Origin of the sequence: Rhizobium zaerense (assembly GCF_051810725.1) — a bacterium.
Lineage (GTDB): Bacteria > Pseudomonadota > Alphaproteobacteria > Rhizobiales > Rhizobiaceae > Rhizobium > Rhizobium leguminosarum_I.
Genome location: NZ_CM132690.1, coordinates 3,450,720 through 3,507,488, shown reverse-complemented (window position 1 = coordinate 3,507,488; position 56,769 = coordinate 3,450,720). Strand labels below are relative to the sequence as shown.

Here is a 56,769-nt window from a genome sequence, read left to right as displayed (position 1 = left end):
CTTGCCCGGCACATTATGAGACGAAGTTTAAGGAAGATTTTATAGGCCGGATCGCCGGCTGCCCTCACGCGTTAGTGATCGCGCTTGCCGCTGCCGAAGGTATAGCCCGTCTCGACCGTTTTCTTGCCGAACTTGTCGCGCAGCTTGTCCATCGCCGCTTCGGCCGCCGCTCGCCGGCCCGATTGCTGGTCGATGAGATCGGGCGGATCGGCGCGGGCGGCATCGCCGAGATCGGTGACGCCGATGCCGATCAGGCGGAACTTCGTACCGTCAGTCTCTTTTTCGAGAAGCTCGAGCCCGGTGCGGAAGATCTTGTCGGCAAGCTGGGTCGGGTCTTCGAGCTTGCGGTTGCGGGTGCGCGATTTGAAATCGGCGCTCTTCATCTTCAGAACCACGGTCTGGCCGGCAATGCCGTTTTTCTTCAGCCGCCAGGAGACCTTTTCGGAGAGGTTGCGCAGGATCGGCACCAGATCGTCATAACGCGAGATGTCATCGAAGAAGGTGGTCTCGGACGACACGCTCTTGGCGGCATCATTGAGATGCACTTCGCGGTCGTCGATGCCGCGCGACAGCCGCGCGAGCCGTTGGCCGATGCTGCCATAGCGGCGCATCAGATCGTTTTCCTCCATCTGCTGCAATTGGCTGATGGTGCGGATGCCGTCCGCCTCCAGCGTTGCCGCAAAGGCCTTGCCGACGCCCCAGATCGTAGTGACGGGACGCGGTGCCAGGAACTCGACCGCTTCCTCGCGGCCGACGACGGAAAAGCCGCGCGGCTTCTGCAGATCGGAGGCGACCTTGGCGAGAAATTTGCAATAGGAAAGCCCTACCGAAACGGTGATGCCGATCTCCCTTTCGATGCGACGGGCAAATTTGGCCAGCGTGCGCGCTGGCGGATCGTGATGCAGCCTCTCGGTGCCGCCGAGCTCCAGGAAGGCCTCGTCGATCGACAGCGGCTGCACCAGCGGCGTCAGATCCTGCATCATTGCGCGCACCTGCCGCCCGACCCGGACATATTTTTCCATATCGGGAGGGATGACAATCGCCTCAGGGCAGGCCTCCAGCGCCTTGAACATCGGCATGGCCGAACGCACGCCGTGGATACGGGCGATATAGCAGGCGGTGGAAACCACACCGCGTTTGCCGCCGCCGATGATGACAGGCTTGTCGGCAAGCTTCGGATTGTCGCGTTTCTCCACCGCGGCGTAGAAGGCGTCGCAATCGATATGCGCAAGCGTCAATGCGTAGAGTTCGCGATGGCGCACGAGGCGCGGGCTGCCGCAGGAAACGCAACGGCGCGCCTCGCCTTTCTGCTCGGCAAGGCAGTCGCGACAGAAGCCGGGTGTCTTGTCAGGCGCGGGTGTCATGATGAGAACAAAGATTGAACGTCGCGAGGTTACGCCTTATGCTTCCGAGTCTCAAGAGAGGGCGGGAGCTTTGCCTTTGGATAACGATCTTCGTTTCGAGCCGGTGACGGCAGAACGCTGGGACGATTTCGAAATCGTGTTCGGGCCGCAGGGTGCCTTCTATAATTGCTGGTGCGTCGCGCTGCGCCTGCCGCATGCAGTCAGGACGAAGATGGCGGCCGACGAGCGCAAGGCGCATATGCGGGAGAGGATCAACGTGGGTCCGCCGCCTGGTATCCTCGGTTATGCCGACGGCGCGCCGGTCGCCTGGGTGCAGGTCGGGCCGCGCCATGACGTGCCGCAGTTCAATTCGCCGCGCACCGTCTCGCGACCGCTGGAGGAGGGCGATGCGCATGATCCATCCATTTGGGCCGTCAGTTGCTTCTTCCTGCTGCCCAAGCTACGCGGCAAGGGAATGAGCCATCGTCTGCTCGCCGGCGCGATCGATCATGCCCGGCGCCAGGGAGCACGGATGCTCGAAGCCTGTCCGATCGATCATGTCAAGCAGTCGAAATCAGTGACGCTCTGCGTCGGCTCGACCGCAGTTTTCGAAGCCGCCGGTTTCGAGACTGTGGCACGGCGCAAGGACGGCCGTCCGCTCATGCGGCTGGAACTGCGCACCTGACAGTGCCGGAGACAAAATGCGCCTCGATGAGAGCGGCCGCATGCGTCCAGTCGCTGGCGCGCGTGATGTCGTCAGCGGCGGCCGGTGCGAAACGATGGACGGGCGAGTTCGGCATCAGGTGAATCAGCAGGCAATCGGCGACGTGATCCCTGACGGAATGCAGATTGCGCGCCATATCATCGATGAAGACGACGGGAAGGGAGCGGCTGGCATGCAATGCGTGAACGATCGGCCCCTTGGGTTGTTCGGTGGCAAGCAGCGGAAAAAGCAGGCCCATCCTGTCGAGCAGGCGACGGCGCTGGTCTTGGAACCGCGGCGGCATGGCTGTCAGGAAAAGCACATCGGCCTCTTCCGAAAACCGGCCGAGCGTTTCGACGACGCGATCGAGCGGCGTCTGCCACAGTTCTTGGGCCTCGAAGAATTCCTCGATCAGCCGGCTGACCTCTTGATCCTCGATCTCCACGCCGTCGGCTTGCGAGACGATGTTGCCGTGAAGCCGGAACGATCGCGGCAGAAACGCGTGGCCCTGGCTCTGAAGGAAAAGCTGGAAGGGACCGATGAACTGCAGCACGACGTCGTCGACGTCGCAGACGATCAACGGCCGCTCGCCGAGGCGGATATGCGAGATGTCGAATTCCCCGGAGGTCACGGTCAGTCCTCTCCGGAATCGAGACCCGGCGAAGAGAAATGCTGCCAGGCCGCCGTCACCGTCTCCGGGCTGATACCGCTCGCCGCGCAGAAGGCCATCGCCGTTGGTTCATGGTTCATCAGGAAATCCATCATGCCGGCGAGGAATCCCGGATCGTTGACGGCGTTGCGCACCTGGCCGGGCGCCACACCCGTCAGGGCGAGAAAGCGGCCGAACATGTCGGAATCACCGGCAAGCCAGCCAAGCACGGCGATCGCCGTCTCGTGCGGGTCGGCAGCCTGTTGTTTCGAAGTCTTGAAGTTGCTTTGCATTTCGCGGGGTAAGTTACCTTTTCTTCAACCAAATACCGGTAGCGTGCGCTATCGGTTTCACGCAGCTTTTGTCCGCATGTGCCTTTCTCATGGGACGAACCGCTGCGCGAACGGACGTAGGGACAGCATGTCATGCCCAAACAGGTGATGATTGTAGAAGATAACGAGCTCAACATGAAGCTCTTTCGCGACCTCATCGAGGCGTCCGGCTATACGACAATCCAGACCAGAAACGGCATGGAGGCGCTCGACCTGGCGCGCAAGCATCGCCCCGACCTCATCCTTATGGATATTCAGCTTCCCGAGGTCTCTGGCCTCGAAGTTACGAAATGGCTGAAGGAAGATGACGAGTTGCACGTGATTCCCGTCATCGCCGTTACGGCTTTCGCGATGAAGGGCGACGAGGAGCGGATCCGCCAGGGCGGCTGCGAGGCCTATGTTTCCAAGCCGATCTCGGTTCCGAAATTCATCGAGACGATCAAGACCTATCTGGGCGATGCCTGACGCATCGGAAAGACGCTTATGACTGCGCGAATACTGGTGGTTGACGATATTCCGGCCAACGTGAAGCTGCTCGAGGCGCGGCTGCTTGCGGAGTACTTCGACGTGATGACCGCAGCGGACGGCTACACGGCACTGGCGATCTGCGAGCGCAACCAGGTCGATCTCATCCTGCTCGACATCATGATGCCCGGCATAGACGGTTTCGAGGTCTGCGAACGGCTGAAGGCCAACCAGAAGACCGCCCATATTCCAGTCGTCATGGTCACCGCGCTCGATCAGCCGACCGATCGCGTACGAGGCCTGAAGGCCGGCGCCGACGATTTTCTCACCAAGCCGGTCAACGATCTGCAACTGATCTCCCGGGTGAAGAGTCTGCTGCGGCTGAAGACGTTGAGCGATGAGCTGCGCATTCGCGCCGAAACCGCCCATACGATGGGTATCGACGACCTGACGCGGGCAGGCGAGGGCCGCGCCGACGAGACCGCTCAGGTCCTGCTCGTCGACGGCCGCGCCAATTCGCAGGAGCGCATCATCAAGGCGTTGAAGCCCGTCGCCGACGTGCTTGCCCTCTCAGATCCGCAGGCCGCCCTCTTCGAGGCGGCCGAAAGCGCGTTCGATCTCGTCATCGTCAACGCCAATTTCGACGATTACGATCCGCTTCGCCTCTGCTCACAGCTGCGCTCTCTGGAGCGCACGCGCTTCCTGCCGATCCTGATCATCACCGAGCAGGGCGCTGACGACATGGTCGTGCGCGCACTCGATCTCGGCGTCAATGACTACCTCATCCGCCCGGTCGATGCCAATGAACTGGTCGCCCGCAGCCTGACGCAAATCCGCCGCAAGCGCTACAACGACCGGCTGCGCGCCAGCGTCAAGCAGACGATCGAGCTTGCCGTGACCGATCCGCTGACCGGCCTTTATAACCGGCGCTATCTCGACAATCACCTGAACGTGCTCTTCAACCGTTCGATGGCGCGTGGCCGGCCGCTTTCGGTGCTGATCACCGATATCGACCGCTTCAAGCATGTGAACGACACCTACGGCCATGACGGCGGCGACGAGGTGTTGCGGGAATTTTCAAATCGCGTCCGTTCGACCATCCGCGGTGCCGATCTCGCCTGCCGCTACGGTGGAGAGGAATTCGTCGTCGTGATGCCCGACACCTCGCCGGAAATTGCCGCCGCCGTCGCCGAGCGCCTGCGCGCGGCGATCGAAAGCGCTCCCTTCATGCTGAAACACTCCGGGGAAGCGCTGAATGTCACTGCTTCCTTCGGCATCGCCTCGCGTATTGCGTCGGTGCTGACCCCCGGCCAGCTGATGAAACAGGCGGATCTGGCCCTTTACGAGGCCAAGAATACCGGCCGCAACCGTGTGGTCGCCGCGGCCGCGTGACGAATCACCTGCCGCCATATGTGCCATTTGCGAGTTTTCCACTGCGGTAAGCGAATTGTTACCGATTTTTAATCTTCGCCTGGGCAATGCGGGGCGAAAATTTCGCAACTCAATAGCCCAAAAATGGACTCGCCGCGTTGCTGCGGAGATGTGCGACGCGATAGTCTTGCGAGCATCAGGCCGTAGCTCAGAGTGAAATGGAGACTATAAAAAATGCCTGCCGCCGACAGTGTCAAATAGATTGCGGCGACGTCACCTCACGTAAGGGTAGGGCAGGCGTAAGTTGTTAAGCTATATTGTCGAATTTCTTCGAAGGGCGAGGCGCTACGCTTCAAGCTCAAGCAGAGCCGATCAATCTTTGTATGTCCCAAATCTGGACTTTTAACCATAGAATCAAGATAAGAAAATTCATCATTAAGAATTTGTTGATTTTCTTTCATTTTTGCGCAAATTATCGGCTCATAAGAGAAGCGCTCCCGTTGAGGAGTTGTCGATACCCCATGATGCTCAGGTCCGCCGCATCTCCTGGGTCGTGGGGTCGGTCGGCTAGTAGGCAAGTTATAGCGGTTCCTCGTGCCGTTTTGCATGCTGGCCGACCCCCTTTCAAGAAAACGCCGCCACTTCCCGAAGATGGAAGGGCGGCGTTTTGTCTGTTTGCGCTATCATTTTTCAAAGACCACAAACTGGCAATAAAAAACGCGCACCCGAAGGCGCGCGCTTTTTTGAAATCCGTCAGGCCAAGTGATTACTTGATCTTGGTTTCCTTGAACTCGACATGCTTCTTTGCAACCGGGTCGTACTTCGTCTTCGTCATCTTGTCCGTCATCGTACGGCTGTTTTTCGTCGTGACGTAGAAGAAACCGGTGTCGGCTGTCGACAGCAGCTTGATCTTGATTGTTGTAGCCTTGGCCATGGTCGTCCTGCCTTTAAGAAAATGAAAGCCGTGGAAGCCGGATGGGCTCCACGGCAAATTCTGGCGCGAAACTACGAATCCCGCCCGAAAAGTCAAGTCCGTTTTCGAATGAACATCAGTCTGATGCCGGAAAGTAGGGCGTAGAGACCGAAGAAAGCGGCAATCGCCCAGGCAAAACCGTTATTTCCAGCGACATCGATCGCCGCGCCGATCGCCTGCGGCCCGGCTACGGTTCCCATCGCATAACAGAAGACGAAGGCAGCATTGGCCGCCGCAAGATCGGAACCCGTCAACCGCGAGCCGAGATGGCTGAGGCCGACCGTATAGAGGCCTGAGACGCAGCCGCCCCAGAAAAGCAGGAGCCCGGCCATCAGCAGCCAATTGTCGAGCAGTAGCGGCAACATCATAGAGCCGATGAAGCCCATCAGCGCCATGCCGGCCAGAAGCGGCCGCTTATCGGCGATGCGGTCGGAAAGCAGGCCGAGCGGGATCTGAAAAATGACGTTGCCGACGCCCATCATGGTGAGCAGCAGTGCGGCCTGCGATTCGGTGAAATGGGCGCGCACGGCAAAGATCGGAAAGAGCGACAGTCCGCCCGCTTCGACCGCGCCGAAGATGAAGACCGCCGCCGTCGCCGTCGGCACCAGGAAAACATAGCGCATGAAATGCAGTTCCGGTTTTTCCTCGAGCACCGGGCTCTCGTCGCGGGCGATGAAGATCGGAATGGCCGCAAGCAGGATGGCGGCGGCGCCGATCAGGAAGGGGAAGATGCCGTCGCTGCCGAGGATTGAAAAGAGCAGTGGTCCGGCGGCGAAGCCGAGGGAAAGCACCGTCGCATAGATGCCGAGCACGAAACCGCGCTTGGACGGCGGCGAAGCGGCGTTGATCCAGAATTCGGAGAGGATGAAGAGCGTCGTCGTCGCGCCATGAAAGGCGAAACGCAGCGGAAACCACATCCAGAAATCTTGGGCGTAATAGAAACCGAGCGCGCTCAGCGCCGAAATCAGCACGGCCCAGAGCATTGTCGGCGCCACGCCGTATTTATGGGCAAGCTTGGTGGTGATCGGTGCGGCGGCCATCGCCGCGACGCCAGCCATCGCCGTGTTGAGCCCGATCAGGGTGGACGAGATGCCGCGTTTTTCGAGGATGATGCTGAGGAGGGGCAGACCGAGGCCGATTGCTATGCCAACGGCTGATATGGACGAGATGGCTGCCACCAGAGAAGGCCAATGGATTTCTTCGACATCGCCCGGTGTGCCGTTTCTCGGCTGAGACATTTATGCATCCTTAGAAAGCTGTGCGAGCGAGACGGCCGATCGCCTCGCATAGAAAGACACAGGCGTGCCAATTCCAGGTGACGGGCAGCGTTTCGCAGTATTTCCGATGTGAGTGACCACCTGCGGAATGTAAAGCTTGTTCAGACAAGAAAAGCTTACCTTGTCAAGTCGTTGAGGATCGCCGGCTACCCCGGCGGGTCGGTGGAGGGCTGGCACTACACGTTAAATATGTCTGGAAGGTGAAGGCGCTCAATCAGGCCGTTGGGGAATGTCATAATCGTCCGGGCCATCACTCTCGCCACCGAAGCCGTGCATGCGCAGCGCCCATTGCAGGCCGATGACCCCGCCCTTGATCGGCTGGATCGAGGCGAGCGCTGTCATGACGGTGATCGGCGCCCAGATGGCAAAATGGGCCCAGACCGGCAGCACGAAGGTCATGTCGGTCAGCATATAGCCGCCGACCACGACGTGTCCGAGGACGAGGATGACGATATAGGGCGGCAGGTCGTCCGCGCGCTGGTGATGCATCGCCTCGCCGCAGGCCGCGCAATGATCAACCGACTTCAGGAAGGCGCGAAAGAGTTTGCCGCTGCCGCAGGCCGGGCAACGATTCATCAGCCCGCGCATGATGGAGCGCCCAACTGGGCGCTCGACCTCGGGCGTGTCCCCGTAGCGGAGGGCCGGATCGGTCGGTGTGCTCATCGCATGTTCCTCTTCGGATCTAGTGGCGTCCGCGTGGCGGCCTTGTCCCAGGCTTCTTGCGGACCTGGCCCCTGTCGCGGCGACCTGCCTTGTGGAAGGAGCGCACTGCCGCCGGCATCTCGCGGCCCTCGCTGACCATTTCGAAACGCAGCGCGCCGGCAAGCGGGATCGCTTCGGCAAGTTTCACAGTGACGCTGTCGCCCAAGCGATAGCCGAGCCCCGTTCGTTCACCCGAGAGCGCTTGATGTGCCTCGTCGTAAATGAAGTAATCGGTGCCGAGCGTAGATATGGGGACGAAACCGTCGGCACCATAGTCCGGCAGGGCGACAAAAAGCCCCGATTTTGTCACGCCCGAGACCCGTCCGGCAAATTCCTCGCCGACCCGGCCGCTGAGGTGATGGGCGATGAGCCGGTCGACCGTCTCGCGCTCGGCTGCCATGGCTCGGCGCTCGAAGGTCGAGATTTCGGCGGCGATATCGTCGAGCGCCGCCTCTTCGTCGGGCGTGATGCCGCCTTCGCCGAAGCCTAGCGAGCCGACGAGGGCGCGATGCACGATGAGGTCGGCATAACGGCGGATCGGCGAGGTGAAGTGGGCGTATTTCATCAGGTTGAGGCCGAAATGGCCAATATTCTCCGGACCGTAGATCGCCTGGCTCTGCGAACGCAGCACCATCTCGCTCACCATGGTCTGATGCGGCGTGCCATCCGCCTTCGCCAGGATGCCGTTGAAGTTGTTGGCGCGCATGTTGCCGCCCTTGGCAAGCGAGATCCCCAGCGTGGCCAGAAACTCGCGCAGGATCTCCTGCTTGGCAAGCGTCGGGCCGTCATGAATGCGGTAGATCAGCGGCTGACGTTTCTTTTCCAGGGTCTCGGCAGCGCAGACGTTCGCCTGGATCATCATCTCCTCGATCAGCTTATGCGCGTCGAGCCGTGGCGGCACGACGACCCGGTCGACCGTGCCGTCGGGCTTCAGCAGGATCTTGCGCTCCGGCATGTCGAGTTCCAGCGGCTGGCGCCGGTCGCGTCCGCGCTTCATCACCTCATAGGCGTGCCAGAGCGGCTTCAGGATCGGCTCGAGCATCGGTCCGGTCTGATCGTCCGGTTTGCCGTCGATCGCCGCCTGCGCCTGCTGGTAGGACAGCTTGGCCGCGCTCTTCATCATGATGCGATGAAAGATGTGGCCGATCTTGCGGCCTTCGCCGGAAAAGCTCATGCGCACGGCGAGCGCCGGGCGGTCGACGCCCTCTTTCAGCGAGCAGAGATCGTTGGAGATGCGCTCGGGCAGCATCGGCACGACACGATCGGGGAAATAGACAGAGTTGCCGCGCTTCAGCGCCTCGCGGTCGAGCGGCGAATTCGGGCGGACATACCAGGAGACGTCGGCAATCGCGACGGTGACGATGACGCCGCCGGGATTGTCGGGCGAGGGATCGAGCTCGGCATAAACCGCGTCGTCATGGTCCTTGGCATCGGCCGGGTCGATGGTGATCAGCGGCACGTCGCGCCAGTCCTCGCGATGCGACATGGTGGCGGGCTTTGCGGCCTCCGCCTCGGCGATGACGGCAGGCGGGAAGACATGCGGGATGCCGTGCGCATGGATGGCGATCATCGAGATCGCCTTTTCCGAACCGACGGAACCGACGATGGAAAGCACCTTGGCACGCGGCAGGCCGAAACGACCGAGACGGGCGATTTCGACTTCGACCAGATCGCCGTCCGTGGCGCCGCCGGTGAAATCGGGATCGATCACCATCTCCTCGCCGCGCCGTTCGATCGGCAGCAGCCGCCCGCCGCCGCCCGGCGCAGTGCGGAAAACGCCCATCGAGGCGCCGCGGCGCCTGTCGATCACCTTGATGATCCGTGCCGTATAGGCCGGCCCACCGCGATCGACAGCCGGGAAGATCTTCGCCAGGATGCGATCGCCGAGGCCCGCGACCGGCGCCTTACCCTTGCCCTGGCGGCCTGCCGGCGATTGCTGGCGGATGGCGACGGCGGGTGCCACGCCCTGGTCCTCCGGCCACTCTGCCGGCCGGCCGATCAGATCGCCGTCCTTGTCGCGCGTCGTGATGTCGAGAACGGTGACGGGCGGCAGCGCACCGGGCCGGATCAGCGACTTGCGGTTCTTCTGCAGCATGCCTTCCTGCTCGAGCTCCTGCAGCATCTGCTTGAGCTCGACGCGGCTATCGCCTTTCAGGCCGAACGCCTTGGCGAGTTCACGCTTGGACGCTTTCTGCGGATGATCGGCGATGAAGCGCAGGATCACCTCGCGGGAAGGCAGCGCGCCGTGGACGATGTTCAGCGGCTCGACGGCGGGAGCATCCTTGCCGGCGCGGCCGGTCTTGCCCGGGCGCTTGCCCGCAGGGTTCGTTCTCTCGCGCGGTATTCTGCTCACGTCAGCCCTTTTTCGATTTCGCGGGCGCTTTCGCCTTCGTTATCTTCGGTTTGGCGGCCGTCTTGGTGCTCTTGGCTTCGGCGGCTGCGGCCTTTGGCTTGGCTTTCGCCTTGGCCGCCTTGCCCGCAGGGGTCTTGCCGGCCTTCTCGGCGATCAGCGCAAGCGCCTCTTCGACGGTGATCGCCTGCGGATCCTTGCCCTTCGGCAGCGTGGCGTTGACCTTGCCCCAGTTGACATAGGGGCCGTACTTACCGTCGCGAACGGTGATGGCGCCGCCACCAGGATGATCGCCGAGCGTCTTCAGCGCTGCCGGTGTCCCGCGCGAACCTCGGCCCGGGGCCTGGTTCGCCTTTTCGGCGATAACAGTCACGGCACGGTTGAGACCGACCGAAAACACGTCTTCGACGGTTTCCAGATTGGCATAGGAACCGTCATGCAGGAGGAACGGCCCGTAGCGGCCGATGCCCGACGAGATCATCTTGCCGGTTTCTGGATGTTTGCCGATATCGCGCGGTAGCGAGATCAGCGCCATCGCTTTTTCATAATCGATGTCCTCAGGCTTCCAGCCCTTCGGCAGCGAAGCGCGTTTGGCTTCCTTGCCGTCGCCGCGCTGGATATAGGGGCCGAAGCGGCCGGAACGCAGCGTCAGCTCCTCGCCGGTCGTCGGATCGGTGCCGAGGTTCTTCGGCTCGTTGAGGGCGGCACCGTCCGCTTCTCCGCCGTTTTCGGAGGAGAGTTGGCGGGTGTAGTTGCAGTCCGGATAGTTCGAGCAGCCGACGAAGGCGCCGTATTTGCCGAGCTTCAGCGACAGGTTGCCGGTGCCGCAGACCTGACAGATGCGCGGATCGCTACCGTCCTCTCGTTTCGGGAAGACGAGCGGTGCCAGCGCCTCGTTCAGCGAATCCAGCACGTTGGTGACGCGAAGTTCCTTGGTGTCCTCGATCTGGGCGAAGAAATCCTTCCAGAAATCGCGCAGCACCTGCTTCCAGTTCAACTCGCCGGCGGAAATCCGGTCAAGTTTCTCTTCGAGATCGGCGGTGAAGTCGTATTCGACATATTTGGTGAAGAAGCTCTCGAGGAATGCCGTCACCAGCCGGCCCTTGGCCTGCGGGATCAGCTTGCGTTTGTCGATCGTTACATAGTCGCGGTCGCGCAGCGTCGCGAGCGTCGCGGCATAGGTGGAGGGGCGGCCGATGCCGAGCTCTTCCATCTTCTTGATCAGCGAGGCTTCCGAATAACGCGGCGGCGGTTCGGTGAAATGCTGCGTCGAATTGATCTTCTGCTTGGCGAGCGCCTCGCGCGCATTGATCTCCGGCAGGCGGCCATCCTCGTCGCCGTCGTCGCTTTGCTCGCCATCTTCCTTCTGGTCGGTATAGGCGGCGATGAAACCATCGAAGCGTATGACCGAACCGACGGCACGCAGACCGGCCTTCTCGCCTTTGTTGTCAGCGGTGATTTCAGCCGTCGTGCGCTCGATCTCGGCCGATGCCATCTGGCTGGCGATGCCGCGCTTCCAGATCAGCTCGTAGAGTCGGATCTGGTCGGCATCGAGGAATTTGCGTACGCGGTCGGGCGAACGATAGAAATCGGTCGGCCGGATCGCCTCGTGCGCCTCCTGGGCGTTCTTCGCCTTGGTCGAGTAGAGGCGCGGCTTTTCCGGCATGTAGCGCTCGCCGAACTGGTCGACGATGGCGCTACGCGCAGCATCGATCGCCTCGGGCGCCATCTGCACGCCGTCGGTTCGCATATAGGTGATGAGACCAACCGTCTCGCCGCCGATATCGACGCCCTCATAGAGTCTTTGCGCGATTTGCATGGTGCGCGAAGCGGAGAAGCCGAGATTGGAGGAGGCCGCCTGCTGCAGCGTCGAGGTCGTAAACGGCGGTCCCGGGTTGCGCTTGACCGGTTTCGCCTCGACCGTGTCGACGACATAGCTCGCGCCTTCGAGCAATGCCTTCAGCCGGCCGGCATCTTCGCCGTTGCCGATTGCGCGCGGCTGCAGCCGTTTGCCGCTCGCCGAAACCAGTCTTGCCTCGAACTCGTCGCCGCGCGGCGTCTTCAGCAGCGCCGAGATGTTCCAGTACTCTTCCGAAATGAAGCGCTCGATCTCGGATTCGCGGTCGCAGACCAGGCGAAGCGCCACTGACTGAACGCGGCCGGCCGAACGCGCGCCGGGCAGCTTGCGCCACAGCACCGGCGAAAGATTGAAGCCAACGAGATAATCGAGCGCGCGGCGGGCGAGATAAGCGTCAACCAGCGGCACGTCGATGTCGCGCGGATCGGCCATCGCGTCGAGCACGGCTTTCTTGGTGATCGCATTGAAGACGACGCGCTTGACCGGTTTACCGTTCAGCACGCGCTTCTTGTTCAGCATGTCGAGAACATGCCAGGAAATCGCTTCGCCTTCGCGATCCGGGTCGGTCGCGAGAAACAGGCCATCGGCGGACTTCACCGCGTCGGCAATGTCCTTCATCCGCTTGGCGGAGGCGCTATCGACCTCCCAAAGCATTTCGAAATCCTGATCAGGAAGAACTGAGCCATCCTTGGCAGGCAGATCGCGCACATGGCCGAAGGAGGCGAGCACTTTGTATCCCGGACCGAGATACTTATTGATCGTCTTGGCCTTGGCAGGCGATTCCACCACTACAACATTCATGATGATTCTCTAAAAGGGAAACGACGCCAGCGTTGAAGCCAGCGCGACACACACCGCAACATGGATATCGGCCACCCGACATGGACAGGGAAATCGCCGCGGTCAAGGGGTTTGCTACAATTTTACCTCTTGTGTCTATTGCAACCAAAGGGCGGAAACCAGCAAAATACGATTATAGTATATGTCCTAAGATTTTCGACGCAGCGTTCGACAATGCGAAAAGCCGCCATCCGATGTCGTACCCAGGTTCAATCGGAGAGCGAGACGAGGCCGCCCTGATGCCGGTGCAGCCTGCCTGATATATCGAGTTCCAGAAGGATGAGATAGACCGCGGATGCCGACAGGCCGGTATGGCGGATGACGTCGTCGATCTCGACCGGCGTCGGCCCGAGCGCATCGATGATGCGGTATCGATCGGAATCGCCTGGTGGCACCGACATTGCTTTACCGCCAGGCGCCGGCTCCTCCGCCATCGATGACGGGAACAGGTCGAATTGCGCAAGCGGCGCCAGGGCCTCGACGACATCGGCGGGTGCGGTGACGATCGAAGCTCCGTCCTTCAGCAGGCCGTTGGTGCCATGGCAGCGCGGATCGAGCGGTGAGCCGGGCACGGCAAACACCAGGCGGCCGAAGTCGCCAGCCAGCCGTGCGGTGATCAGCGAGCCCGAACGCGCCGCCGCTTCGATGACGACGAGGCCGAGGCCGATGCCGGCGATCAGCCGGTTCCGGCGCGGGAAGTCGCGGGCGCGGGGCTCCCAGCCGAAGGGCATCTCGCTCACCGCCAAGCCGTTGCCGCCGGTTATCTCTTCGAGCAGGTCGATATTCTCCGGCGGGTAAGGTTGGTCGAGGCCGCCGGCGAGCGCCGCGATCGTTCCTGTGCCGAGGCTTGCCCGGTGGGCGGCAGTGTCTATGCCGCGCGCCAGGCCGGAGACCACGGTATATCCAGCCCGGCCGCAGTCGCGCGCCACCATCGCCGCGAATTTCGCGCCCGCGATCGAGGCGTTGCGCGAGCCGACGATGCCGACGGCCGGGCGTTTGGCAGCGGCAAGCGCACCCTTGACGGCGAGAAGCGGCGGCGCGCCGTCAATCTGCTTCAGCGCTTGCGGGTAGTCCGGCTCGCCGATGCCGACGAAGCGGGCGCCGAAGCGATGCGCCGCCTCCAGTTCCCGATGCGCCTCGGCCTCGCTGGCGATGCGGATTGCCCGCGTGGCGCCGCCACGCGCCGAAAGCTCCGGCAGTGCGGCAAGCGCTGCCTCGGCCGAGCCGAAATGATTGATGAGGTCGCGAAAGGTGGCAGGGCCGATATTGTCGGAACGGATAAGGCGCAGCCAGGCAATTCTTTGCCGTTCGGTCAGCACCACGCCTTTTGGTCCGGCGCTCAGCGCATCCATTATCCCTTTGCCCCGATCTTGCTTTCCGTCCCGCTCATCAGGCGGGAAATATTCGCCTTGTGCTTCCAGTAGGAGATGAGGGTCATGATCGCCATGACAGCCGCAACCTTTTCGTTACCCAGTATCCACAGCGCAACCGGAATGACAAGCATGGCGACAAGCGCCGATAGCGAGGAGTAGCGGGTGGTGAAGGCGACCGCCAGCCAGACGGCGGCGAAGAGCACGACCATGATCGGCGCGACGCCGAGCAGGGTGCCGATGTAGGTGGCGACACCCTTGCCACCCTTGAAGCCGATCCAGGCCGGGAAGAGATGGCCTATGAAGGCGAAGAAGCCGGCGATGATCGCGGCCTCCTCACCAAGGAAATAACCGACGATCCAGGCCGCCGCCGACGCCTTCAGCGCATCGAGCAGCAACGTCGCCGCGGCGAGCGATCGGTTTCCTGTTCTGAGTACATTGGTCGCGCCGATATTGCCGGAGCCGATGCTGCGCACGTCGCCGAGGCCGGCGGCACGCGTCAGGATCAGGCCGAACGGGATCGAGCCGAAGAGATAACCGATAACGGCGGCAGCAAGCGCGATCGGCAGCGTGATCTGCCATGACATGAGATTGGATAACATATGTCCCCTCAGCCCCTCCGTGGCCTATCCTCGAGTCAGCCTTCTCCCGCTGCGGGATGGACGGTGAGCGTGTCGATCCTAAATTGCGTGGACAACCTTTCCCGAGACGTATGTCGCGACCGCCCGCCCGCTGAAGCGCGCATCCTCGAACGGCGTATTCTTCGAGCGGGAGAGAAGCATGTCTTTGGCGACAAGCCAAGGCTCATCGAGATCGATCAGTGCGATATCGGCCGCAGCGCCCGGCTTCAACGTGCCGGCCGCGAGGCCGAAGATTTGCGCGGGGCGGGTGGACATGGCGTCGATCAGGCGCATCAGGCTCACCTGGCCGCCATGGTGAAGCCTGAGCGCTGCCGCCAGCATGGTTTCAAGGCCAATCGCGCCATCCTCCGCCTCGCCGAACGGCAGGCGCTTCGTATCGACATCCTGCGGGTCGTGTGAGGAAACGATGATATCGATCGCGCCGCTGGCAAGGGCGTCGGCCATGGCCACCCTGTCATCTTCCGGGCGCAGTGGCGGATAGAGCTTGAAAAAGGTGCGGTATTCGCCGATGTCGTTTTCGTTGAGCGCCAGATTGTTGATCGAGATGCCGCAGGTGACCTTGGCGCCGCGGCTGCGGGCGCGCTCGATCGCCTCGACCGATTCCGGCACCGAGATCGTCGCGGCGTGATAACGGCCGCGGGTCAGCTGCGCGATCCTGAGATCGCGTTCGAGCGGGATGAGCTCGGCTTCCTTTGGAATGCCGGAAAGCCCGAGCCAGCTGGCGAAAAGCCCCTCATGCATGACGCCGTTGGCGCCGAGATATTTGTCGCGCGTTTCGCAGCAGACGACGGCGCCGAATTCACGCGCATAGGTCATGATCCGGCGCAGCACCTGCGTGTCGTGGACGCTGGAATGGGCATCGGTAAACGCGACGGCGCCTGCCTGCATCAACAGGCCGATCTCCGTCATCTCCTCGCCGGCAAGGCCCTTGGTGATGGCGGCTGCCGGATAGACGTTGACGGCGGCCGTATCCCGCGCCGTCTTTTTGACGAATTCGACGAGCGCGATGTCGTCGATGATGGGATCGGTGTCCGGCATCATGATGATCGAGGTGACGCCGCCAGCCGCTGCCGCCCGGCTCGCCGAGGCGATCGTCTCACGGTGTTCGCCGCCGGGTTCGCCGACATGGACGCGCGCATCGACGAGCCCGGGCGTCGCGACAAGGCCCGTGCAGTCGCGGATGACGGCGCCATCAGGCGCGCCCTGGTTCTGCGCCTTGTGGCCGGCGGCGAGAATCACGCCGTTTTCGGCGATGATCGTCCCCACCTCGTCGAGATTGCGCGACGGGTCGATGATGCGGACGTTCTTGAGGACGATCGGGTTGCTCATGCCATCATTCCATCGCTTCGGGGACCCTGGTTCTGCGAGACGAGCAGCGTCTCCATCACAGCCATGCGCACCGCGACTCCCATTTCCACCTGTTCGGCGATCACGCTCTGCGGCCCGTCCGCCACTTCCGAGGCAATCTCGACGCCGCGGTTCATTGGGCCGGGATGCATGACCAGGGCATCGTCCTTCGCCGCTTTCAGCGTTTCGGCGTCAAGACCGTAGAAGTGAAAGTATTCGCGCACCGAAGGCACAAAGGCGCCGGACATGCGCTCGCGCTGCAGCCGCAGCATCATCACGACGTCGGCGTCCTTCAGCCCTTCCTGCATCGAATGGAAGACCTCGACGCCCATCTCGGCGATGCCGGCGGGCAGGAGGGTCGCCGGTGCGACGACGCGCACGCGGGCGCCCATCGCATTGAGCAGCAGGATATTGGAGCGCGCCACCCGCGAATGCAGCACGTCGCCGCAGATCGCCACGATGATGCGCGAAAGCTTGCCCTTGGCACGGCGGATCGTCAGCGCGTCGAGCAGCGCCTGGGTCGGATGTTCATGCTGCCCATCACCGGCATTGACGACAGAGCAGGAGACCTTCTGGGCGAGAAGGGCGGCCGCACCGGCGCTCGAATGGCGGATTACCAGCACGTCGGGGCGCATCGCATTCAGCGTCATCGCCGTGTCGATCAGCGTTTCGCCTTTCTTCACCGAGGAATTGCCGACCGACATGTTCATGACGTCGGCGCCGAGCCGCTTGCCGGCAAGCTCGAAGGAGGCCTGCGTGCGGGTCGATGCCTCGAAGAAGAGGTTGATCTGCGTCAATCCGCGCAGCGTCGACGTCTTCTTTTCTCTCTGGCGGCTGATCTTGACGGCCTCGTCCGCCTTGTCGAGAAGATAGGTGATATCCTGCTCGGTGAGGCCCTTGATGCCGATGAGGTGGCGGTGGGGGAAAAAGACCATGACCCTGCCTCTTGCTGTCTCTGGCGGGTCTATAAAGAGTGCGGCCCGCCGGGGCAAGCATGCGCTGTGGGCAAAGGCTTATGTCCCCATGCATTTTTGCCCGAATTCCGATAGAGCAGAATGAACCGAATCATAACTTCCGGTTTCCCTTTGCCGGGTTCTTACACTAGAAGCGAATTATGACCTCCGCCAACCGGATTGACGACAAACTCGCAGAACTCAACCAGCCGAGCCTGTGGTCCGGCATCAACGCCTATCGATCCGATCCGCTGATCGTCGATCTGACGGCGGCTCTGCCGCGCGGCATCCGCGAAGACCTGGAAAATATGGGCCGCTACGTCACCTCGCCGGAGGCGCAGGAGATGGCGCGCATGGCAAACCAGGGCGTGCCGCAGCTGCGCACTCATGGTCCACGCGGTGAGCGCCTCGACGTCGTCGAGTTTCACCCCGCCTGGCATGCATTGATGCGCCGCTCCATGTCGGTCGGCCTGCATTCCTCCGTCTGGGACCCCCAGGCCGATACCGAGGCCAAGGACGAGGCCCATAGAGTTCGCGCCGCGCGGTTTTACCTGACGTCGCAGTTGGAGTCCGGCCATCTCTGCCCGTTGACGATGACGAGCGCCTCCGTCGCGGCGCTCTCGGCCTCGCCCGCGGTCCAGAAGGACTGGGCGCCGAAAATTCTCTCGCGCAAATATGATTCGTCGAACAAGCCGGCCATGCAGAAATCGGCCGTGACCATCGGCATGGGCATGACGGAAAAGCAGGGCGGCACGGATGTGCGCGCCAACAGGAGCGCTGCCGAAAAGGTCAGCGAGGGCATCTACCGGCTGTCCGGGCATAAGTGGTTCATGTCCGCGCCGATGAGCGATGCCTTCATCATGCTGGCGCAGACGAAAGAGGGGATGGGCTGCTTTCTCGTGCCGCGCCTTCTGGAGGATGGTTCCGCCAACGGGCTGCAGTTCCAGCGGCTGAAGGACAAGGTCGGCAACCGCTCCAACGCCTCGGCCGAGGTCGAGTTCACCGATACGTTTGGTTTCCTGCTCGGTGGTCCGGATGCCGGCATCCGCACGATCCTCGACATGGTGACGCTGACCCGGCTCGACTGCGCGCTGGCCTCCTCAGGCATGATGCGCGGCTCGCTCGCCGAAGCCGTGCACCACACCCGCGGCCGCAGCGTCTTCGGCAAGATGCTCGTCAACCAGCCGATCATGACGCGCGTGCTCGCCGACATGGCGCTCGACGTCGCCGCCGCGACGGCGCTGTCCTTCCGTCTGGCCGACGCCTTCGACAAGGCGCGCGGCAATGCCGAGCAAGCGGCCTATGCCCGCGTCATGACGCCGGTCGCCAAATACTGGTGCTGCAAGATCGCGCCAGCGTTGATCTATGAGGCGATGGAATGTATCGGCGGCAACGGCTACATCGAAGAGCGCCCGATCGCCCGCCATTACCGCGAGGCTCCGGTCAACGCCATCTGGGAAGGCTCCGGCAACGTCATGGCGCTCGACGTGCTGCGTGTGCTCAACCGCGGCAAGGATCTGTTCGAGACGGTCTTTGCCGGCCTTGCCCGCGATCTCGGCCCTGCCGGCAAGAAGACCATCGACGTGCTGCGCGCCGCAATCGCGCTGTGCGAACAGGATGAGGGCGCCGCGCGCCTGCTCGTCGAGCAACTGGCGCTCGCCGCCGGTGCCGCCGAACTGTACCGGCTGGGGGCAGGGCGCATTGCCGATGCCTTCATCGAGACGCGTCTTGCCGGCGGCTGGCGCTCCACCTACGGCATGCTCGATTCCCGCTTCGACGCCAGCTACATCGTCGACCTGCTCTATCCCCCGGCCGCCTGATCATAAGCGGGGTCAGGCGATCCCGAGCACCGAGACGCTGAACTGTCGACGACGATCACTTTGTATCTTCAGACCGGTCGTGACGCCTCTCGTTGAGGTCGCCTTCCCAGCCTATCCGCGCGCGATCGCATTTTTCCGCCGGTATTTCTCGACAAGATTTCGCAAAGCCTGCTCGAACAGTGTCTTTTTTCGTCGCCAATCGCGCGGTGGTCATTGCCGCGTCGAGCAAGGCGTCATCGATATCGATATTCGTCCGCATGATCGCGCCCAATTTGTGATCATCATCAGAGATACACATCCACCTCACGACGGTTCAAGTTTGGCAACGATCTCCATCGGCATAAACAAAAATCCGGCCGCGTCGCCACGGCCGGATTTCAGTGTATACGTCCGAAAATCAGCGTTCAGAAGAAGCCACGGCGCTGCCACCAGCCGGCTTTCTTCGGCTTGCCGTCATCGCCTTCGCCATTCTCGACGCGGGTGGATTTCACCGTCGGCTCGGAGGAGGAGATGTTGGATTCACGGTTGGCGCGAAGCGGCTTTGCCTCTTCCTGGACTGGCGGTGCGAGATCGGCGGAGGCTTCCACCAATTCCGGTTCGGCCTCGACCGCAGGTACCGTCTCTGCAATCGGTTCCTCGACCGGCGATGCGGCCGGTTTGCGGCGGCCGCGACTGCGGGCGGGCTTCACCTCTTCGGTTATGACAGGTGCGCTCTCGACAGCTGCCATTGCGGGCTGGCCTTCGTCGGCCTGTTCGGCAATCGCCTCGACCGCCACGGCTTCGCTCGGAGCGCCGTCGTTCGAAACGTCGTCGCCTTCGTCCTCGTCGCCGCCATTGTCTTCACCGGCTTCACCGGCTTCGCCGGCCGTCAGTTCGGAACCATCTTCGGCGCGATTGCGACGGCCGCCACGCTTGCCGCGACGGCGCCGCTTGCGGCGCTGCGATTCCTCGCTTTCAGCGCGTGTCTCAGGCGTAGCTTCGGCGTTTTCATCACCTTCGCTGCCCTCGTCGTCACCGTCCTCATCCTCGTCGCCGGCTTCGCCTGCTGCCGATGCCGGCTGCTCGGCAGTGCCGTTGCGGCCACGGCGGCGCCTGCGGCGCTTGCGCTTGCGGTTGCCGTCAGCTTCGCCTTCCGAGCGTGCTGCGACGGGCCGTTCGGCAACGGCCGGCTTTTCCTCGAGTTCCTCGTCTTCCTCCTCATCCACTTCGATGACGATATCGTCGTCGTCATCCTCGGGAATGGCTGCGAAGTTGAAGAGCGTTTCGATCTTGACCGGGTTTTCCACCGGATCGCCGCGATCGATCGCGAAATGCTGTGCGCCGACCGAACCGTCTGCATCGATGACGATAGCGACGCCGAAACGGCTTTCGTAATCGATGATCGTCTGGCGCTTGTGGTTGAGCAGGTAGAGCGCGATGTCAGGCGTGGTGCGCACGGTGATGTTGTGCGTGGTGTTTTTCAGCAGATATTCCTCGATACCGCGCAGGACATGCAGGGCGACGGAGGACTGCGAGCGCACATGGCCGGTGCCGCCGCAATGCGAGCAGACCTGCGTGGTCGATTCGAGAACCGACGCGCGGATACGCTGTCGCGACATTTCGAGCAGGCCGAAATGCGAGATCCGGCCGACTTGGATGCGGGCGCGGTCGTTCTTCAGGCATTCCTTCAGCTTCTTCTCGACGGCGCGGTTGTTGCGCTTCTCTTCCATGTCGATGAAGTCGATGACGATCAGGCCGGCAAGGTCGCGAAGGCGAAGCTGGCGGGCGACTTCGTCTGCAGCCTCGAGATTCGTCTGCAGCGCGGTGTCTTCGATCGAATGTTCGCGGGTCGAGCGGCCGGAGTTGACGTCGATCGAAACCAGCGCTTCGGTCTGGTTCATGATCAGGTAGCCTCCGGACTTCAGCGTCACCTGCGGCTGCAGCATGCGGTCGAGCTGAGCCTCGATGCCGGAACGCGAAAAGATCGGATGGATGTCGCGGTACGGCTGAACCACCTTGGCATGGCTCGGCATCAGCATCTTCATGAAGTCTTTCGCTTCACGATAGCCTTCTTCACCTGAAACGATGACTTCGCTGATATCCTTGTTGTAGAGGTCGCGGATCGAGCGCTTGATCAGCGAGCCTTCCTCATAGACGAGGCAGGGAGCGGTAGACGCCAGCGTCAGGGTGCGCACGTTCTCCCACAGGCGCATCAGATATTCGAAGTCACGCTTGACCTCGACCTTGGTGCGGTTGGCACCGGCGGTGCGAAGGATGACGCCCATGCCCTGCGGCACCTCGAGCAGGCGCGCGATTTCCTTCAGGCGCTTGCGGTCGGCAGGATTGGTGATCTTGCGGGAAATGCCGCCGCCGCGCGCCGTGTTCGGCATTAGGACGGAATAGCGACCGGCGAGCGAGAGATAGGTGGTAAGGGCTGCGCCCTTATTGCCGCGCTCTTCCTTGGCGACCTGCACGAGCAGGATCTGGCGGCGCTTGATGACTTCCTGGATGCGGTACTGCTTGCGTGGCTTGCGCTGCACGCGGTCCGGCACCTCTTCCATCGCGTCTTCGGCGCCGACGGATTCGATGATTTCCTCTTCGCCGTGATCGTCATCATCGTCGTCATCGTCGTTGCGACGCTTGCTGGTATCGACGTCTTCGGAGATCGAGTCGGTTTCTACCATCGCGGCCATTGCGCCGCCGGTCGAGCCGTCATCCTCATTGTCGACGGTTGAAGCGCCTTCGGCTTCAACGTCTGTGGGAACAGCGTCTTCGGTCTCGGTCGTTTCGGCGGCCGGTTCTACGACCTTCTTGCGGCTGCGGCGCGGCCTTGCTTTCTTCGCAGGCGCTTCCTCGGCGGCCGCGGGCGACGCCGCGGTCTCTACCGCTGCCGTCTCTTCCGTTGCGGCATCGGTTTCTGGCGCCTCTGCCGGAACGATGCCGACATCCGGCTGATCCTGCTTGGAAAGATCGACCATCGGCGCGGTTTCGACATGCTCGACGTCTTCGTCGCGGCGATGCTCTTCGGCTTCGGCCCGAAGCAGCGCCTGACGGTCGGCAAGCGGTATCTGATAATAATCGGGATGGATTTCGGCGAAGGCCAGGAAGCCGTGCCGGTTGCCGCCGTAATCGACGAAGGCGGCTTGCAGCGAGGGCTCGACCCTCGTTACCTTTGCAAGATAGATGTTGCCGCGGATCTGCTTCTTGTGCTGGGACTCGAAGTCAAATTCTTCTATGCGGTTCCCGCGAACGACAACGACGCGCGTCTCTTCCTCGTGAGACGCATCGATAAGCATTTTGTCTGCCATGTAAGCTGTGCTCCTCGGCGTGGCCGCGAGAGCGCATTCCCGACTGCTGTTGAGACAGAAAGAATGCGGTCCGCAGTGGCCGCGCCGGATAATGAAAGTCGCGCCTGATGCGAGGGGGAGGGCAGCAGCCAGACCGCAGCCGGAACCATTTCGGTCCGGGGCCTGTACACTTCAGATAAAACCTGCTGCGAAACCATCAACAACCAAGCGTGATCGACAAATGTGAAGACCCGTTCGGGTCCGATGAGTTTGCTCCCTGAGAGCGTGGTGGCTGATCCACCAATGAATTCCGACAATAAGCCGGAAAATCAGGATCCAGTTTTAGGGATTAAGCGCATGAGACGGCGGACGATGACCGGTGTGGCGCCAGGTCCTGATCTGGCTGGCAGCCTTTGCGGCGACTCTATCCCGTCAACACTTTACCCTGAAATTCGTTGTATGTTTTCTGTGTCACAATAGCAAGGGAAAAGCCAAATGTGCCATAATATTGATGGATTTCGCAACGCATAGAAGCTGGGGATAAAGTGATCGCGATTCGGCAGGCTGCAGCGGGTGTTTCGTCACACCGACGTTCACTGCTGCGGCGTCGGGTCCATCGCATTACAAATAGGGTGTGGCGGTTTATTGTTTAAGAGGGCTCGGATCGCGACGAAATCCGCAGCGCGGCGATCGATAATCGCAAGGCGGGTTCTGGCGGCGCTTTTGGCCGCCAGTCTCCTGCCGGTCGCTGTCAGCTCCGTCGAGGCCAGGGATCCGCTGCTTGCCTATGGCGCGCGCATCGTCGGCGACGACGCAAGGACCCGCATCGTCATCGATTTCGATCGCGAGCCGCGTTTTTCGGTCCACTATATCGCCAATCCGGAACGCATCGTCGTCGACCTGCCGGCGACCGCCTTCGGTTTTCCGGCGAAGGATCTTGCCGCCCGCGGCCTGTTCAAGGATATCCGCTACGGCAAGATGGACGAGGAGAGCGCCCGCATCGTGCTGACGACGGCAGGGCCGGTGAAGCTGGCGCTTGCCAAGGTGCAGGCCGATGAGACGGGCAACGGCCATCGCCTCGTGCTCGATGCGGAGATGATCGACAAGAAGGCCTTTGCCGAACTGGTAAAGACGCAATCCTGGAGCGATCGGACTGAGGCGGAGCAGACGACGAGCGCCATTCCGGCACCGGAAAAAGCTGCCCCCGGCGATTTTGTCATCGCCGTCGACGCCGGCCATGGCGGCATCGATACCGGCGCCATCGGCGTCGACACCAAGACCGAGGAAAAGCAGGTGACGCTTGCTTTCGCCAAGGCTTTGACCGACCGGCTGAACAAGGAGCCGGGCATCAAGGCTTTCCTGACGCGCGAGGATGACGAGTTCCTGTCGCTTTCGCAGCGCGTGCTGATCGCCCGCCAGAACCATGCCGGCCTATTCATTTCGCTGCATGCCGACACGCTGAAGCAGAAGGATATCCGCGGCGCCACCGTCTACACGATCTCCGACAAGGCATCCGACAAGCTCGCCGCCGATCTCGCCGAACGTGAAAACCTCTCGGATCAGATCGCCGGCAAGGAGACGGTTGCCGAGCCGCCCGAGGTCGCCGACATCCTGCTCGATCTGACACGGCGCGAGACGCAGGCGTTCTCGATCTCGCTGGCCGAGAGTGTGCTGAATTCCTTCAAGGATCAGGTCGGCACCATCAACAATCCGCACCGTCATGCCGGCTTCCGCGTGCTGCAGGCCCCCGACGTGCCGTCGATCCTTCTCGAGATCGGGTTCCTCTCGAATGCCGAAGACGAGAAACTGCTGCTCGACGAGGCCTGGCGCGGCAAGATCGCCGGTCTCTTGACCGACGCAGTGAAGCGATACCGAGCCGCCGTCATGGCGAATGGCGGCTGACAGCCGCCGCCCAAAAATCTGTAGCGGTTGCGGCACGGCGGCCCGCATAAAAACAAAGATTCATAAAAACAAAGATTTAAGTCCGCCGCATGAATCAAATTCTGAGCAGGATACCCCAGATCGGCAGTTGGGACGGCGTTGCTTGGATGTGACAGTCCTAATGAAACGCGGCCGCAGCGGTGAATGCGGCGCAGACAGCCCTATTTTGCTCACATTCGCGCCGTTACTCCGGCTTATGTTTCGCAGCCTGAGGCGCGAAATCGGCTTGTGGCGGTTGCGCTCATAGAGTAAGCCGCGCAACGTGCAAATTGCCTTGATCTGTGCAATCGTTGCGGCTGCGCCGATTGAAGATCGAAGAGACCGGTAGCTGAAATATGGTTAGACTTTTTGGATATTTCTTCGGAATGGCCTGCGTCCTGTTTCTGGTCGCGGCGGCGGGTGTTGCCATCTATCTCGCCAATGTCGCGAAGGATCTCCCGGATTATGCCGTTCTGAACAGCTACGCGCCGCCGGTGACGACCCGCGTCCATGCCGGCAACGGCGCGCTTATGGCCGAATACGCCAAGGAAAAGCGTCTCTTCCTGCCGATCCAGGCCATTCCCGACCGCGTGAAGGCCGCTTTCCTGTCGGCCGAAGACAAGAATTTCTACAATCATCCGGGCGTTGATCTCACCGGCCTTGGCCGTGCAATCCTCGTCAACCTGCAGAATTTCGGTTCCGGCCGCCGCCCGGTCGGTGCCTCGACGATCACCCAGCAGGTGGCCAAAAACTTCCTTTTGAGTTCGGACCAGACGATCGACCGCAAGATCAAGGAAGCAATCCTCTCCTTTCGCATCGAGCAGGCCTACAGCAAGGACAAGATCCTCGAACTCTACCTGAACGAGATTTTCTTCGGTCTGAATTCCTACGGCATCGCTGGCGCGGCACTCACCTATTTCAACAAATCCGTCACCGAACTGACCGTCGCCGAAGCCGCCTATCTGGCATCGCTGCCGAAGGGACCTGCCAATTATCATCCTTTCCGCCATCCGGAAGCTGCGCTCGAGCGCCGCAACTGGGTGATCGACCGGATGGTCGAGAACGGCTATGTCAGCCAGCCTGACGGCGAGGAAGCCAAGAAACAGCCGCTTGGCGTCACCGCCCGCACCACCGGCCCCTCGCTCTTTGCTTCGGATTATTTCGCCGAAGCCGTGCGCCGCCAGTTGATCGACCAGTACGGGGAAAAAGTCCTCTATGAGGGCGGCCTTTCGGTACGGACGTCGCTCGATCCGCAGATGCAGCTCGCTGCTCGCAAGGCGCTGCAGGACGGTCTGGTTACCTATGACGAGCGCCGCGGTTTCCACGGCCCGATCAAGCAGATCGATGCAAGCGGCGATTGGGGTAAGGCGCTTGCCGATATCCCCGCACTGTCCGACGTACCGGAATGGCGGCTTGCCGTCGTACTCGCAGTTTCCGACTCGACCGTCGACATCGGCCTGCAGCCGGCCAAGGATGGAAGCGGCAAGGTTGCGGCCGACCGTCAACGCGGCACGATCGACGCCAAGAATATGCAATGGGCCTTCCGTTCGGCAGACGGCGCCCGCAAGTCCACGAAGTCGCCGGTCGGCGCCGTAGCTGCCGGTGACGTCGTCTATGTCGAGAAGCTCGGCGATAACACCTCGACCTCCTATCGCCTGCGTCAACCCCCGAAGGTGCAGGGTGGTCTCGTCGCGATGGACCCGAAGACGGGCCGCGTGCTCGCCATGGTCGGCGGCTTCTCCTACGGCCAGTCCGAATTCAACCGCGCCACTCAGGCGATGCGCCAGCCGGGCTCCTCCTTCAAGCCCTTCGTCTATGCGGCGGCGATGGACAATGGCTATACGCCGGCCTCGGTCATCATGGACGCTCCGATCGAAATCGTCTCGGGCGGCCAGGTCTGGAGGCCGGAAAACTACGGCGGCGAAGTAAGCGGCCCGTCGACGCTGCGCTCGGGCATCGAGCATTCGCGCAACCTGATGACGGTGCGCCTCGCCAACGATCTCGGCATGAACATCGTCGCCGAATATGCCGAGCGCTTTGGCATTTACGATCACATGCTGCCGGTTCTCTCCATGTCGCTCGGCGCCGGCGACACGACCGTGCTGCGGATGGTCTCGGCCTATTCGGTTATTGCCAATGGCGGCAAGCAGATCAAGCCGACATTGATCGACCGCATCCAGGACCGCTACGGCAAGACCATCTTCAGGCATGAGGAGCGTCTCTGCGAGGGCTGCAATGCCGGCGACTGGCAGAACCAGGAAGAGCCGAATATCGTCGACAACCGCGAAACCGTGCTCGACCCGATGACCGCCTACCAGATCACCTCGATGATGCAGGGCGTCATCCAGCGCGGCACCGCCGCCGGCAAGGTCGATCTCGGCGGTCGCGATGTCGCCGGAAAGACCGGCACCACCAACGACGAGAAAGATGCCTGGTTCGTCGGCTTCACGCCGGATCTGGTCGCCGGCCTCTATATGGGCTTCGATACGCCGGCCCCGCTCGGCCGCGGCGGCACCGGCGGTGTTCTCTCTGCCCCGATCTTCAACGAATTCATGCAGGCGGCCGTCAAGGACATGCCAGAATCGAAATTCGTCATTCCATCAGGCATGAATCTGATCCCGATCGACCGCAAGACCGGCATGGCGGCCGTCGACGGCGATCCGAACACCATCATCGAGGCCTTCAAGCCCGGCACCGGCCCGGCCGACAGCTTCTCTGTCATCGGCATGGACAGCACCATGGCGCCTGAAGAAATCCTGAAGACCTCGCCGCAGGCCAACCAGGCCGTCCAGACCGGCACGCCCGGCCTGTTCTGATCGAGGCCCGAATTTTGAACGCCCGCCGCGGCCCTTTACATCCGCGGCGGGCGTCTCTATGTCACCAGCACTTGAGAAGACCGAGATAGAGAAGCAGGATAATGCGAGCGGAAATCGAAAACGTGGTCGATGAAACCAAGCAGGCTATCACCCTGCTGAGGAGGCATCTTTGACTGGGACCAGGCAATAAGACGGCTGGATTGGTTGAACAACAAGGCTGAGGATCCGAACCTCTGGAACGACGCTTCCGAAGCGCAGAAGCTGATGCGCGAGCGCCAGCAGCTCGATGACGGCATCAATGGCGTCAAGCAGCTCGAACAGCAGCTGAACGACAATATCGAGCTGATCGAGCTTGGCGAGGAAGAGGGCGACCAGAGCGTCGTCAAGGAAGCCGAGGATACGCTGAAGGCCTTGAAGGCCGAGGCCGCGCGCCGCCAGGTGGAAGCCATGCTCTCCGGCGAAGCCGATGGCAACGATACCTATCTCGAAGTCCATTCCGGCGCCGGTGGCACCGAAAGCCAGGACTGGGCGAACATGCTGCTGCGCATGTACACCCGCTGGGCCGAGCGCCAGCGTTTCAAGGTCGAGCTTCTCGAAGTCCATGACGGCGAAGAAGCCGGCATCAAGTCCGCGACCTTGCTCGTCAAGGGCCACAATGCCTATGGCTGGCTGAAGACGGAATCGGGCGTGCACCGCCTGGTGCGCATCTCGCCCTACGACAGCAATGCGCGCCGCCATACCTCCTTTTCGTCGATCTGGGTCTACCCGGTTGTCGACGACTCGATCCAGATCGAGATCAACGAAAGCGACTGCCGCATCGACACCTACCGTTCCTCGGGTGCCGGCGGCCAGCACGTCAACACCACCGACTCGGCCGTGCGCATCACGCATATTCCGACGGGCATCGTCGTGCAGTGCCAGCAGGAGCGCTCGCAGCACAAGAACCGCGCCAAGGCGTGGGACATGCTGCGCGCCCGCATGTACGAAGCGGAACTGAAGAAGCGTGAGGATGCCGCCAGCGCCGAAGCCGCTTCCAAGACCGAGATCGGCTGGGGCCACCAGATTCGCTCCTATGTGTTGCAGCCCTATCAGTTGGTCAAGGACCTGCGCACCGGCGTCGCCAGCAGCGCGCCGGATGACGTGCTCGACGGCGACCTGAACGAGTTCATGGAAGCAGCACTCGCTCACCGCATCAGCGGCGCCGCCGACGCGGTTGTCGAGGATGTCGACTGATCGGATTGACGATGGATTGAGACAACAAAAGCTCCGGAGACCGGGTTTTTGTTTTGTTCAAGCCATCGCGGCTTTATCGACGTTTTGAAACAGCGCTGCCGAAAGATCGGCAATCTCTTCATGAACGGCTGCGCGTTCGATGCCCGGCGGATCGGTAAAGAGTTCTGCCGCAAAGGCGAGGCCGAGCGCTGTGCCCTCTGGCACGAAGACATAGTGTCCGAGGCCGCCGCCGAAGATTTTAAGGGCGCTGCGCCGGAGCCGCGCATGCAGCCACGACGAACATTCTTCGGCCGGAGCGGCCCTGTCGGCATCACCGACCAGGATAAGGGCAGGCGCATCGACAGCTTTCAGGCTTTTCTCGCTGAACCCGAGAACGGACCGGCCCGGCGCGCAGATGAGTGCGGCCTTGATTCTGTCATCTCGGTAGTACTTCGACATCCGGGACCACGAATCGCGAAATACATCGCTGGTGCGCAGCAATGCCGGGATATGATTGGCAAGGTCGGGAAACTCCCGTGGTCCGCGCGCGCCACCCGGCTTCAGCCTCGACGGTTCGAACTGCGAGAACTGGGCGACAGCCCCAAGCAGCAGCATCACGCTATAGGCTCCGGCCGAAAATCCGGCTGCGAAGACACTGTTCGTATCGATATGGCCTGAGAGATCGCTGAGCCAGTCGTCGCGATGGTCGAGCATGTAGCTTAGATCCGGCGCCCGCTCCCAAAGGCAGGCGAAGCCTTCAGCGCGATAGGGCTCGATGCCGGTATTGCCGTGATGGCTGACGCCGAGCGCTGCAAATCCGCGATCGACCAGGCGTCGAGCCAGCCACTCCAGTCCGGCCGCGGATCCGCCGGTGCCATGCGACAGAAGAACAAGGGGATAGGGCACGGCCTCCGGTCGGATCGGGGCATCGCGGGCGACGGCCGCTTTCTGGAACCAGCTTCTTTCCGGCATTTCGCTTTCTCGCGCGTCATCGGCGGCGGGATACCAGAGGGACCAACTAATGGGTCTGGGGCCGGCTGCGTCCCAGTTCGACCTTTTCTCGTCGGAGAGGACGCCGTCACGAAAGCCCAGTTTCATCTCTTGGATGCCTCGCTGAACACTTCCAAGCCCTTCAATTCGTCGCTTTCTCCACGGTGATGTCGCCGAATTCGTCGATCAGCACGGTCCAGCCATCCGGCTCCGCCGCAGGGTCGGTCTTCAGATAGACCGTGGCGAAGAGCCCTGGTTCCTTGATGATGCCGTTCGAATTCTCAGGGCGGATATCGGTCACGTAAGGCTTCAGTTCGCTGAACTCCTGCAACTCGATGGTCGAGGCGATCACCGGGCCGGTCTCGGTCTGGGCAATCTGCTGCAGGTAAACCTTCGAAGTCCTGTCCGGCTGGCGCACGGCAAAAAGTTTGTAATAGCCGTGGCGCTGCGCGGCCTTTCCTTCGGGGTCGGCAACGCTCTCGGTGCCCGTCGGCGCGCGCTCAATCGCCGGTGCGTTGCCGTCATCCTCCCAGTAGCCGGTGCTGGTCGCGAAAATCACCGATGCCGGCAGGATGGCATCCTGGCCGGAGCGGCCTCAGCTGCAATGCTCCATCCCGCAAGCAGGAGGCTCGTCATTAATACCCGTCGCATTGCCATCGTCTCAATCCTTGAACTGCTCGGCGAGGATACGGTCGGACCAGGAGCGGTCGGGATCAGAAAGGATGCGTGCCGTCATATGCTCCGACTGGGCGATGCGGACATGCAGCACCGATTTGACCTCGGTATTGTCGGCCACTGCGTTCACCGGCCGCTTCACCGGCTCGAGGACGTCGATATCGACGGTCACCTTATTTGGAAGCAGTGCGCCCCTCCAGCGCCGTGGCCTGAAAGCGCTCACCGGCGTCATGGCGAGCAGTGGCGCTTCGAGCGGCAGGATCGGGCCATGGGCGGAAAGATTATAGGCCGTCGATCCGGCAGGGGTCGCCACCATCAACCCATCGCAGATGAGTTCCTCCAGGCGAACACGCCCGTCTACCGTGACCCTCAGATTCGCCGCCTGATAGGATTGGCGGAAAAGATAGACCTCGTTGATGGCGAGCGCCGTCGAGTTGGTCCCGTCGGCATTGGCCGTCGTCATTTGCAATGGCCGGAAGACGTTTTCGACGGCAGCGCAGATGCGCTCCTGAAGTCGTTCGCTGCGATAGTCGTTCATCAGGAAGCCGACCGAGCCGCGGTTCATGCCGTAGACCAGCTTGCCCGAGTTCATGGTGTTGTGCAGCGTCTGCAGCATGAAACCGTCACCGCCGAGCGCGACGATGACGTCGGCTTCGTCAGCCGGGACGTCACCATAGATGCCAATCAACTCCTCGCGCGCGGCAAGCGCCTCCGTCGTTGGTGAAGCGAGAAAGGAAAGCGTCTGAAATGAACGGCCCATGCAATGCCCTTTATGATGCTGTCTTAGCTAAAGGATAAAGGCCTTGCGCGACAAGGACGTTTTCTATCGCGAAGCGTTTTGAGCTGCAGCATACCAGTCCGCGCGACCGCTGATTTTCCCTTTACAGAATCACAGAATCTGCTAGTTGGGGCAACTATCGCCCTTGTAGCTCAGTTGGTAGAGCACCTGATTTGTAATCAGGGGGTCGCGGGTTCGAACCCTGCCGGGGGCACCATAAATTCACAGTCAGATCAATGACTTAATGACGGACCCGCCCTCAGTTGGCGGGTTTTTCATGCGCCACTGATTTAACCAGAATTACCATGGTTTCCGGGCTTTTCCTTAGAGTAGCGGGGATTCCGTGGAACATGGATGGCGCATGATGGCTCATGCTACTGCCTTCCTGCGCAGCCAAGCCGCCTCGTTTCGACGTGCGCGCGGTCCCGATGGCGTGGCTGCAAGTACCTGCCGGACGGTCCTGTCAGCGAATCGGAAATCGATAATCAGATGTTTGCCCTCTCGGACAAGCTCCCAACTGATAGCGCCAGCCTCGGCGGCCAGTTCTTTGATTTCGAGAATAACGGCCCGCTTCATATGGCTGCCTCGCGGAAGCCGGGAAGTGCGATCTGCTCAATCAAGCCATCGAAGTCGGCTATTCCGTCTTCCGCTGGATCGAGCTCGATATCTGGATCGCCGTCGAGACGGTCCAGCACTTCAATCAATTGCTCAATGAGATTTTCAAGCCGTTCACGCAATGCCATGTTCCTTCAGTAAGGCCGAGCGAAGTCGGCCGGTTAAAAACCAGTTTCATCCTTCGTCTCCTACTGTGGTGGAATGCGCGCGGATGGTGAGTCCGCTTCGGTTGGTGACCGCGTGCAATCTGTGCTTGAACTCGCGGAAATAGTCAAGCGGGCCGCTAAGCCCGCTCGAAGATCGCATCTAGGTCGGATCGATCCCAAACCATCAGACCGAATAGGTCGCGTGGTTCGGGCACTTTGCCTTCCTTCCGCAGTCGGTCGAATAGCGATGGCGAGACGCCGATGTATTTGGCCGCATCCTCGCGGCGCAGCCCTCTAGGGGTATAGTCAACTAAGGACACGTCTAACCTCCTCTTGTTCAACACTGAGCGTCCGCGCAAGCCCTTCTACGGCTTCTGCGTCGCTCGCCTCGTCATGCACGGTGAAGCTGGCCGGGAAGACGCGCCGCTCGATCGGCTGCTGTTTTACCGGCAACGGCTCGGACGGGTTGACGCCACCAATGCCGCGCCACGCCTTCACTATGGCCTGAGCCAACGCCTTCCCGAAGTCCGACTGATGGTGCCAGGTGACGGCACGCGCCTTGCTTCTCGTCTCCGCGAACGGCGCGACTGCGATGTATCCCTCCGCCTCGCTCCACGTGAGCGTGACGTCGCGGATCTGCATCGAGATTTCCGGCAGGGTAACTTCAGCGAACGCCAACTTTCGAAATGGGCGCAAGCCGTCGTCATCATGGAAAAGTTTTACGCTCCGAATTTCAATTTTCACGTGGTCACTCCACTTTCGACGAGGATGTTTACGAAGGCGCGCCGTTCGTCCGGCTCGATGCTTCTGATATTGTAGATTGTGCCTGTCCGGCCATTCACGGCCCGCCAAGCAGCACTTGTAATAGTGGCAACCTCGGGCTGCCACCGGATGCTAATCGCGACTGTCTGCTTTCCGTCGAGGCGGCCAGCCATGACTGTTTCCGAGCCTCTGAGGATCTGGATGCGGGCCGGCGCAGCCCAGACAGTCGCGAACGGACCAGTCACGACATTGCCGAAACCGTCATCCGCCTCGGTGCGAGTCTGAAATTCGATGACTTCACGCAAATCGCCAGCGCCCGTCATGCCGCGTTATCCAGTTTGGAGCGATTATCGTTGGCGCCGAGAACGCCCATGTTGAGCGGTTCGGCATAGGTGTCACCGCCCGCGATCTTCGACATGTTCTCGAAACCGCGGATATCGTTTGCAGATAGCCAGCCGCCGTCACGTGCGGTGCGGTAGGCGCCGTAACGGGTCGCCAGATCGCCGCGTGTTAAGCCGTTGAGATCGTGCTCAATAAAGAGCGTCTTGCGAGCCTCCGGCGAAAGGAGCTGGATTGTCATGGCCATCTCGACACGCTTTGCCCATGGTGCCAGGCAGCGCATGACAAGAGCGCGGCTTTCCTCCCCGATGTTGCTGTAGGTCGCGTCATCGGTGATACCTGCCACAGAAGGCGGCACGCCGAAGACACGGCAGATGTCGAGGTTCGAAAGCTTGCGGCTATCGAGGAATTCGCTGTCCTTGCTGTTGAATTGGAACGTCTCGAACTTCGCGCCGCCGTCCAGCACCATGACTTCGTTCGCTTTCAGGGAACCTATGAATCGTTCCTTGAACTTGGCAATGACGCTATCTTTGCCGGTGCCCGCGAGCTTGTCGGGGAACACCAGAGCGCCAGCCGGACGGAAAGCGTTCTCCGCAGCCGCTCCAGCCTGATCCTGCTGCGCAAGAGCAAGCCCGAAAGCAGCGGCCGCAATCTGGATCGGAGACAGGCCGAGAATGCCGTCCTTGGTGCGGTAGCGGATGTGCAAGCACTCATCCTGCAGCAACACTTCGGTGCCGCCATCTGCCTTCGCCACCTTGTAGCGTAACCGGCCGGTCTTCAGCTTTTCGACGGTGACGCTTCCCGCAACCAGCGGAGAGAGAGACGTGACCTGGCCGCGACCATTCCGGCCGATCTTGGCATAGGCGTTGCCATAGGTCAGGGCGGACGACAGAAGCCATTCGCGCGCCTCGAAGGCAGTCAGGCCGGGGGCAGTCTCGTCATGCAGGACACCATAGAGCGGATGGTCGGTCGCCTTATCGCGGCCGCCGTCCTCGGTCTTGCGATAGACCGCTAGAGGAACGCTGGCGAGGTTCTCTGCAATGACGGAAATGCATCGATGAGCGACGGCATGGCCGCTGGCTTTCTCGATGTCTGCACGGCCCGTAGCACGTGCGCCGAGGAACTGGCCGAGGAACGGATCATCCGAAGCGATGCGCTTCTCTGTCTTAAAGGGCCACATGCGCAGCCTCCAATTCTAGAACTGCCAGCCGCCGATCGGCGTCGGTGCGATGCTGCCGGGCGCGCGCCTGAATGGACGTGCCGCCATAGGCGGGGAACGACTGCACAACGCTAATTTCGTGCAAGACGACGTTGCGGAGCGTCCGCTTATCGCCGCGCCATTCGTCGCCGCCTTCTGGCACGGTGAAGCCGAACGACATGCCTCCGAGGTCGGAACGGGTCGCCATCGCGAGAATGTCCCTGCCCAGTGACGTGTCGGGAATTTCGATTTCGAACCGCAGCCCGCGGGCATCTTCGGAAAGGCGAAGCGTGCCGGACTTCGTGCGGCCAAGAACCTTCCCGGGATCATGGTCGACCAATGCGAGGATATCCGGCTGGCCGCTAAGACTGACCGCGAACGCGCCGGGTGCGATTGTCTCATTGAAGTCGAGGATCCGCGTTTCCTGGCCGAATGTGGCCGCGTAACCGGATAGCTTTCGGCCTTCCGCGCGGACTTCCGTCGCGGTTCGTTTCTCAATCATAGTGTCTGTTCCCGGAATGGCTGGAGGAGGGCACTGACGCCGAACGCGATCGCCTGCGAGGGCTTCTCGCCGGCGGCTTCGCGCGCGTTGTACCAGTGCGAGATGAGGAGGAGGACGGCGTGCCTGACGGGCGCAGAAACCGGGCGGCAAGCGCCACCCCGATCTCCGACACATACCCTTCGGCAGCCTCAAGAAGTGAAGTCACATAAGCGTCGTCAGCCGTGAAGCTGATACGAAGATGCGCCTTCGCTTCTGCGAGGCTAACTTCGGTCAACTTAGATGGCCTTCCAAGCGAACGATTCCGCGTGGCGGATCGTAACGTCGGCGTCCAAGAACGCATGCAACTTGATGCCACCCTTAGAAGCGACGTCGGCCGAATACGGGTTCAACAGGATGTCGACGCCCGACCAGTAGCCGATTACAAGATCCGACCAGTTCGCCCAAATCAGCGGGTTTTTCGCCGAGACCTTCGGCACCTGGTTGGTTGTGACAACCTTCTCGCCGAAGAACGTTTCGCTCTAGGAATCTGCCGCGTGTTCGTATCGGTGCGCTTGCGAGCGAGGTTCATCAGATCCGGGTTCGTCAGGAAGCCCTGCGTGCCCGTCACGTTGTCGATCTCAAGAGCAGAGATCAAATCGGCCGCCAGCAACGCGATATCGATGTTGGTGGTGGTTTTCGCAGCGACCTGCGTGAGGATGCCGGTCGGCTGTCCGCCGAGTCCGGTTCCGGCAATCGCTGCCTTATCCAAGGCCTGCGCGAGGACGAAGCCGAGATCGGCGCGAAGCACGTTTTCGAGTGCGACTGCGTTCTGGAGCATGAGGCGGCGGCTAAGCTGCATTTCGCCAGAGACCGTCTTCGGCGACATGGAGACCATGCCAAAGGTCGAGGCAGATTCGGTCGTATTCTCGTCTTCGCCGATCCAGTATGCAGTCGGACCACCGGTCAGCTTCGGCAGATCGAGGAAGCCGGTAAGACCGGAAAGAACCGTCGCGCCCAGGCCCTGTACGGCCAGCGTAGGGCGAAGGCGATCGATGAGGCCGCCCAGGTTCGTGGCGACGGTATAACCGCCGGCGGTCGTCGTGCTAACAGTCTGGTCGCGCGTCTCCAGCAGGACCGACGTCGGGATCATCACGCCGCGCGATTCACGGCCCTTGGAAAGCTCGGCGTGCATCTCGCCTTCGACGCCGTCGAGCTTGCCGGAAAGCTGGCCCTGGATGGCGCGTGCGACCGAGTAGTTGCGCAGTTCGCGCTCGGCATTGGCGTCCGGCTGTACGTCGGCGTGGCGTTCGAATTCGGCCAGAGTGGCAGCACGCTTGATGTCTTTGTCCAGAGCGCGGACTTCGCCCTCCAGCTTGTCGAACTGTTCCGGGTTAGCGGTGGCGGTGCGCATCTCAGCGATCTTGGCGGCGCGGGTTTCCTGCAAATGAGCAAGGTTCATTATGTTGTAGTCTCCAATTGGAAGTAAGGTGGCGGTCTTGCCGCCGGTTTATGCCGGCCATGGTCCGGCGCTTTCCGCACGTGGTGCGAAAACGAAAACCCCACCGCATGGCGGCAGGGCTAAATGTTCAGATTGTAGGGCTCTCCACCCTTGGTGACTTGAATGCGCGTGGGAGACTGTCGCATTGGTTCGCAATGCGTCCCATACTTACCGCGCGGCGCGGCGTTTGAGGTATACCTCAGCTATCGGGGATTTGAGGCGGCGTGGGGGTCCTATCGGTCTCATGGAGATCAGCGCACGCGCTACCGCTTCAGTATACTCTCTTCGAAACTGCGAAAAGTCAGGTAAAGGGTCTCATTGCGTCTCATTGTTTCGCACACTTCTACATATCCTCCCATAAGGATACGCATTAACGCGCCACGAAAAGTCGCATTGGGTCACAATATTTCTCACCCCCTATACTTATAAGGGGAACGAGATGGCAGAAAGTAGCGTTTTCCGCCGAACAAAGTTGCCCTGCCGCCATCAAGTAGCGGCAGGGTGTTGCATTTATATTACAACTATTGCCGCAAAGCTTCCTTCAAGGCTGCCTGTGCGCCGTAGTAGTGGTCGCCTGCCAAGAACTCATCAACGGTATACCGCTGGGTTCCGGTGTTTTGAGCGAGGCCGTTGACTGTGACGTGATCCCACTCATGTTCGACGAATGTCACTCCGCCTTCTTCCACCAGATAGTACCAATCTTCGTACTGGCTGACGTGGCCTTTCACTCGCTTGAAAAATTGCTTCCTGCTCATATCGCTCTTCATTTCAGTCTGAAAGTGGGATCATTCCAAGGCGACTCATGATTGCCGACGCCCCGCTCGACTAAAACAGCATCAAGCGCCTGTATGGCAAGGTGAAGCCTGATCAATTCGGTCAAACCTTCCTTGTCGTTCTGATCTTTAACAGCGGTCGCAGCCGCGCCTCTCATCATAGCAAGTTGCCCGCGCGTGATAGCTATTCCCTGTGACATTCCCATCTCCCAGTTATGCCGCCATCAGACAGGCCGGCAGTGTTTCTTCCTCGTGGCCTTGCGCAGTCTTAAGAGCCATTGCAAGTGCCACGATACCATCTATGCGGCCACTCGCCTTTGACTTGTCAAGTTTTCTCGCGCCGGCCGGATCGACGGTGACCACCGCGTTGGCGGCGCACATTCTCATAAGCGGGTTTCCCGCATGATTCAGTTTCTGCTGGGCGACCGTCACTTCCAGAACGTCAACGGCCGGTGACATGTCTTTGTAGCCCTGGCCGAACGGCACGAGCGGCAGATCGACGGAGAGCTTTTCGAGCTCGCGCTTCAGGTCTTCTATTCGCCAGCGGTCGAAGGCTATTTCCTTGATATCGAAGCGGGCCGCGTCGTCTGCGATGTATTCTGCGACGAGGGCGGGATCGATCACCTTGCCAGGCAGCAACGTGAGGCGAGCGTCGGCTTGCCTTGCCCACACGTTATAAGGCACCCGGTCGGTGTCGCTCTTCCCGTCGATATCGAACTCCGGAAGGAAGAACCGCGGCAAGACCGTGTACCGGCCGCCATCCTCGGGGAACACAAGCAGGAAGCAGGTGAGGTCACGTGCCGCCGACAAGTCCAAGGCCCCGAAGCATTCGCGCCCTTCCAGATCCTTGTCATCGATCGGCCCGAGATTGCAGTCGTTCCATTCCCTGGCCGCGATGAAGCGCACGGTGCCGTCTATTCTCTGATTGAGAACCTTGTTCCGGAAGTCCGCTTCCTTCGAGGGGATGCGCTGCGCCTGCATGGCCTGCCGCTCGACCTGCTCAAGAGACAGGAAGTCGCCAAGCGCCGGGTTAGCTTTTGCCCATGTAGCTGGATCCCACGGATCGTCCGTCGTGCCGGCCGCAAACATGGTGAGGTGGAAAGATGCGTCCTCGACTTCGCCGGCATGGATTTTCAGGCCGTAGTCGATCATCTCCGAGAAGAAATGGGTATCGTCCTTGGCCTGCGTCGAGATGGCAACGATCAGCGGTTCGTCGCGCGCGCCAAGGGCGGAGTCCATCGCGTCGAATAGATCGCGCTTCGGCCAGTAGCCGATTTCATCGCAAAGCACGAATGAAGGTGACAGGCCGAGCTTGCTATCCGCATCTGCCGACAACGCCTTCAGGACCGAACCCTTGCCGGCGCCTTCGAGGACTTCGATTTCCTTGCTGAACCGTATGATGTTCACGCGCTGCGAAAGCTCAGCATGCCCTTCCAGCATGGCTTTGCACTCCGCCCAGGCTTTCGCGGCCTGGGCTTTATCCATGGCGCAGAAGTAGATCTCGCCGCGCTCTTCGGCTTCCGGCCCCACGAGGAAGCAGCAGGCCAGTGCAGCCGAGATACCGGTTTTCCCGTTCTTGCGGCCCATGGAAAGCGCAGCAGTTCGAACGCGCCGCTTTCCGTCATCATCCTCCGTAAAAATCGGATCGAGGAACTGCTCGACCTGCCAGGGCCGCAGTATCATCTTCGTGCCTGCCAGCTTGCCCTGGGTGACCGGCATATCCTCCATGAACGCAACGACGCGCTCTAGGCGAGACAGGCCCTCAGCCTCCCACGGAAGCTCTTTCCGAAGGTTATCGTTGGCTGCGACCTTGCCGGATTTGGGCTTTGCGCCGGGGCCTCTTAAACCCATCGGTCGGCCTCCTGTAAAACTAAGTCTTTATCATTGCCCATCGCCGGTTCCGCGCCCGTCGACTCCCGTCCCGCGAAGGCCCACCCTTCCGGGTCGATCGGGTTGCCGTCCACGTCATAGCCCTTCATGGCCCGCCTGAAGCCCGATGCATTCGGATGATCAACAGCATTGGTCTTCGTGTTGTGGCAGGGCTCGCACATGGACATGAGGCCGGACAGAGGCGGGAACGGATCGCCGCCCTTCGCTATGGCGATGATGTGGTCAACCACGGTCGCAGGCTCGACCACCTCTCTGCAAAGACATGCTTCGCAGAGAGGCTGGATTGATAGCTTGGCAGCACGCAGCCCACGCCATTGCGGGGTTCCATATGGCCATTCAGCCATCGGATGCACTTTGAGGTGTGCCCCCTCACAGTCCTCACACCCCTCACACTCTGTATTATTACACTGTGAGGGGGGAAGATAACGTTGGACTGTGAGGGGTGTGAGGGGTGAGGGGAGTACATAAAGACCGAATTCGGACTTCTCGCACTCGCCAGCCTTGACCATCTTGCCGAGGAGATAGCGAACGTTGGCTGCCGTCATGCCGGCCGCGGTTGCTATCTCGGATGGCCCGATAGGCTTCTCTGCTTCTGATAGGGCAGTCAGGATCTTCTGGCGCTGGTCGCTGCGCTTCACGTCGTCCACGTTGCCGAGCACAGACCACTTGCCGCCGTCAAACTTGAGCGCCTTCTCCACTTCCTCCACGTCACGGCCACGGCCATACAGTTTCAGGCCGTCCGCTGTCCTGTTGAGGATCATGATGGAGTCCGCTGCGCCGGTCAGGCCGTTGGTGCCGGATATCATCTCCAACGGATCTTCGGCTTCGGCTTTGCGCACGTGCGTCACTACGATGATTGCGAGCCGATGCGCGCTTGCGTAGCGCTGCAATGGCGACAGGGCTTCATAGTCCGCAGAATAGGAATCTTGGTTGCGCTTCTTCTCTGCACGGACCATTGCCAGGGTATCCACGATGATAAGGCGCGGGTTGCTGACGCGCGTGCGCCAGGCTTCGAGCGTGTCGATAAGCCCGGCATTGATCTTCGGCGCCTCTGTCAGAAGCGAAAGCCGCGACATGTCGGGCCGATGAAACTTCGGCAGAACCACGCGAAGCCGATCCTGCAAACGGCGCTGGTTGTCCTCCAAAGCCAGATAGAAAGCATCGCCTTGTTCGCACTCGACGCCGAGCGATAGCCCGCCACTGGCAACAGCAATGCCGAAATCGAGAGCGAGCCACGACTTGCCGAGTTTAGGCCTGCCGCCAAGCAGGGTCAGTCCTTCGGCCACATAACCGGGAATGACGTACTTGATGGGCGAGAATTCCATGCCGAGAAGCGTTTCCGCGTCGACGAATGCGGAGGGCTTTTCCGCCTTGGCAGGCTTGTTGTCATTCGCTGCAACGGGAGGGGCTTTCGGAGCGAATAGCTCCTGACCGAGCTTGGCTAAGCTTTCAGCAAATTTCGACGGTGGACGAACGACAGGCGCGGCGCCGATGTCGCGCGCGATGATAGCGTGGGCGATGTCGCGGTCAGCTTCAGGGCCGGCGATCTGGATCAAGGACGGCTCGTCGTTCTCGCGGAGGAAGACAAGCATGGATGTGTCGCCCGAACACCCGTCGATCTGATCGACAATAACTGCGGCGCGCATGGCGGCCTGCTCGTCTTGCGGCCATTCGTCAGCGGGCAGGGACTCAAGATTAGTTGGGTCGGCACGGTCCCAGTCTGGCGCACCGATCTCGTCGGCCGGCACAAGAACGACGTTGGCCACGCAATTTTCGTGGTCGGCGAGCCGATCGTAAATTCCGAAAATCATTGCCTCGCGGCTATCCGAGGCGGGGGTTTCCCGCGGGCTCATTGCCCTTAGGTCTTCGAGATTGGTTTCAAGCTGCGTCAATGTCGGTGTCGGCAATTGTTAGCCTCCGGTGGTATGCGGCCATGGCCGATTCTGCGATTTGGCGAGCGTAAGAAGGGTCCATCGTGGCGACCTTCCCGCCGCCGCCCGTGATGGCGGGGAAGTGGACTTTCGGGCCGTTGGGGGTCTCCAGGAGCCGCAGATTGTGCAGTTGAAGGTATGGAGTGAGCTTCACTGAGAAGCGGGCGACCATCATCGCTCCGCCGCCGCCATGTCCGCGGCACGGTTCTAGGTATAGGATTTCCATCAATGCTCCTGTTTGGGGGGTATGCGGCTATGCAGCCGCTTCTTGCTCCGCCATCCATTTGGACAGCGTGGACTTGCGGGCAGCGACGGTGCCGCCAAGTTTGAAGTGGGGGACGAGCTCGCCGTATGTGAGCCTGTAGACCTGCCGGGGAGTGACGCCGAGGAAGCGCGCGATTGCGTTCGCGCCCATGAGCAAATCGCCCTCAATCACATTATCATTCGCTGCCTGCATTTTTTTCTCCTATCGGGGTTGACACCGCTCAGTTTACAGGGTATCTGTATCACCGGACAACTGTGTCCGCTCCCTTACATCATTTTACATTGTTTGTCAAGGTTTACCTTGCTTGCCGCCGTGCGCCATGCTTTCATGCTCCATCCAAATCAGGAGGTCATTGAATGGCGACAATCACGAAACGGAAATGGAAGACAAGCAAGGGCGTTGAACGCGAGGCGTGGGTGCTCGCCTATACCGATGCAGGCGGCAAGCGGCATAAGGAGCAGTATGAAAAGAAGCGGGATGCCGAGGGTCGCCGCACTGAGGTCACGCACCAAGTTGTCACCGGCACGTATCGCGCCGAAGCGGCGAGCACCACGGTCGAGGATGCGGTCAAGGATTACCTGAAGAGCCTTGCCGCCCGTCGCGATCGAGGCGAACATGTCGGCGAGCACTACTACCGAACCGTCGAAGCGCAGCTACTCAACTACGTGGCGCCACAAGAGGGGCGCGCCGTTACCTTCGAGGGCGGTATCGGTTCAGTGAAGCTATCACTGTGCACCGCGAAGACAGTGACCGAATTCAAGGACAAACTGCGCGATGCTGGCGTTGGCGTCGTCACGACGCGCCGTATTATCGGGAGCTTGTCGAGATCCTTGCGGCATGCCGTCTCCCGCGATTTGATGGCAGCCAATCCAGCCGTGGGCATCAGAGTAACCGGCAAGCGAGGCGAGGGGCCGAAGAAGGTCGTGCCGCCATCCAAGGTAAACCTTGCCGCGGCTCTGGCAGAGGCAAAGGGAAGCCTTGCAGTTCGGATGAGGCTGTCCGCGTCGGCTGGCGTCCGCGCCTCTGAGCTTTACGCACTCCGATGGAGGCACGTGGCGTTTAATGCTGGCGAGCTCACAGTCGATGGCAGAGTTGATGCATATAAGAACGAAGACACCACCAAATCTCTAGCCGGTATCCGGCAGGTGCCTTTGTCATCGGCAATGCTTGCCGATCTGAGAGCATGGCGCGAGGCAGCAACCAAGAAAGAGGCTGATGACCTCATCTTTCCGAATGCGCGCGGCGGGTTCCTGAATCACAAGAACGTGCTGAAAACGCGAGTTCCGGCCGCTGCTGGCCGCTGCTACCAAGAAGGCAGAGACGGAAGGCAGGAAGTTCAAGGCATTCAACTGGCACGCTCTTCGCCACTTCGCTATCAGCACATGGATTGAAGCCGGAATGCAGCCGAAAACCGTGCAAACCTTCGCCGGTCATTCGTCACTTGCCGTCACGATGAGCCGATACGGGCACATGTTCCCTAGCGACAGCCACCGCAACGTCATGGACAGCATATCGTCATCGATTTTCGGTGTCGGGCCGCCCGGTGGCGCACAAATGGCGCATAACGCCGAAGAAGCACTGTGAAATAAGCCTTTCCATCCTGATTTGTAATCAGGGGGTCGCGGGTTCGAACCCTGCCGGGGGCACCATTCTTTTCCGGGCGATACGGCCTGCCAACTCATGACGTTGGTTCGACGCTGCTTCGCTCAATCTCGCACCGGCAGATCTTTTCAGATAGCACGCATCGCTTGATGAACCGCGCGTGAAGGGCTGCTTCAGCGCCAATTCAGGCGCGCCCGCATATCTTCGCCTCATCATCAATGAGGAAACAGCCATGAAGCTCGCTCATCTCTTTCTCGCCGCAACCATTTCCGTCGGTGCGGCTTTCGCGTCCGTCGCACCGGCGGCCGCCATGCCGGCCGAGCGGCCGGCGGTGTCGACGCAGGGCGATATCGTTCAAATTCGTGATGGCTGGCAAGGTGATCGCGACGGTGACGATCGTGGCTGGCGATATGATCGCGACCGTGACTATCGTGACTATCGTGACGACCGTGACTATCGTGACGACCGTGGCTGGCGCGATCAGCGCGACTGGCGCCGCTCCGACTGGCGCGATGATCGCCGTCACTGGCGGCGGTGGCGTGCCGAGCGTTGGCAGGAGCGCCGCGAGTGGCGCGATCGCGGCATGCCGTTCTGGCTCTACCGCAGCTGACGATAACGGCCCGGGTCATCCGGGCCTCTAGTCATTGAGTGATGCGTTCGTTGACGCTCGCCTCGATCCTGTCGCCATTGCCGGCCTGTCCGGCGCGAGAGGGCGACATCATCGCGATGCTGGGCACGGAGGCAGCCATGAGGGAGACGACGGCTATCATTATGCGCATAAGCGTTCAATCCTCGTTCGATTCCGGGATTAACGCATGATCGCAGTCCGCGTTCCTGCCAGTAATTATTGTACCTGTCCCGGCGTCGCGGGGCCGGGCGCCGTCGGCGACAGAGGATCGGGCTGGTGGATGGGGTGTGACGTGTCCACCCAGATGATGCTGATGATAATCACGACGAAGACCGCGATGAAGAGGATACCGAAAATCAGTGGTCGAATGGCCATGATAGAGATCGTTCCTTCTTGCTTCTGGGCCGGTTGCGGCAACCGATCATTGCTCGATCATAGTGCTCCGGGGCGTCATTCCAAGGCAAAAGTGGATTTTTCTGGCATCGGAGCCGACTGACTATGGGTTAGTGGCGAACGAGTGAAAGCGGCTTGCCGCCTTCCTCCTTCGATTTGTCGAAATTGCCGTCAGCGCGCATGTCGAAGCCAAGCGACGAACCGTCAAGGCTCATCAGCGTCAGCCCGAAACCCTCAATATGCCAGAGGGCGAGCTTCAGTCTGGCGACGTTGGCAGCGCAGTCTCCCGAAAGGGACAGCGGCGCGTTGCCCTCCGCATCGACGCGGCCGTTGAGCGTCGCGCCGCAAAGCCTTTCGCCGTCCGGTCTTTGCATCGCCCATGTCCCGGCAAGACTGGCGACAGTCGGCAGGCGATCGACGCCGTCAGGTGCGGCGATCAGCAACAGCGGCGCGCCATCCTCAGTCTTCATCGGCTGCCCTTCGTTCTCGACGAAACGGGCGAGCACCTTGCGTGTCGCATCGATCAGGATAACGCCGCCATTGCCGTCGAAATTCCAGGAGTAGGCTTCGGCAAGTGCAGGCAGCGGCATCATGCAAGAGTCCTGGCCGGAGAGCGAATGGCCGCCGATCGCTTCGCCGGTTTCCAGCGTCAACCGACATCCGGTCGCACCGTCTTCCGGGGCAACGAGATAGGTTCCGGCCTGTGCTTTGAGAATATCGGGATCGATACCCTGTCCATATGCAAGTCCACAGACAAGCAGCGCCGCTGCCGGAGCCACCAGTTTAGGGAGGAAACGGACCATGACAATTACCCTTTGCCGCAGCCAGCCTATACCTTCAAGTGGAGCCGCGCCGCATAAAGCGCGATCGCCGCCGCATTCGAGACATTGAGCGATTTGATCGCGCCCGGCATGTCGAGACGGGCAAGTGCGTTCACGGTTTCCCGCGTCTTCTGCCGAAGCCCCTTGCCTTCGGATCCCAGCACCAGCGCCACCTTCTCGCCGGAGAAGGTGCCTTCGAGCGGCGCCGGCCCTTCCGAATCGAGGCCGATGGTGGAGAAACCGAGCTTGTGCAATTCGCCGAGCGCATCGGCGAGATTGGTAACCTGTATATAAGGTATCAGCTCCAGCGCGCCCGAGGCAGACTTGGCGAGCACGCCCGATTCGGTCGGGCTGTGTCGCTGCGTGGTAATGACCGCACCCGCGTTGAAGGCGACGGCCGAGCGCATGATCGCGCCGACATTGTGCGGATCGGTCACCTGATCGAGGACGAGCAGGAGAGGGCTGTCCTTCAGCGCTTCGAGCCGGCGTACCGGAAGCGGCCGTGTTTCCAGCATAACGCCCTGATGAATCGCCTCGGGGCCGAGCACCTTGTCGATCTCCTGCGGCGAGACGATCTCGAAGGGAATGCCGAGCGCCTCGACATCGACTTCGAGGCGCGCGAGCGCATTCTGCGTCACGAACAGCTTGATCTTCTTGCGTTCGGAATTGTCGAGGGCCGCGCGCACGGTATGCAGGCCATAGAGATGCACCTGGTCGGGCGCAAGCGCCGGCGGCTTCCAGTCTTCGCCGCCGCGCTTGCGCTTTTGCGGCTGGGGTGTCGGAATCTCGCCGCGTTCGCGCTTGGCGTCACGGTGGGCGCGCCGCAGAGTGGCGTAATGCGTATCCTTGGCGGATGGGTCTGTCGCGGTCTTGCCGCCGGATTTGTTGTCTTTGCTCATGCAGCTTTATAGCCATGGCGCTCGCTGCCGCATAGGCTTTCTTTCATATGCCGGCTTTCGGTGGCGAATGAAATTTTTCGTGTTTTTTCCGTTGTCATCGTGTTGACAGACTGAAATGCTCCGGTCATATACGCGGCGCAGACGACGGGCGGCAACGCTTCGAAGTCTGACGAACTTGGTCTTGCGATCCGGACGAAAACTGGAGAGATGCCCGAGTGGTTAAAGGGGACGGACTGTAAATCCGTTGGCTCAGCCTACGTTGGTTCAAATCCAACTCTCTCCACCATTCGTCATCGGATCGGACCACCCCGCGGGTATAGCTCAATGGTAGAGCAGCAGCCTTCCAAGCTGAATACGCGGGTTCGATTCCCGCTACCCGCTCCATTTTCCGTTAAGCCACTTCATACGACAGCTGCCGCGGTCATCTCAAGATGTCTCCGGCGCTGGCGGAGACGCTGATGATTGCGGTTATCGGCTGGCAGGGAAGGGCGCTCGACGCCGAACGTCTATGGCGCGTCCCCGGTGTTCGATGCGATTTTCTTTAAGATTTCAGCGATTTTCAAGGGGGCTTTGGCAGATCGCCTTGCAGGCGGCAAATTGTCTCCCATATGCGCTCTCAGGCCAAGAATGGCGTCTGCAATTAAGTCTTGCGCAATCTCGCCGAAAGCCTTAAACGGCGGCACTAAACCGGTTCGCCGGGGCCACCATTTTCGTTCACAGGAAGCATTCAAATGGGAAAGAGTAAGTTTGAGCGCAACAAGCCGCACGTCAACATTGGCACGATTGGCCACGTTGACCACGGCAAGACGTCTCTGACGGCAGCGATCACGAAGTACTTCGGTGAGTACAAGGCGTACGACCAGATCGACGCGGCTCCGGAAGAAAAGGCCCGCGGCATCACGATCTCGACGGCGCACGTCGAGTATGAGACGCCGGCGCGCCACTATGCGCACGTCGACTGCCCCGGCCACGCCGACTACGTCAAGAACATGATCACCGGTGCTGCCCAGATGGACGGCGCGATCCTGGTGTGCTCGGCCGCTGACGGCCCGATGCCGCAGACGCGCGAACACATTCTGCTGGCCCGCCAGGTCGGCGTTCCGGCAATCGTGGTGTTCCTGAACAAGGTCGACCAGGTTGACGACGCCGAGCTCCTCGAACTGGTCGAGCTCGAAGTTCGCGAACTGCTGTCGTCCTACGACTTCCCGGGCGACGAAATCCCGATCGTCAAGGGTTCGGCGCTGGCTGCTCTTGAAGATTCCGACAAGAAGATCGGCGAAGACGCGATCCGCGAGCTGATGGCTGCGGTCGACGCCTACATCCCGACGCCTGAGCGTCCGATCAACCTGCCGTTCCTGCTGCCGATCGAAGACGTGTTCTCGATCTCTGGCCGCGGCACGGTTGTGACCGGCCGCGTCGAGCGTGGCATCGTCAAGGTTGGCGAAGAAGTCGAGATCGTCGGCATCCGCCCGACGACGAAGACGACGGTGACCGGCGTTGAAATGTTCCGCAAGCTGCTCGACCAGGGCCAGGCTGGCGACAACATCGGCGCGCTGATCCGCGGCGTTACCCGTGACGGCGTTGAGCGTGGCCAGATTCTGTGCAAGCCGGGTTCGGTCAAGCCGCACAAGAAGTTCATGGCTGAAGCCTACATCCTGACGAAGGAAGAGGGTGGCCGTCATACGCCGTTCTTCACCAACTACCGTCCGCAGTTCTACTTCCGCACGACCGATGTGACCGGCATCGTGACGCTGCCGGAAGGCACCGAGATGGTGATGCCGGGCGACAACGTCACGGTATCGGTCGAGCTGATCGTTCCGATCGCGATGGAAGAAAAGCTGCGCTTCGCCATCCGCGAAGGCGGCCGCACCGTCGGCGCCGGTATCGTCGCCTCCATCGTCGAGTAACTTTCGAGTTATCCGCAATTATGAAGACCCCGCTGGAAACAGCGGGGTTTTTGATTTTCATGGCTTCTTGTAGGTTTAACAGGTGTTGTAAAAATATCGTTAAATATGCCTGTCACAGTATTTTGTTCATCTCACGTTCAGAAACCGGTTTGTGATTGGACCATTTTAGTCCAGACTCCTCCTTGCAAAGAGGAGAGCCCGGATGATTCCCAAGGCCACATTCGCTGCGACGATATTCGCGATGTATGTTTTTACGATGTTTTTCATCGCTGCAATTCCGCAAGAGGTTGTTCAGTCAGCCGGAGTGCAGATCGACGAGGTAAGTGTCGTCAAGTAACGACCCTTACAGGCCATCGCAGGGTTCTGCGGTGACCGGAAATGATTGGCCAGGTGCTCCGGATAGGATGCTCCTGGCGACGCGGGGGTGAACCCCTGCCGGACGCTCGCTTGCTCTTCGCGCGGAAGCGTCTATCTATGCCTCCGATTTCATGACGCGGAGGATATTCCATGAAGAGACGTATTCTGTTCACGGGCGGTTCGGGCAAGGCAGGTCGCCATGCTGTGCCATGGCTCGTCAAATCAGGTTACGAGGTTCACAACCTCGATCTCGTGCCGCTGGATAGCCCCGGCGTCACCAATCTCATCGCCGACATCACCGATAGCGGTCAGGTCTTCAACGCGCTTTCGATGCATCGCGATTTTCCCGATCTCGACGCGGGCAGGGGCGTGCAGCCCTTCGACGCCGTCGTGCATTTCGCCGCCATCCCGCGCATCCTGATCAAGCCCGACAACGAAACCTTCCGCATCAACACGATGGGCACCTATAATGTCATCGAGGCGGCGGTGAAGCTCGGCATCCGGAAGATTATCGTGGCATCGAGCGAGACGACTTATGGAGTCTGCTTTGCCGAAGGCCATCGCGATTTCCACCAGTTCCCGCTGGAGGAGGACTACGACGTCAATCCGATGGATTCCTACGGCCTTTCGAAGGTGGTCAACGAAAAGACGGCGCGCGCCTTTGCCGAACGTTCGGGCTTCGACATCTATGCGCTGCGCATCGGCAACGTCATCGAGCCTGACGAATACGAGAAGTTCCCGACCTATTTCGCCCATCCCGAGATGCGCAAGCGTATCGCCTGGAGCTATATCGACGCCCGCGACCTCGGGCAGATCTGCCATCTTTGCGTCGAGAAGGACGGTCTCGGCTACCAGGTGTTCAATGCCGCCAACGACACCGTCTCGGCCAATACGCCATCGAAGGAGCTCGCAAAGCGATTCTTCCCGAACGTGCCCTTCACCCGCGAGATCGGCGAATATGAGGGCCTGCTCTCCAACCGCAAGATCCGCGAGGTGCTGGGCTTTAAGGAAGAGCACGATTGGCGGAAATATGTGAAGGTCTGAACCGACCTTGGTCGCGCGATTGAAAAGCCGATCGTTCGCATATCAGGAGAATGGCTTTGAAAATCGAAAATCGTGCTTGCCAATCCCTTGTCGCCGTCTTAAAGGGAGCGCCATGCTTTTCAGCAGCGATTTGCGGGCCTTGGCTCAGGCGCTGAATGATCGGTATGAAGGGGTATAGCTCAGTTGGTAGAGCGGCGGTCTCCAAAACCGCAGGTCGTAGGTTCGAGCCCTACTGCCCCTGCCATTTTCCTGGATGCGGGACAGCGCGCACATGCTCGCGGCATTTCCGGCCGGGGATTGATTGGTGGTAAGTAATTTCGTTAAACTTCGGTTTCCCTCTTGTGTATTCGGAAATCGGTGTTTATTTAGGGTTCAACAGACACGCGGTGCGTGGGGCTGATAGTTTCAGCTTTACGCGCCGTAATTGCGTGGGCAGTCGATGGCATCCAAATCCAATCCGTTTGCGTTTCTGCAGCAGGTTCGCTCCGAGACGTCGAAAGTTACATGGCCGTCGCGCCGCGAGACCATGATCTCGACGGTCATGGTGCTGGTGATGGTGGTTTTCGCCGCGCTGTTTTTCTTTGCCGCTGACCAGCTGATCGGCTGGGCTCTGAGCTTCGTGCTGAATACCGGCAACTGATACGGGTGGAGATGAAAATGGCGGCACGTTGGTACATCGTCCACGCATATTCCAATTTTGAAAAGAAGGTGGCTGAAGACATCGAGAATAAGGCTCGCCAGAAAGGGCTTGAGCACCTGTTCGAGAAGATCCTCGTGCCGACCGAAAAGGTGGTGGAAGTGCGTCGCGGCCGCAAGGTCGATTCCGAGCGCAAGTTTTTCCCGGGCTATGTCATGGTTCGTGCCAATCTGACGGACGAAGCCTACCACCTGATCAAGAATACGCCGAAGGTCACAGGTTTCCTCGGCTCCGACAATAAGCCCGTTCCGATTCCGGATTATGAAGCCGAGCGCATTCTCGGCCAGGTCCAGGAAGGTGTCGAGCGGCCGAAGGCCTCCATTACCTTCGAGATCGGCGAGCAGGTCCGCGTTTCCGACGGTCCGTTCGCTTCGTTCAACGGCACGGTTCAGGATGTGGACGAAGAGCGTTCGCGCCTGAAGGTGGAAGTGTCGATCTTCGGCCGAGCGACGCCAGTCGAGCTGGAATACGCTCAGGTTGAGAAGGTCTGATTGCAGAAATTGGAGGCTGGCTCTTGCGGCCTGTTTCCTGCGGACGTTGTCCGCACCCGCGTGGAAGGTGAGGGGTCTTAGCCGGACCCTAATGATCCGCACCACGCAACCGCAGCCGCCGGAGAGATCCGGCATCACGGGCCGGGCGACCGGCCGTTCATGAAAGGCAGAGAGATATGGCTAAGAAAGTTGCAGGCCAGCTCAAGCTTCAGGTCAAGGCAGGATCGGCAAACCCGTCCCCGCCGATTGGTCCGGCGCTTGGTCAGCGTGGCATTAACATCATGGAATTCTGCAAGGCGTTCAATGCCGCCACGCAGGAAATGGAAAAGGGCATGCCGATTCCGGTCGTCATCACCTATTACCAGGACAAGTCCTTCACCTTCGCGATGAAGCAGCCGCCGGTCAGCTACTGGCTGAAGAAGGAAGCGAAGATCACATCCGGTTCCAAGACGCCCGGCAAGGGCGCCAAGGCCGGCTCCCTCACCAAGGCTCAGATCAAGTCGATCGCAGAAGCCAAGATGAAGGATCTGAACGCAGCGGATATCGAAGGTGCAATGGCGATGATCGAGGGCTCCGCCCGCGCCATGGGCCTGGAAGTGGTGGGTTAAGATCATGGCTGGTAAGCGCACGCAGAAGATCAACGAAGGTGTTGATCCCACCAAGCTCTACGCTCTGACCCTGGCCATCGGCATGGTCAAGGAACGGGCTGTCGCCAAGTTCGACGAAACCATCGAAGTCTCGATGAACCTCGGCGTCGACCCGCGCCATGCGGACCAGATGGTTCGTGGCGTCGTCAACCTGCCGAACGGCACGGGCCGCACGGTTCGCGTCGCTGTTTTCGCTCGTGGCGCCAAGGCTGACGAAGCCAAGGCCGCTGGTGCCGATATCGTTGGCGCCGAAGACCTCGTCGAAATCGTCCAGGGCGGCAAGATCGAATTCGATCGCTGCATTGCCACCCCCGATATGATGCCGCTCGTCGGCCGTCTCGGTAAGGTTCTCGGCCCCCGCGGCATGATGCCGAACCCGAAGGTCGGCACCGTTACTATGGATGTCGCTGGTGCCGTCAAGGCTTCCAAGGGCGGCGCTGTCGAGTTCCGCGTCGAGAAGGCTGGCATCGTCCATGCCGGTATCGGCAAGGCCTCTTTCGAAGCCAAGGCTCTGGAAGAAAACATCCGCGCCTTTGCCGACGCCGTCATCAAGGCGAAGCCGGCTGGCGCCAAGGGCAACTACGTCAAACGCGTGGCGATTTCGTCGACCATGGGCCCGGGCGTCAAGATCGAGCCCGGCTCGGTCACCGGAGCGCCGACCGCATAAGTTTATGCCGGGCTTTAAGTCCGGCGACTGAATTTCCGGCCTCGCAAGGGGCCGGAATATTCCGGAGAAATCCGGAATCCTGTCCGAGATTGCAGGTGGTTTTCCCTTAATCACTGTGCCTGCATGAGACGGGTAAGACCCGAATTGCAAGAAGTTCGCTTCTAGGAACTCGGTTCGAGCCTTGGATGCCTTGTGCCTCTTTAGCCTTGATTGGCGCGAGAGCGCGGGGGGACAGGATCCTCAAGCGTCGCTTGGGATCTCGCTTGATCCCAGGAGGCAAAAGGCAACCGGCGGGCCCATTTTCGGTCCCGCCAACTGGAGATAGGCAGTGGAAAGAGCGGAAAAACGCGAATTCGTCACGGAACTGAACGAAGTCTTCAAGGCTTCGGGCTCAGTTGTCGTGGCCCACTATGCTGGTGCCACAGTCGCGCAGATGAACGATTTTCGTTCGAAGATGCGCGCAGCTGGCGGCACCGTCAAAGTCGCGAAGAACCGCCTGGCCAAGATTGCCCTTCAGGGTACGGAAGCGGAAGGGATGTCCAATCTCTTCAAGGGTCAGACGCTGATTGCATACAGCACCGATCCGATCACCGCTCCGAAGGTCGTCATGGATTTCGCCAAGACCAATGACAAGATCATTGTTCTGGGCGGCGCCATGGGAACAACCACGCTCAACGCCGATGCAGTCAAGTCGCTTGCGACCCTGCCTTCGCTCGATGAGTTGCGTGCGAAGCTGCTGGGCATGATCCAGACACCGGCTACCCGCATCGCTGGGGTTGTTGCAGCACCGGCAAGCCAGCTTGCTCGCGTGTTTGCGGCCTACGCCAAGAAGGACGAAGCCGCGTAAGGCGGTTTTTCGCTGTTTATAATCAACCGGTTCGAACCGAACAAAAGGAACTAGTAAAATGGCTGATCTCGCAAAGATCGTTGACGACCTCTCCTCGCTGACCGTTCTGGAAGCTGCAGAACTGTCGAAGCTTCTCGAAGAAAAGTGGGGCGTTTCCGCCGCTGCTCCGGTAGCTGTTGCTGCCGTTGGTGGCGGTGCTGCTGCTGCTGTCGTTGAAGAAGAAAAGACCGAATTCGACGTCATCCTCACGGATGTCGGCGCCAACAAGATCAACGTCATCAAGGAAGTCCGCGCCATCACCGGTCTCGGCCTCAAGGAAGCCAAGGATCTCGTTGAAGCCGCTCCGAAGGCTGTCAAGGAAGGCGTCAACAAGGCTGAAGCCGCTGACATCAAGAAGAAGCTTGAAGACGCTGGCGCCAAGGCCGACGTCAAGTAATCTTGAACTGCTTTTGGGAGGCAGTATTTCTACTGCCTCCCATTTGCCGTTTTTCTGAACGAATTACCCAAAAGCCGCGTCGAAACGGCTTTTGGGTAATGGGTTCTTCAAAAGGATGGTCTCCCACCGAGGGCAGCACAGCAATCCGAGCTGAGCGTTTTCCGGGGTCGGACGAGATTGAACTACTCATTGATTGACGGGATCGACTGGCCATCGGTTCCCGTCCGTTGCAGGCCCGGGTGCAAGATTTTGAAGGAGCGACGATGGCTCAGACCCTTTCGTTCAACGGTCGCAGGCGCGTACGCAAGTTTTTTGGTAAGATCCCCGAAGTCGCAGAAATGCCGAACCTCATCGAGGTTCAGAAGGCGTCCTACGACCAGTTTCTGATGGTTGAAGAGCCGAAGGGCGGCCGGCCCGACGAGGGCCTTCAGGCCGTCTTCAAGTCGGTTTTCCCGATCACCGATTTCTCCGGCGCATCGATGCTGGAATTCGTGTCCTACGAATTCGAACCGCCGAAGTTCGACGTTGACGAATGCCGTCAGCGCGACCTGACCTATGCGGCGCCGCTGAAGGTGACTCTGCGCCTCATCGTGTTCGATATCGACGAGGATACCGGCGCGAAGTCGATCAAGGACATCAAGGAACAGTCCGTCTACATGGGCGACATGCCGCTCATGACCAACAACGGCACGTTCATCGTCAACGGTACCGAGCGCGTCATCGTCTCTCAGATGCACCGTTCGCCGGGCGTCTTCTTCGACCACGACAAGGGCAAGAGCCATTCGTCCGGCAAGCTGCTCTTTGCTGCGCGCGTCATCCCTTATCGCGGTTCCTGGCTCGATATCGAATTCGACGCCAAGGACATCGTCTACGCCCGTATCGACCGCCGCCGCAAGATCCCTGTGACGTCGCTGCTGATGGCGCTCGGCATGGACGGCGAGGAAATCCTCGACACTTTCTACACGAAGTCGCTCTACAAGCGCGACGGCGAAGGCTGGCGTATTCCTTTCAAGCCGGAAACGCTGAAGGGTGCCAAGGCGATCACCGAGATGGTCGACGCCGATACCGGCGAAGTCGTCGTGGAAGCCGGCAAGAAGCTGACCCCGCGCCTGCTGCGCCAGCTTTCCGACAAGGGCCTGAAGGCACTCAAGGCCGCCGACGACGATCTTTACGGCAACTACCTTGCCGGTGACATCGTCAACTACTCGACGGGTGAAATCTACCTCGAGGCTGGCGACGAAATCGACGAGAAGACGCTTGGCATCATCCTGGCGAACGGCTTCGACGAGATCCCGGTTCTCGGCATCGACCACATCAATGTCGGCGCCTATATCCGCAACACACTGACAGCCGACAAGAACGAGAACCGTCAGGACGCTCTGTTCGACATCTACCGCGTCATGCGTCCGGGTGAGCCGCCGACCATGGAATCGGCGGAAGCCATGTTCAACTCGCTGTTCTTCGATGCGGAGCGTTACGACCTCTCCGCCGTCGGCCGCGTCAAGATGAACATGCGCCTCGACCTGACCGTCGAAGACACCGTCCGCATCCTGCGCAAGGACGACATCCTGGCCGTGGTCAGGATGCTGGTCGAACTGCGCGATGGCAAGGGCGAGATCGACGACATCGACAACCTCGGCAACCGCCGCGTCCGTTCGGTCGGCGAGCTGATGGAAAACCAGTACCGTCTCGGCCTGCTGCGTATGGAGCGCGCGATCAAGGAACGTATGTCCTCGATCGAGATCGACACGGTCATGCCGCAGGATCTGATCAACGCCAAGCCGGCAGCCGCCGCCGTGCGCGAATTCTTCGGTTCCTCGCAGCTCTCGCAGTTCATGGACCAGGTCAACCCGCTCTCGGAAATCACCCACAAGCGCCGTCTTTCGGCTCTTGGCCCGGGCGGTCTGACCCGTGAGCGCGCCGGCTTCGAAGTCCGCGACGTGCATCCGACCCACTATGGCCGCATTTGCCCGATCGAAACGCCGGAAGGCCCGAACATCGGTCTGATCAACTCGCTTGCGACCTTTGCCCGCGTCAACAAGTACGGCTTCATCGAAAGCCCGTACCGCCGAATCGTCGACGGCAAGGTGACGAGCGACGTGCTCTACCTCTCCGCCATGGAAGAGGCGAAGTACTACGTCGCCCAGGCCAACGCCGAGATGAACGCTGACGGGTCCTTCGTCGACGAATTCGTCGTCTGCCGTCATGCCGGTGAAGTTATGCTCGCTCCGCGCGACAGCATGAACCTGATGGACGTCTCGCCGAAGCAGGTTGTTTCGGTCGCAGCCGCGCTCATCCCGTTCCTGGAAAACGACGACGCCAACCGCGCGCTGATGGGCTCGAACATGCAGCGTCAGGCAGTGCCGCTGCTGCGTGCCGAAGCTCCGTTCGTCGGGACCGGCATGGAGCCGGTCGTCGCCCGTGACTCGGGTGCTGCCATCGGCGCCCGCCGCGGCGGCGTGGTCGACCAGGTCGACGCGACGCGTATCGTTATCCGCGCCACGGAAGACCTCGAAGCCGGCAAGTCCGGCGTCGATATCTACCGTCTGCAGAAGTTCCAGCGTTCGAACCAGAACACCTGCGTCAACCAGCGCCCGCTGGTCACCGTCGGTGACGAGGTCAACCGCGGCGACATCCTCGCCGACGGCCCATCGACCGATCTCGGCGACCTGGCGCTCGGCCGCAACGCGCTCGTCGCGTTCATGCCCTGGAACGGCTACAATTACGAAGACTCGATCCTGCTCTCCGAGCGTATCGTTGCCGACGACGTGTTCACCTCCATTCACATCGAGGAATTCGAAGTGATGGCACGCGACACCAAGCTTGGTCCTGAGGAAATCACCCGCGATATTCCGAACGTTTCGGAAGAAGCGCTGAAAAACCTCGACGAAGCCGGCATCGTCTATATCGGCGCCGAAGTTCAGCCGGGCGATATCCTCGTTGGCAAGATCACGCCGAAGGGCGAAAGCCCGATGACGCCGGAAGAAAAGCTTCTGCGCGCCATCTTCGGCGAAAAGGCCTCCGACGTGCGCGACACCTCCATGCGCATGCCGCCCGGCACCTACGGCACCATCGTCGAAGTTCGCGTCTTCAATCGCCACGGCGTTGAAAAGGACGAGCGCGCGATGGCGATCGAGCGCGAAGAGATCGAGCGTCTGGCAAAGGACCGTGACGACGAGCAGGCGATCCTCGACCGTAACGTCTACGGCCGTCTGATCGAAATGCTGCGCGGCCAGGCCTCTATTGCTGGCCCGAAGGGCTTCAAGAAGGGCAGCGAGCTTTCGAACGCCGTCGTCTCCGAATATCCCCGCTCGCAGTGGTGGATGTTCGCGGTCGAAGACGAAAAGGTCCAGAGCGAGCTCGAAGCGCTCCGCGGTCAGTACGACGAATCCAAGTCGCGCCTCGAACAGCGCTTCATGGACAAGGTCGAAAAGGTCCAGCGCGGCGATGAAATGCCCCCTGGCGTCATGAAGATGGTCAAGGTCTTCGTCGCCGTAAAGCGCAAGATCCAGCCTGGCGACAAGATGGCCGGCCGTCACGGGAACAAGGGCGTCGTCTCGCGCATTGTGCCGGTGGAGGACATGCCGTTCCTCGAAGACGGCACGCATGTCGACGTCGTTCTGAACCCGCTCGGCGTGCCTTCGCGTATGAACGTCGGCCAGATCCTGGAAACCCATCTGGGTTGGGCTTGCGCCGGCATGGGTCGCCAGATCGGCGAACTGATCGACGCATACAAGGCCAATGGCAACATTGAGCCGCTGCGCAAGACCATCGGCGATGTCGTCGGAGACGGCCCCAAGGCCGAGCAGGTGCACGAGTTCGACGACGACTCGGTTCTGCGTCTCGCCGACCAGTGGAAGCGCGGCGTTTCGATTGCGACGCCTGTTTTCGACGGCGCGAACGAAGCCGACGTCAACGACATGCTGCGTTTGGCAGGTCTTAAGGATAGCGGTCAGTCGACGCTCTATGACGGCCGTACCGGCGAGCAGTTCGACCGCCAGGTGACGGTGGGCTACATCTACATGCTGAAGCTCAACCATCTGGTCGACGACAAGATCCATGCTCGTTCGATCGGTCCTTACTCGCTCGTGACCCAGCAGCCGCTGGGCGGCAAGGCGCAGTTCGGCGGCCAGCGCTTCGGCGAAATGGAAGTCTGGGCGCTCGAAGCATACGGCGCGGCCTACACGCTGCAGGAAATGCTGACGGTGAAGTCGGATGACGTCGCCGGCCGTACCAAGGTCTACGAAGCCATCGTCCGCGGAGACGACACGTTCGAAGCCGGTATTCCGGAAAGCTTCAACGTTCTCGTCAAGGAAATGCGCTCGCTGGGCCTCAGCGTCGAGCTCGAGAACACCAAGCTTGACGAGGCGCAGGCAGCTCAGCTGCCCGACGCGGCCGAGTAAGCACTTGATAGGGCGTGCGCTGCCAATGCGGCGCACGCCGGTCCCGCCGGGCGCCGTATCCGTGTCGGCCCGGAAGGGAAGTTTCGCCGCATCCAGCGGTTATTCTCGTTTAAGCGAGGAAGGCGGCTCCCGGGAATTTGCCGCCGACCATCGCATTTTGAGGGCGCTTTAGCCCATGAAGGAGACAGGCATGAACCAAGAGGTCATGAATCTTTTCAATCCGCAGGTGCCTGCACAGAATTTCGATTCCATTCGGATTTCGATCGCGTCTCCGGAGAAGATCCTCTCCTGGTCTTACGGTGAGATCAAGAAGCCGGAAACCATCAACTACCGTACGTTCAAGCCGGAACGCGACGGTCTGTTCTGTGCGCGCATCTTCGG

52 protein-coding genes, 4 tRNA genes and 3 pseudogenes (1 of these 59 cut by a window edge) are annotated in these 56,769 nt (G+C 60.7%); 25 read left to right on the top strand and 34 right to left on the bottom strand.

All coding sequences use genetic code 11. The features are described 5' to 3' along the window. Positions 1 to 71: 71 nt before the first annotated feature. A complete protein-coding gene (locus ACS4RR_RS17125) occupies positions 72 to 1,364 on the bottom strand; it encodes a DNA polymerase IV (protein WP_260110634.1) in 1,293 nt (430 codons plus the stop codon). 76 nt (positions 1,365 to 1,440) lie between these two features. Between ACS4RR_RS17125 and ACS4RR_RS17120 the strand changes: the two genes are divergently transcribed. Continuing rightward, a complete protein-coding gene (locus ACS4RR_RS17120; RefSeq protein ID WP_456189053.1) occupies positions 1,441 to 2,028 on the top strand; it encodes a GNAT family N-acetyltransferase in 588 nt (195 codons plus the stop codon). Here ACS4RR_RS17120 and ACS4RR_RS17115 read toward each other — a convergent pair. Together ACS4RR_RS17115 and ACS4RR_RS17110 are read right to left on the bottom strand one after the other, a co-directional pair. After that, positions 2,003 to 2,677 (bottom strand): hypothetical protein, encoded by a 675-nt coding sequence (locus ACS4RR_RS17115; RefSeq protein WP_456189052.1) that lies wholly within the window; start codon positions 2,675 to 2,677, stop codon positions 2,003 to 2,005. The genes ACS4RR_RS17120 and ACS4RR_RS17115 overlap by 26 nt on opposite strands. A 2-nt stretch (positions 2,678 to 2,679) precedes the next feature. Beyond that, positions 2,680 to 2,988 carry a DUF3572 domain-containing protein gene (locus tag ACS4RR_RS17110; protein WP_260110636.1) on the bottom strand — a complete coding sequence of 103 codons (309 nt, stop codon included), beginning with the start codon at positions 2,986 to 2,988 and terminating at the stop codon, positions 2,680 to 2,682. Between the two features lie 132 nt (positions 2,989 to 3,120). Here ACS4RR_RS17110 and ACS4RR_RS17105 point away from each other — a divergent pair, with 132 nt between their 5' ends. Continuing rightward, entirely contained in the window at positions 3,121 to 3,492 is a 372-nt protein-coding gene (locus tag ACS4RR_RS17105) for a response regulator (protein WP_003547430.1), read from the top strand. A gap of 18 nt (positions 3,493 to 3,510) precedes the next feature. After that, on the top strand, positions 3,511 to 4,884 hold the full coding sequence (locus ACS4RR_RS17100) for a PleD family two-component system response regulator (protein ID WP_260110637.1): 1,374 nt from the start codon (positions 3,511 to 3,513) through the stop codon (positions 4,882 to 4,884). A gap of 745 nt (positions 4,885 to 5,629) precedes the next feature. Here the strand turns inward: ACS4RR_RS17100 and rpmG are convergent. The 9 genes from rpmG to ACS4RR_RS17055 all read right to left on the bottom strand — a co-directional run bounded on the left by rpmG (position 5,630) and on the right by ACS4RR_RS17055 (position 17,156). After that, on the bottom strand, positions 5,630 to 5,797 hold the full coding sequence (gene rpmG / locus ACS4RR_RS17095) for a 50S ribosomal protein L33 (RefSeq protein WP_003547442.1): 168 nt from the start codon (positions 5,795 to 5,797) through the stop codon (positions 5,630 to 5,632). Positions 5,798 to 5,889: 92 nt separating this feature from the next. Further along, positions 5,890 to 7,074, bottom strand: a complete 1,185-nt coding sequence (locus ACS4RR_RS17090; protein ID WP_170262789.1) for an MFS transporter — start codon at positions 7,072 to 7,074, stop codon at positions 5,890 to 5,892. A gap of 249 nt (positions 7,075 to 7,323) precedes the next feature. After that, complete coding sequence (locus ACS4RR_RS17085; RefSeq protein ID WP_260110639.1) at positions 7,324 to 7,776, bottom strand: DUF983 domain-containing protein; 453 nt, start codon at positions 7,774 to 7,776, stop codon at positions 7,324 to 7,326. Between the two features lie 19 nt (positions 7,777 to 7,795). Next, positions 7,796 to 10,168, bottom strand: coding sequence for a ribonuclease R (gene rnr, locus ACS4RR_RS17080; RefSeq protein WP_170256824.1), 2,373 nt, complete (start codon positions 10,166 to 10,168; stop codon positions 7,796 to 7,798). 1 nt (position 10,169) lies between these two features. Next, a complete protein-coding gene (gene topA, locus ACS4RR_RS17075; RefSeq protein ID WP_222384784.1) occupies positions 10,170 to 12,824 on the bottom strand; it encodes a type I DNA topoisomerase in 2,655 nt (884 codons plus the stop codon). Positions 12,825 to 13,072: 248 nt separating this feature from the next. Beyond that, positions 13,073 to 14,215 carry a DNA-processing protein DprA gene (dprA, locus tag ACS4RR_RS17070; protein WP_170280150.1) on the bottom strand — a complete coding sequence of 381 codons (1,143 nt, stop codon included), beginning with the start codon at positions 14,213 to 14,215 and terminating at the stop codon, positions 13,073 to 13,075. Continuing rightward, positions 14,215 to 14,835 (bottom strand): glycerol-3-phosphate 1-O-acyltransferase PlsY, encoded by a 621-nt coding sequence (gene plsY, locus ACS4RR_RS17065; RefSeq protein ID WP_170280151.1) that lies wholly within the window; start codon positions 14,833 to 14,835, stop codon positions 14,215 to 14,217. Before plsY ends, dprA begins: the two co-directional genes overlap by 1 nt. 78 nt (positions 14,836 to 14,913) lie before the next feature. Then, positions 14,914 to 16,203, bottom strand: a complete 1,290-nt coding sequence (locus ACS4RR_RS17060) for a dihydroorotase (protein WP_260110641.1) — start codon at positions 16,201 to 16,203, stop codon at positions 14,914 to 14,916. Further along, a complete protein-coding gene (locus ACS4RR_RS17055; RefSeq protein WP_017963884.1) occupies positions 16,200 to 17,156 on the bottom strand; it encodes an aspartate carbamoyltransferase catalytic subunit in 957 nt (318 codons plus the stop codon). Before ACS4RR_RS17055 ends, ACS4RR_RS17060 begins: the two co-directional genes overlap by 4 nt. Before the next feature lie 179 nt (positions 17,157 to 17,335). On the opposite strand from ACS4RR_RS17055, the gene ACS4RR_RS17050 reads away from it, so the two are divergent. Further along, entirely contained in the window at positions 17,336 to 18,994 is a 1,659-nt protein-coding gene (locus ACS4RR_RS17050; RefSeq protein ID WP_260110642.1) for an acyl-CoA dehydrogenase family protein, read from the top strand. Positions 18,995 to 19,049: 55 nt separating this feature from the next. Here the strand turns inward: ACS4RR_RS17050 and ACS4RR_RS17045 are convergent. Next, a pseudogene (locus tag ACS4RR_RS17045) lies at positions 19,050 to 19,253 on the bottom strand (type II toxin-antitoxin system VapB family antitoxin). A gap of 145 nt (positions 19,254 to 19,398) precedes the next feature. Beyond that, complete coding sequence (locus tag ACS4RR_RS17040; protein ID WP_260110643.1) at positions 19,399 to 22,281, bottom strand: Rne/Rng family ribonuclease; 2,883 nt, start codon at positions 22,279 to 22,281, stop codon at positions 19,399 to 19,401. A 624-nt stretch (positions 22,282 to 22,905) separates the two neighbouring features. Here ACS4RR_RS17040 and ACS4RR_RS17035 point away from each other — a divergent pair. From ACS4RR_RS17035 to prfB, 3 genes are all read left to right on the top strand, one after another. After that, positions 22,906 to 24,162 carry an N-acetylmuramoyl-L-alanine amidase gene (locus ACS4RR_RS17035; RefSeq protein WP_260110644.1) on the top strand — a complete coding sequence of 419 codons (1,257 nt, stop codon included), beginning with the start codon at positions 22,906 to 22,908 and terminating at the stop codon, positions 24,160 to 24,162. 374 nt (positions 24,163 to 24,536) lie between these two features. Then, positions 24,537 to 26,996, top strand: coding sequence for a penicillin-binding protein 1A (locus tag ACS4RR_RS17030; RefSeq protein ID WP_170280156.1), 2,460 nt, complete (start codon positions 24,537 to 24,539; stop codon positions 26,994 to 26,996). A gap of 101 nt (positions 26,997 to 27,097) precedes the next feature. Next, positions 27,098 to 28,229, top strand: a protein-coding gene (gene prfB, locus ACS4RR_RS17025; protein WP_112902571.1) for a peptide chain release factor 2 whose coding sequence is annotated in 2 segments (ribosomal slippage) — positions 27,098 to 27,166 and positions 27,168 to 28,229 — 1,131 coding nt in all. Because the reading frame shifts where the segments join, the coding sequence is not laid out codon by codon here. 57 nt (positions 28,230 to 28,286) lie between these two features. On the opposite strand, the gene ACS4RR_RS17020 is transcribed toward prfB, so the two are convergent. From ACS4RR_RS17020 to ACS4RR_RS17010, 3 genes and pseudogenes are all read right to left on the bottom strand, one after another. Next, positions 28,287 to 29,306 carry an alpha/beta hydrolase family protein gene (locus ACS4RR_RS17020; RefSeq protein WP_222384788.1) on the bottom strand — a complete coding sequence of 340 codons (1,020 nt, stop codon included), beginning with the start codon at positions 29,304 to 29,306 and terminating at the stop codon, positions 28,287 to 28,289. 34 nt (positions 29,307 to 29,340) lie between these two features. Then, positions 29,341 to 29,855 (bottom strand): annotated as a pseudogene (locus ACS4RR_RS17015) (hypothetical protein). A gap of 4 nt (positions 29,856 to 29,859) precedes the next feature. Then, a complete protein-coding gene (locus ACS4RR_RS17010) occupies positions 29,860 to 30,633 on the bottom strand; it encodes an NAD kinase (protein ID WP_170256828.1) in 774 nt (257 codons plus the stop codon). A gap of 159 nt (positions 30,634 to 30,792) precedes the next feature. Between ACS4RR_RS17010 and ACS4RR_RS17005 the strand changes: the two genes are divergently transcribed. Then, positions 30,793 to 30,868: transfer RNA gene (locus ACS4RR_RS17005), tRNA-Thr, on the top strand. Positions 30,869 to 31,223: 355 nt separating this feature from the next. On the opposite strand, the gene ACS4RR_RS17000 is transcribed toward ACS4RR_RS17005, so the two are convergent. The 13 genes and pseudogenes from ACS4RR_RS17000 to ACS4RR_RS16940 form a co-directional block, all read right to left on the bottom strand. Continuing rightward, a complete protein-coding gene (locus ACS4RR_RS17000; protein ID WP_456189051.1) occupies positions 31,224 to 31,394 on the bottom strand; it encodes a hypothetical protein in 171 nt (56 codons plus the stop codon). A 324-nt stretch (positions 31,395 to 31,718) separates the two neighbouring features. Then, entirely contained in the window at positions 31,719 to 32,156 is a 438-nt protein-coding gene (locus tag ACS4RR_RS16995) for a hypothetical protein (protein WP_130749914.1), read from the bottom strand. Next, positions 32,153 to 32,497, bottom strand: a complete 345-nt coding sequence (locus ACS4RR_RS16990; protein WP_456189050.1) for a head-tail adaptor protein — start codon at positions 32,495 to 32,497, stop codon at positions 32,153 to 32,155. Before ACS4RR_RS16990 ends, ACS4RR_RS16995 begins: the two co-directional genes overlap by 4 nt. Then, positions 32,494 to 33,693, bottom strand: a complete 1,200-nt coding sequence (locus tag ACS4RR_RS16985; RefSeq protein WP_456189049.1) for a phage portal protein — start codon at positions 33,691 to 33,693, stop codon at positions 32,494 to 32,496. The genes ACS4RR_RS16990 and ACS4RR_RS16985 overlap by 4 nt, the downstream gene beginning before the upstream one ends. Continuing rightward, positions 33,680 to 34,213, bottom strand: coding sequence for an HK97 family phage prohead protease (locus ACS4RR_RS16980; protein WP_456189048.1), 534 nt, complete (start codon positions 34,211 to 34,213; stop codon positions 33,680 to 33,682). Before ACS4RR_RS16980 ends, ACS4RR_RS16985 begins: the two co-directional genes overlap by 14 nt. Then, the gene (locus ACS4RR_RS16975; RefSeq protein ID WP_456190149.1) at positions 34,210 to 34,317 is read right to left on the bottom strand and encodes a head-tail connector protein; all 108 of its coding nucleotides are present in this window, start codon (positions 34,315 to 34,317) and stop codon (positions 34,210 to 34,212) included. Before ACS4RR_RS16975 ends, ACS4RR_RS16980 begins: the two co-directional genes overlap by 4 nt. A 101-nt stretch (positions 34,318 to 34,418) precedes the next feature. Beyond that, positions 34,419 to 34,553: pseudogene (locus ACS4RR_RS16970) on the bottom strand (hypothetical protein); the annotation flags it as partial. Between the two features lie 105 nt (positions 34,554 to 34,658). Beyond that, a complete protein-coding gene (locus tag ACS4RR_RS16965; RefSeq protein ID WP_456189047.1) occupies positions 34,659 to 35,651 on the bottom strand; it encodes a phage major capsid protein in 993 nt (330 codons plus the stop codon). A 560-nt stretch (positions 35,652 to 36,211) separates the two neighbouring features. Then, on the bottom strand, positions 36,212 to 36,445 hold the full coding sequence (locus ACS4RR_RS16960; protein WP_456189046.1) for a hypothetical protein: 234 nt from the start codon (positions 36,443 to 36,445) through the stop codon (positions 36,212 to 36,214). Between the two features lie 8 nt (positions 36,446 to 36,453). Further along, a complete protein-coding gene (locus ACS4RR_RS16955) occupies positions 36,454 to 36,663 on the bottom strand; it encodes a hypothetical protein (protein ID WP_456189045.1) in 210 nt (69 codons plus the stop codon). Positions 36,664 to 36,676: 13 nt separating this feature from the next. After that, positions 36,677 to 38,314, bottom strand: coding sequence for a terminase large subunit (locus ACS4RR_RS16950; RefSeq protein ID WP_456189044.1), 1,638 nt, complete (start codon positions 38,312 to 38,314; stop codon positions 36,677 to 36,679). Continuing rightward, positions 38,305 to 40,260: an AAA family ATPase gene (locus ACS4RR_RS16945; RefSeq protein WP_456189043.1), complete on the bottom strand. Its 1,956-nt coding sequence runs from the start codon at positions 40,258 to 40,260 to the stop codon at positions 38,305 to 38,307. Before ACS4RR_RS16945 ends, ACS4RR_RS16950 begins: the two co-directional genes overlap by 10 nt. A gap of 277 nt (positions 40,261 to 40,537) precedes the next feature. Then, positions 40,538 to 40,741, bottom strand: coding sequence for a helix-turn-helix transcriptional regulator (locus ACS4RR_RS16940; protein ID WP_064245880.1), 204 nt, complete (start codon positions 40,739 to 40,741; stop codon positions 40,538 to 40,540). A gap of 164 nt (positions 40,742 to 40,905) precedes the next feature. Between ACS4RR_RS16940 and ACS4RR_RS16935 the strand changes: the two genes are divergently transcribed. The 3 genes from ACS4RR_RS16935 (at position 40,906) to ACS4RR_RS16925 (ending at position 42,761) form a co-directional block, all read left to right on the top strand. Beyond that, positions 40,906 to 41,940, top strand: a complete 1,035-nt coding sequence (locus tag ACS4RR_RS16935) for a tyrosine-type recombinase/integrase (protein ID WP_456189042.1) — start codon at positions 40,906 to 40,908, stop codon at positions 41,938 to 41,940. Beyond that, entirely contained in the window at positions 41,840 to 42,133 is a 294-nt protein-coding gene (locus ACS4RR_RS16930; protein ID WP_456190148.1) for a tyrosine-type recombinase/integrase, read from the top strand. The genes ACS4RR_RS16935 and ACS4RR_RS16930 overlap by 101 nt, the downstream gene beginning before the upstream one ends. Positions 42,134 to 42,311: 178 nt before the next feature. Next, a complete protein-coding gene (locus ACS4RR_RS16925) occupies positions 42,312 to 42,761 on the top strand; it encodes a hypothetical protein (RefSeq protein WP_260110648.1) in 450 nt (149 codons plus the stop codon). Between the two features lie 31 nt (positions 42,762 to 42,792). On the opposite strand, the gene ACS4RR_RS16920 is transcribed toward ACS4RR_RS16925, so the two are convergent. The 4 genes from ACS4RR_RS16920 to rlmB form a co-directional block, all read right to left on the bottom strand. Next, positions 42,793 to 42,930, bottom strand: coding sequence for a hypothetical protein (locus tag ACS4RR_RS16920; RefSeq protein WP_456189041.1), 138 nt, complete (start codon positions 42,928 to 42,930; stop codon positions 42,793 to 42,795). Between the two features lie 65 nt (positions 42,931 to 42,995). Beyond that, positions 42,996 to 43,154, bottom strand: coding sequence for a hypothetical protein (locus tag ACS4RR_RS16915; RefSeq protein WP_003558513.1), 159 nt, complete (start codon positions 43,152 to 43,154; stop codon positions 42,996 to 42,998). 128 nt (positions 43,155 to 43,282) lie between these two features. Further along, positions 43,283 to 43,975 carry an AprI/Inh family metalloprotease inhibitor gene (locus tag ACS4RR_RS16910; RefSeq protein WP_260110650.1) on the bottom strand — a complete coding sequence of 231 codons (693 nt, stop codon included), beginning with the start codon at positions 43,973 to 43,975 and terminating at the stop codon, positions 43,283 to 43,285. 26 nt (positions 43,976 to 44,001) lie between these two features. Then, positions 44,002 to 44,892 carry a 23S rRNA (guanosine(2251)-2'-O)-methyltransferase RlmB gene (rlmB, locus tag ACS4RR_RS16905; RefSeq protein WP_017963896.1) on the bottom strand — a complete coding sequence of 297 codons (891 nt, stop codon included), beginning with the start codon at positions 44,890 to 44,892 and terminating at the stop codon, positions 44,002 to 44,004. 201 nt (positions 44,893 to 45,093) lie between these two features. On the opposite strand from rlmB, the gene ACS4RR_RS16900 reads away from it, so the two are divergent. From ACS4RR_RS16900 to rpoC, 14 genes are all read left to right on the top strand, one after another. After that, a tRNA-Tyr gene (locus tag ACS4RR_RS16900) sits at positions 45,094 to 45,178 on the top strand. Between the two features lie 24 nt (positions 45,179 to 45,202). Then, positions 45,203 to 45,276: transfer RNA gene (locus tag ACS4RR_RS16895), tRNA-Gly, on the top strand. 347 nt (positions 45,277 to 45,623) lie between these two features. Continuing rightward, positions 45,624 to 46,799, top strand: a complete 1,176-nt coding sequence (gene tuf / locus ACS4RR_RS16890; protein WP_017963897.1) for an elongation factor Tu — start codon at positions 45,624 to 45,626, stop codon at positions 46,797 to 46,799. A 202-nt stretch (positions 46,800 to 47,001) separates the two neighbouring features. Continuing rightward, a complete protein-coding gene (locus ACS4RR_RS16885) occupies positions 47,002 to 47,136 on the top strand; it encodes a hypothetical protein (protein ID WP_017963898.1) in 135 nt (44 codons plus the stop codon). Positions 47,137 to 47,306: 170 nt separating this feature from the next. Further along, complete coding sequence (locus ACS4RR_RS16880; protein WP_170283009.1) at positions 47,307 to 48,200, top strand: NAD-dependent epimerase/dehydratase family protein; 894 nt, start codon at positions 47,307 to 47,309, stop codon at positions 48,198 to 48,200. A 168-nt stretch (positions 48,201 to 48,368) separates the two neighbouring features. After that, positions 48,369 to 48,444 (top strand) — tRNA-Trp (locus tag ACS4RR_RS16875). A gap of 195 nt (positions 48,445 to 48,639) precedes the next feature. Then, complete coding sequence (gene secE / locus ACS4RR_RS16870; protein WP_003547514.1) at positions 48,640 to 48,840, top strand: preprotein translocase subunit SecE; 201 nt, start codon at positions 48,640 to 48,642, stop codon at positions 48,838 to 48,840. A gap of 17 nt (positions 48,841 to 48,857) precedes the next feature. Beyond that, the gene (gene nusG / locus ACS4RR_RS16865; protein ID WP_003547516.1) at positions 48,858 to 49,388 is read left to right on the top strand and encodes a transcription termination/antitermination protein NusG; all 531 of its coding nucleotides are present in this window, start codon (positions 48,858 to 48,860) and stop codon (positions 49,386 to 49,388) included. Positions 49,389 to 49,564: 176 nt separating this feature from the next. Beyond that, positions 49,565 to 49,996, top strand: a complete 432-nt coding sequence (gene rplK / locus ACS4RR_RS16860) for a 50S ribosomal protein L11 (protein WP_003547518.1) — start codon at positions 49,565 to 49,567, stop codon at positions 49,994 to 49,996. Positions 49,997 to 50,000: 4 nt separating this feature from the next. After that, entirely contained in the window at positions 50,001 to 50,702 is a 702-nt protein-coding gene (gene rplA, locus ACS4RR_RS16855; protein WP_017963901.1) for a 50S ribosomal protein L1, read from the top strand. A gap of 328 nt (positions 50,703 to 51,030) precedes the next feature. Beyond that, complete coding sequence (gene rplJ / locus ACS4RR_RS16850) at positions 51,031 to 51,549, top strand: 50S ribosomal protein L10 (protein WP_003547522.1); 519 nt, start codon at positions 51,031 to 51,033, stop codon at positions 51,547 to 51,549. 58 nt (positions 51,550 to 51,607) lie between these two features. Next, complete coding sequence (gene rplL / locus ACS4RR_RS16845) at positions 51,608 to 51,985, top strand: 50S ribosomal protein L7/L12 (RefSeq protein WP_017963902.1); 378 nt, start codon at positions 51,608 to 51,610, stop codon at positions 51,983 to 51,985. 263 nt (positions 51,986 to 52,248) lie between these two features. Then, entirely contained in the window at positions 52,249 to 56,388 is a 4,140-nt protein-coding gene (gene rpoB, locus ACS4RR_RS16840; RefSeq protein WP_170278542.1) for a DNA-directed RNA polymerase subunit beta, read from the top strand. Positions 56,389 to 56,578: 190 nt separating this feature from the next. Then, positions 56,579 to 56,769 carry the start of a DNA-directed RNA polymerase subunit beta' gene (gene rpoC, locus ACS4RR_RS16835; RefSeq protein ID WP_260110652.1) on the top strand. Its footprint extends 4,018 nt past the window's final position, so the window shows 191 of its 4,209 coding nt (coding positions 1–191); the start codon lies at positions 56,579 to 56,581; its stop codon lies off the right edge, out of view.

Bases quoted from the DNA above. Each gene is read 5' to 3' on its own strand.
- ACS4RR_RS17125 (WP_260110634.1), bottom strand. From the start codon at position 1,364: ATGACACCCGCGCCTGACAAGACACCCGGCTTCTGTCGCGACTGCCTT.
- ACS4RR_RS17110 (WP_260110636.1), bottom strand. From the start codon at position 2,988: ATGCAAAGCAACTTCAAGACTTCGAAACAACAGGCTGCCGACCCGCAC.
- ACS4RR_RS17105 (WP_003547430.1), top strand. From the start codon at position 3,121: ATGCCCAAACAGGTGATGATTGTAGAAGATAACGAGCTCAACATGAAG.
- ACS4RR_RS17100 (WP_260110637.1), top strand. From the start codon at position 3,511: ATGACTGCGCGAATACTGGTGGTTGACGATATTCCGGCCAACGTGAAG.
- rpmG (WP_003547442.1), bottom strand. From the start codon at position 5,797: ATGGCCAAGGCTACAACAATCAAGATCAAGCTGCTGTCGACAGCCGAC.
- ACS4RR_RS17090 (WP_170262789.1), bottom strand. From the start codon at position 7,074: ATGTCTCAGCCGAGAAACGGCACACCGGGCGATGTCGAAGAAATCCAT.
- ACS4RR_RS17085 (WP_260110639.1), bottom strand. From the start codon at position 7,776: ATGAGCACACCGACCGATCCGGCCCTCCGCTACGGGGACACGCCCGAG.
- topA (WP_222384784.1), bottom strand. From the start codon at position 12,824: ATGAATGTTGTAGTGGTGGAATCGCCTGCCAAGGCCAAGACGATCAAT.
- dprA (WP_170280150.1), bottom strand. From the start codon at position 14,215: ATGGATGCGCTGAGCGCCGGACCAAAAGGCGTGGTGCTGACCGAACGG.
- plsY (WP_170280151.1), bottom strand. From the start codon at position 14,835: ATGTTATCCAATCTCATGTCATGGCAGATCACGCTGCCGATCGCGCTT.
- ACS4RR_RS17060 (WP_260110641.1), bottom strand. From the start codon at position 16,203: ATGAGCAACCCGATCGTCCTCAAGAACGTCCGCATCATCGACCCGTCG.
- ACS4RR_RS17055 (WP_017963884.1), bottom strand. From the start codon at position 17,156: ATGGTCTTTTTCCCCCACCGCCACCTCATCGGCATCAAGGGCCTCACC.
- ACS4RR_RS17050 (WP_260110642.1), top strand. From the start codon at position 17,336: ATGACCTCCGCCAACCGGATTGACGACAAACTCGCAGAACTCAACCAG.
- ACS4RR_RS17040 (WP_260110643.1), bottom strand. From the start codon at position 22,281: ATGGCAGACAAAATGCTTATCGATGCGTCTCACGAGGAAGAGACGCGC.
- ACS4RR_RS17030 (WP_170280156.1), top strand. From the start codon at position 24,537: ATGGTTAGACTTTTTGGATATTTCTTCGGAATGGCCTGCGTCCTGTTT.
- ACS4RR_RS17020 (WP_222384788.1), bottom strand. From the start codon at position 29,306: ATGAAACTGGGCTTTCGTGACGGCGTCCTCTCCGACGAGAAAAGGTCG.
- ACS4RR_RS17010 (WP_170256828.1), bottom strand. From the start codon at position 30,633: ATGGGCCGTTCATTTCAGACGCTTTCCTTTCTCGCTTCACCAACGACG.
- ACS4RR_RS17000 (WP_456189051.1), bottom strand. From the start codon at position 31,394: ATGGCATTGCGTGAACGGCTTGAAAATCTCATTGAGCAATTGATTGAA.
- ACS4RR_RS16990 (WP_456189050.1), bottom strand. From the start codon at position 32,497: ATGACGGGCGCTGGCGATTTGCGTGAAGTCATCGAATTTCAGACTCGC.
- ACS4RR_RS16985 (WP_456189049.1), bottom strand. From the start codon at position 33,693: ATGTGGCCCTTTAAGACAGAGAAGCGCATCGCTTCGGATGATCCGTTC.
- ACS4RR_RS16980 (WP_456189048.1), bottom strand. From the start codon at position 34,213: ATGATTGAGAAACGAACCGCGACGGAAGTCCGCGCGGAAGGCCGAAAG.
- ACS4RR_RS16965 (WP_456189047.1), bottom strand. From the start codon at position 35,651: ATGAACCTTGCTCATTTGCAGGAAACCCGCGCCGCCAAGATCGCTGAG.
- ACS4RR_RS16960 (WP_456189046.1), bottom strand. From the start codon at position 36,445: ATGAGCAGGAAGCAATTTTTCAAGCGAGTGAAAGGCCACGTCAGCCAG.
- ACS4RR_RS16955 (WP_456189045.1), bottom strand. From the start codon at position 36,663: ATGTCACAGGGAATAGCTATCACGCGCGGGCAACTTGCTATGATGAGA.
- ACS4RR_RS16950 (WP_456189044.1), bottom strand. From the start codon at position 38,314: ATGGGTTTAAGAGGCCCCGGCGCAAAGCCCAAATCCGGCAAGGTCGCA.
- ACS4RR_RS16940 (WP_064245880.1), bottom strand. From the start codon at position 40,741: ATGCAGGCAGCGAATGATAATGTGATTGAGGGCGATTTGCTCATGGGC.
- ACS4RR_RS16935 (WP_456189042.1), top strand. From the start codon at position 40,906: ATGGCGACAATCACGAAACGGAAATGGAAGACAAGCAAGGGCGTTGAA.
- ACS4RR_RS16920 (WP_456189041.1), bottom strand. From the start codon at position 42,930: ATGCGCATAATGATAGCCGTCGTCTCCCTCATGGCTGCCTCCGTGCCC.
- ACS4RR_RS16915 (WP_003558513.1), bottom strand. From the start codon at position 43,154: ATGGCCATTCGACCACTGATTTTCGGTATCCTCTTCATCGCGGTCTTC.
- ACS4RR_RS16910 (WP_260110650.1), bottom strand. From the start codon at position 43,975: ATGGTCCGTTTCCTCCCTAAACTGGTGGCTCCGGCAGCGGCGCTGCTT.
- rlmB (WP_017963896.1), bottom strand. From the start codon at position 44,892: ATGAGCAAAGACAACAAATCCGGCGGCAAGACCGCGACAGACCCATCC.
- tuf (WP_017963897.1), top strand. From the start codon at position 45,624: ATGGGAAAGAGTAAGTTTGAGCGCAACAAGCCGCACGTCAACATTGGC.
- ACS4RR_RS16885 (WP_017963898.1), top strand. From the start codon at position 47,002: ATGATTCCCAAGGCCACATTCGCTGCGACGATATTCGCGATGTATGTT.
- ACS4RR_RS16880 (WP_170283009.1), top strand. From the start codon at position 47,307: ATGAAGAGACGTATTCTGTTCACGGGCGGTTCGGGCAAGGCAGGTCGC.
- secE (WP_003547514.1), top strand. From the start codon at position 48,640: ATGGCATCCAAATCCAATCCGTTTGCGTTTCTGCAGCAGGTTCGCTCC.
- nusG (WP_003547516.1), top strand. From the start codon at position 48,858: ATGGCGGCACGTTGGTACATCGTCCACGCATATTCCAATTTTGAAAAG.
- rplK (WP_003547518.1), top strand. From the start codon at position 49,565: ATGGCTAAGAAAGTTGCAGGCCAGCTCAAGCTTCAGGTCAAGGCAGGA.
- rplA (WP_017963901.1), top strand. From the start codon at position 50,001: ATGGCTGGTAAGCGCACGCAGAAGATCAACGAAGGTGTTGATCCCACC.
- rplL (WP_017963902.1), top strand. From the start codon at position 51,608: ATGGCTGATCTCGCAAAGATCGTTGACGACCTCTCCTCGCTGACCGTT.
- rpoB (WP_170278542.1), top strand. From the start codon at position 52,249: ATGGCTCAGACCCTTTCGTTCAACGGTCGCAGGCGCGTACGCAAGTTT.